The sequence below is a fragment of the Vicinamibacterales bacterium genome, assembly GCA_036504215.1.
Taxonomy (GTDB): domain Bacteria; phylum Acidobacteriota; class Vicinamibacteria; order Vicinamibacterales; family Fen-181; genus FEN-299.
Genome location: DASXVO010000022.1, coordinates 1 through 45,932 on the forward strand (window position 1 = coordinate 1; position 45,932 = coordinate 45,932).

Consider the following 45,932-nt stretch of genomic DNA (forward strand, 5'->3'; position numbering starts at 1 on the left):
CTCTCGTCGCTGGCGGTGATCGAGGCGGAATCTTCCTCTCCCCGCGATTTGCTCCTCAGCAGCCTGGACGAGGCGGTCGGGGCTGCGAACTCCCTGGCAGTCGGAGCGGAACGGGTTGGGGAGTCGTTCCGCGGTTTCGACGTCAAGACAGCGAACGAAGACCTGACGCAGCTTGCGCAGGGACTGGGCACTCTCGTGGCGATCGTGCAGGCGCTCAGCCAGGCGGTCGGTGTGGATCTGGCCAACGTATCGTGCGCCAAGGGGACTGGGGCGCAGATGATTGACGAGCTCATTGCCCACGCCGACTCGCTGATCGCGTCACAGTCGACGGGGGACTGGATTACCGTGGCCGACGTGATCGAGTATGACATCGCTCCGGCGCTCCGCGCCTGGCCGGACCTGCTGGATGCTCTTCGCGGTGCAGTCCCGGATGTCCCGCGCTCGGTGTCGTGAGAGCCTGCCGTGACCGACCTCTTTCGGGACAATCTGGCCGCGCTCCTCGAACGTTCGCCGGAAACCGGACGCCGCGTTGAGGCGTCGCCCGTTCTGCGCGGGTTCGGCATCGCGTCCTCGGCCGACGGCGGAGCGATAGTCGAGCAGGGGGGCCATCCCCTCGAAAGCCGGCGCGCGCCGGTCGAGGCCGCACGGCGTCAGGCCGCGGCCGTGCCCTTTCCCCGCGTTGCTGTGGCCGGCATCGGAGCCGGGTACCTCGTGGAGGCGTTGTTCGAACGGGGCGTCGAGGTGGCGGCCATCGTCGAGGACGGTACCGACGCGCTGGTCGCCGCGATGTCGGCGCGGGATCTCCGGGCCATTCTCCGGCAGGTTCCGGTCGTGCTGCTCGACACGCTCGGAGATGCCACCGAACGGGTACTCTTCAAGTCCCGCGTGTCGGATCTCGCGCCGCTCGGCGGCAGGGTGGCCGGGAGCGCAGGTCTCGGTGCGCTGGTCACGTCGTGGCCGCGCATTCCTCCGCCCACGCGGCCGCCCCGCGTCCTCGTCGTCGGTCCGATCTACGGGGGCTCGCTGGAAACCTCGCGGTCCACAGCCCGAGCGATGACGGCCATTGGCGCGGACACGAGCTTTCTCGATTTCGCCCCGTTTGGCGAGGGTTGGCGCGCGATCGAGCAGTTCGAACTCCCCACCGAGGGGCGCCGATCGCTCCAGGCCAGTCTGGCGGAGATGCTCGGTGAGACGGTGGTCCGCCGGGCCGAGGCGTGGAAGCCGGACCTCGTCCTGGCGCTCGCGCAGGCCCCGCTCTCGGAGCCGAGTCTTCGTCGGCTTCGCGAGATGGGCTCCCGCACGGCATTCTGGTTCGTCGAGAACGGGCGCGTGCTGCCGTATTGGAAAGATGTCGCACGCAGCTACGATGTGTTCTTCGCAATCCAAGTGCAGCCGTTCATCGACCAGGTGAAAGCGGCCGGCGCGGCCAGGGCGGTGTACTTGCCAACGGCGTGCGATCGCGAACGTCACGTGCCCGTTGTGCTGACCCCGGAGGAGCGCAGCCGGTACGAAACGGATGTGAGCTTCGCGGGGGCGCCGTACCTGAATCGGCGGCGGTTGCTGGGGACGCTTGCCGACTGGTCACCGAGGATTTGGGGCGAAGGGTGGGATCAGACCGAGCTGGCCTCGATGGCCGTCGGCACGGGACATCGCTTCTCCCTCGATGAAATGGTCCGCGTCTTCGCCGGTTCACGGGTCAATCTGAATATCCACTCGGCGGCCCACACCGAAGGACTGGACCCCGATCCGGACTATCTCAACCCACGCACCTTCGAGTTGGCAGCGTGCGCCGCGTTCCAACTCGTGGACGCGAGGCAGCCGCTTCGCGACGCTTTTGCCGAGACCGAGGTCGTCAGCTTCCGTTCGGTGTCGGAACTGCGCGAATGTCTCTCCCACTATCTGGCACATCCCGAGGAGCGGCAGGCGTTCGCACGGCGGGCTCGCGCGCGAGCGCTGGCGGCACACACGTTCGAGCACCGGGCGCGTGAAATTCTGCGTGAAGCGGTGGGGCCCGACTTCGCCGCGGGGGCCATCCTCCGCACCAGGCGAGGCGGCGACGACACGCTCGACGCGGCAATCGATCACGCGGGCCAGGCGAGCCCCGAGATGACGCGCGACGAGGCGCTGCTACGCCTGCTCGGCGCCGTACGGAGCACGAAGTGAAGCCGCGCCGCGTGCTCGTCCTGCAACTGTGCCGCATGGGAGACATCCTCCAGACGACGCCCATGCTGAGGGGGATTCGTCGGGAGCACCCCGACTGGCACGTGACCCTGGTTCTGCTCGACGGTTTTGCCAGCGTGCCCATACCGACACGCCTGTACGACCGTCTCGTCAGCTTCCCACATTCGGCGCTCTTTGCCACCGTGGCCACGAATCCCGATCAATGGCGGGACGGACTGACCCGGCTTCGGAGCCTGATCGAGGAGTTGGGAAGCGAGCCGTACGACCTTGCCCTCAACCTCACGCACAGCGATGTGTCGGGCTATCTGATGGCGGCCGTCCCGAGCCGCGAGCGGCGGGGCGTGGTCTTTGGCGCGGACCGCAAGCGGGCGATTCGCGGCGCGTGGATGCAGTATTTCTGGGCCACGGCGAGGTCCCGCCTGCTTCGCGCGTTCAACCTGGTTGATCTCTACACGTGGTCCGCGGATGTGGGCTGTGACGATGGAGCCCTCGATCTCGCCGTGCCCGATCCCGCGCGCCACCGGATTGAGGAATGGTTGAACGAGCACAAGGCGGGGGTGCGCCCGCTGATCGCGCTGCAACTGGGTGCGAGCGAGCAGATCCGTCAGTGGCGCCCCGAGAACTTCGCCGGACTGGTGGACCAACTTCCCGCCGATGTCGCCGATTTCGTGCTCGTTGGGACTGCGGGTGAGCGCCCCTTGGCGGACCGCTTCAAGGCGGTCGTCAGGCGCCCGGTGCTCGACGCGGTCGGCTCCACGTCCTTGACGGAACTCGGTGCGCTGCTCGGGCGTTGCCGCCTTCTCGTCACCAACGACACCGGAACCATGCACGTGGCCACAGCGGTCGGCACCAAGGTGCTGGAGATCACGCTGGGCCCCGCGCTCGCTCACGAGACGGGTCCGTACGGTGTCGGTCATCTCATTGTCGAGCCGGAGATCGCGTGCTTTCCGTGTCCGGCGGGGGCGGACTGCAACCACCGATCGTGCCACGAGTACCTCTCGCCCGGGGCGGGGGCGGCACTGGTCCGCTTCGCGATGGGCGAGCCCGGTGTGCCAACCGTGCCTGGCGGGCGAGTCCTGTGCGCCGTTCGCGCGGCGTCAGGAGGCGTCGAGTACCGCCCTCTCGTTGCCTCGACGATGAAGCCGACGGATATTCTCCGCGACCTGACGGGGCAAGCGTGGGGGGACTCGCTGGGCTTCCCGCACCCTGCCGCGGGCGTACAGGCGCCGAAGCGAGATTTGCTGCCCTCCGGCCTGACCGACTGGGCGTGGGCCACGCCGGTGATCAAAGCCCTTGCGGAGGTCGAGACCGAGGCCCGGAATGCCGGGGCCCTGCTCCGGCGGCTTCCGGGCGCGCCGCGGAAGGAACAGGCCGATCTGGCCGCGCGCACGCATCGGCACCTCGAGCGACTCCTGCTGCTCGGCGAGATTGAACCTTCCTGCCTGCCTCTGGTGACCGGTCTTCGGGTTGAACTTGAATCGATTGTGGCTTCCGACCTGCGGACGCTCACGCGAACCCAGACCGCAGCCTATCTCGCGGTCTCCGGGCGCGCGATCCGCCTCGCCAGTCTGCTGAGCGCGTGCGCACCGGCCCCCTCTTGTGCGACCATGTCGGCCGGGATATAGCCCGGGACCGGGCACCGGTGTCTGCTCGGAAGATGCGAGTTGGAGCACCGGGAGGGCGGTGAAGTGGGCCCTGGCGCTGGTATTTCACTTGCAGGTCCGAGCGGTACCACGGCGTGCCGATGCGACGTGCGGGCGAAACACACCGGATATCGACGAAATCGCCGCACGGTTGGACGTCGGCTGGACGACCGCCCGTGTCGTGCGTCCGTCGTTGTGCGCCCACACGGCGTGCAGGGTTTCTGGAGGACTTGTGGCCAGCATCACGCGCCCGGCAGACGATATGACCGGCGGGACTGTGCCCTCGCGTGCCGCAAGCCAGGTCATCCATGATGTGGGGGGGGCGGGCCCGATCTATTCCGCGGCGACCGGCCCCGACGGCCGCCGGTATTTCAGCGACGAATTCCATCACCGCGTGGTCATCGAAGAGTCCACCGGCTACCACTGGAGTTTCGGCCAGATGGGCGGCGGGGCTGGAGAATTTCGCCATCCCAGGGGCCTCGCACTCTTGGCCAGTGAGACGATTGAGGCGTGCCGGCTGTTCGTGTGTGACGCCTGGAACCACCGGATCCAGGTCTTCGACGGTCAGGGTGTCTTTCTCTTCGCGTTTGGGAGTGCCGGCAACGGCGAAGGACAATTCGACGTCCCGTCCGACATCACGCTGATACGGCCCGAGTTCCCTGGCGAGGATCTGGGAACGGATCCACACGACGGCACCTGGCTGGCGGTCGCCGACCGCTGGAATAACCGGGTACAGGTGTTCGACTTCGATGGTGCGTTCATCGCGACCACTGGCGGTCGCCTGCGCTCGACGACGGCGTCGCACGGTGCGCTCGGCGCGACCGGCGGCTGGCCGTTCTTCCGAATCGGCGTCGATCCCACCACCTGGTTTCCGGTTCGCCTCCATTGGAGCCCGCCCCACCTCGAAATCACTTCGGCAAATGGTCGGATTCTGAACGTCGATCTCGCGCTGGCGATGTTGCCCGATTTCGAGCGCTGGCGGCAGACCGCGTCGATGGCCGAACTGGCGGAGGCCCGCCGCGAACTCACGTCAGGCGCCGGCGCGCTGCGGTCCGCGCCCGAGGTTCTCGCGGCGATCGACACTCGGCTTGGAGCGGCCCAGCTGGCTGACGGTCGTGCGAGCGACGCGGCGCGCAGTTGGGCGATGGCCTGGCCGACGGGGCTGTCCCCTCGCGCGGTGGATCGGCAGCTCGAACAACGGGTGGTGGCGGCCGAGGCCTATCTGTCGGGTCCGTCCGCCCGCGTGCGCAGACGGTTGCTGCTGAAGGGACTGCGATCGCGGCTGGCCATCGAGCGGCGACGGCGGGCGCGTGAAACTGTGACGCTCCACCTCCAGAGTGAGCGCAGCGCGTCGCGAGCGCGGCACGACGCCGTAATCGGTACGGCGGTGGACCCCGCGGCACTTTCGAGCCTCTGGGCGCCGACCGCGCGGCTCTCGGCGCTGAAGACGCGGGTGGGTGTGCTCGAACGACGACAGGATCCGTCTGCCACGATCTGCTGGACCGCCCCCCCGGTCGAGGGAGATCTGCGGCACGCCACGGTCGCGCACGGACAACTGGCGGTCGTGGCGGCCAGGCAGCCGGCGGTGTGGGTGTTCGACGCCGACTGCGCGCCGCTCGGTCGGTTCGCGCTGCCGGCCGGAACACATCCCCGAGGGATCGCGGCCGGCCCGGCCGGCGGCTGGTACGTTTCGGATGTTCAGCACGATTGCCTGCTCCACCTGGACGCGGCCGGCAAGATCGTCGACCGGTGGGGCCATCACGGCGAGCGTCCAGATGCGTTCAACGGGCCGCTCGGTCTGGCCGCGGACGCCGAAGGTCTGTTCGTCGCAGACCGCGACAACGATCGGGTCGAGCAGTATGACGATCGCGGGTGCGCGCTCGGCGCCTATCCGCGCCTGAGCGCTCCGACCGCGGTCGCCATCGATTCCGAGAGTCTATGGGTGGCGGAATGGCGCAGGCACGCCGTGCGTCGCCTGGCCCGTGCCACCGGCGAAATTCTCGGCGTGTTGCAGCATCCGGACCTGGTTGCCCCCGTGGCGGTGGCGTTGACGGACGAACTGGTGCTCGTGGCGGACTACTGCGGCGGGGTGCACGCGTTCACGACCGCGGGCACGTGGCGTGGATGCGTGACGATGGTCGATGGGCGCTCTTTCGGCCGCCTTCACGGATTGGTCGTCATCAAAGGGTACGGCGTCGCGGTCGATCACGATCACGGCTGCCTGCTTCGATTCCGACTCCCACAGGGAGATCAGTCATGGCAGTCCGAGTCACGGTAGAGACGCATCCGTTCATCGAATTCTCCCGGCCGACCATCGGCCCCGAGGAGATCGAAGCGGTCGCCGACGCGATGCGGTCGGGATGGTTGTCGTGCGGGCCGCGCACGAAGGAGTTCGAGACGGCGTTCGCCGCTTTCGTCGGGGCACGATATGGCGTCGCGGTCAACTCCTGCACCGCGGCGCTGCACCTCTCGCTGTTGGCCGAAGGCGTCGGACCGGGCGACGAGGTGATCACGACGCCGCTCACCTTCTGCGCGACAGCCAACGCCGTGCTGCACACCGGGGCGACGCCGGTCTTCGCCGACATCGACCTGCTGACGATGAACATCGATCCCGCGGCGGTCGAAGCGGCGATCACGCCAAAAACCAGGGTGCTGCTCCCAGTGCACTTCGGCGGACGTCCGGCGGATGTGCTCACCCTCCGCGCGCTGGCGCGCAGGCGGGACCTGGCGTTGATCGAGGACGCGGCGCACTGCGTGGACGGGATGATTGGCGGTGAGCGCATTGGGGCGATCGGCGACTTCACCTGTTTCAGCTTCTATGCGACGAAGAATCTCACGACCGGTGAAGGCGGCATGATCACGACCGATTCGCGTGAGCAGGCCGAGTGGCTGCGCATCGCGGCGCTGCAGGGAATGAGCCGGGACGCCTGGGCGCGCTATTCGCGAGCCGGCGGCCGTCTGTACGACGTGGTCATGGCCGGCTTCAAGTACAACATGACCGATCTGCAGGCGGCAGTCGGGCTGCAGCAGCTCCGCCGCCTGGCCGACATGCAGGCCCGGAGGGAAGCGATCTGGGCCCGCTATGACGAGGCATTTGCCGATCTGCCGGTGACGCGCCCCGCCGAGCCCGCGCCGGGAACCCGCCACGCCAGGCACCTCTACACGCTGCTCGTCGATCCCGACGTCGCGGGCTGCTCCCGCGACGGCCTGCGCGAGGCGTTGCGCGAGAGGGGCATCGGCACGAGCGTGCATTTCACGGCGCTTCATCTGTTTGCGTACTATGCGGATCGCCTCGGCCTCAAGCGCGGGATGTTCCCGAACGCCGAGTTCGTGTGCGATCGGACGATGTCGTTGCCGTTCTCCTCGGCCATGACGGACGAGGAGGTCGAGCGGGTCATCGAGAGCGTGAGGGCCCTGCTCGCATGCCCGCGCGGCGCCTCATGATGAGAGACGACGACCATGCGGCCCGGAGACCCGGCGCGCGCCAACGCCGTGCAGGGCCGTGTTCGCGCCAGCGGGGCGATCCGCGCATCGGCTCCGTGCTGTTCCGCGTGGCCGCCGGGCCCCGGACGGGATTTGGCCACCTGCAACGTGCCCTGTCGCTGTCTCGCGCCCTGCACGTTCCGCCCGTCATGTCGATTCGCGGATCGTCCGCCACGCTCCGCGCCGCACGGCGGCTTGGTGTACGGGTGGTCGACGGATCCAGCGCCCGGAATATCCTCCTTCGACAGCGCCCCCGAATCCTGATCATCGACGACCGTGAGGCTCGCGCCACCGCACCATGGCGACGCGCCGCGCGCGGGCTGGGCGTCCCGATCGTCAGCATCCACGACCTCGGGATCGGGTTCGGCGATGCGGACCTGATCGTGGATGGGAGCCTCACGGCGCAGGCGCCGGCGGGCGTGGTCGCCCGGGTGTTGATCGGTACTTCGTACGCGATTCTTGGTCGGACGGCGCGGGCAGGGCCGCGTCGGCCGGCGGCGGGGGAGTCGGTGGTGATCGCGCTCGGTGGAGGGCGCCGCCGGGGGTTGGCCGTGCGACTGGCACGAGCCCTGCGCGTTCGGCGGCCGGCGGCCGAGGTCCTCGTTGCCGGCGGATTCAGCGCAACCGGACGCCAGCGGGGGCCTGCCGGGATTCGTTGGATTCGGCCCGATGGCCTTTCCGACGCGTTGCGGCAGGCTTCGGTGGCCATTGTCGGCGGGGGCGTGACGCTCTACGAATCGTGCGCGCTCGGTGTGCCGACAGTGGGGATCGCCGTCGTGGCGTCGCAGGTGCCGACCGTGACAGCATTTGCGGCGCGCGGAGCGATCATCGGCGGAGGGCTCGCGTCGGGCCGCGGCGACTCCCCGGCGATTGTCGTCACGCGCGTCGTTGGCGAGGTGGTCAACCTGCTGCAGGACGGCGCGACGCGTCGGCGCCTGGCGAGCGCCGCGGCATCGCTGGTTGACCGGCGCGGCGCCGAGCGCGTGGCGACTGCCATCCGAAGGCTGTGGCCATGACGCGGCGCGCGATCATCTTCGACCTCGACGAGACGCTCTACCGCGAGCGACGGTTCGTGCTGAGCGGCTATCACGCGGTCGCCAGCGCCGCGGCGCTGGAGTCGGGCGTTCCGGAGCGTGAGATCCTCACGGTTTTGGTTGGCGCGCTGCGACGAGGTCGCCGTGCGCGGGCGTTTCAGGACGTGTGCGAGTGCTTCGGGCTTCCGGCGGGGAATACCTCCCGCTGGCTGGCGATCTACCGCGCTCACGAGCCGCGGTTGCGGCTTCCGCGACCATCCCGGGAGACCCTTCTCTCGTTGCGGCCGTCCTGGCGAACCGGGATCCTCACGAACGGGCTACCATCCGTCCAGGCGGCGAAGGTGCGCGCGCTCCGGCTCCGGGATCTCGTGGATGCTGTCGTCTATGCCGACGAGTTCGACGGCGGCAAGCCGAGCGCAGCGCCGTTTCTCGAGATGCTCGCGCGTCTCGGCAGCGAGCCCGCGCGAGCGGTCTTTGCTGGAGACGACCCGGTGCGCGATATCGGAGGCGCGATGCAGGTCGGAATGCGGACGGTGCTCGTTCGCAGGTCGGCAATGAGCGGCATGGCTGCGGGACCCGAGCCGGATGCGGTCGTGCGATCGGTGTCGGAGATCCCCTCAATCGCCGCGCGGTGGATCGGCGAGGAGTTGGCGTATGTGCATTGAGATCGGAGCCCGCCACGTTGGACCGGCCGAGCCGCTGTTCGTCATCGCAGAACTGGGGATCAACCACCGCGGCTCCCTCCAGACAGCGCTCGACCTGCTCGATGCGGCTGCCGACGCGGGGGCCTCGGCCGTCAAGCTTCAAACGATCGAGGCCGATCGGCTCGTGGCTGAGAGCTGTCCGGCGCCCGCGCACGTCGCGGCCCGATCGCTCCGCGAATTCTTCCGCCAGTTCGAGTTGGACGAAGCGGCGCACCGGGCGATCGCCGAGCGGGCCCGGGTGCGGGGCGTCGCGATGATGTCCACGCCGTTCAGCGAAGAGGCGGTGGATCTGCTCGATCGCATCGGCTGCGACGCGCTGAAAATCGCGAGCGGCGACCTGACACACACGAGGCTCATCGAGCGGGCCGCCCGCACCGGTCGTCCGTTGATCCTGTCGACCGGCATGAGTGACTTGCACGACGTGGCGGCGGCGGTGGGCTGCGCGCGCAGCGCGGGAGCGCGTCAGATTGGCCTGCTGCACTGCGTGTCTGCGTACCCGGTGCCGGCGGGGAGCGAGAACCTGCGCGCGATCGCCGAGCTCGCGCGCGTGTTCGCCGTGCCCGTTGGACTGTCGGACCACACCACCGAACCCCTCGCTGCCGCGTTGGCGGTCGCGCTCGGGGCTTCGATCTACGAGCGTCATTTCGTACTCGACGAGGCAAACTGCGGAGCAGACGCCGCCGTCTCCTCGACGCCGACCGAACTTTGCAGGATCATCGTCGAGGCCGAGCGGGCGCGACGGGCCCTCGGCCACGGCCGGAAGATCTGTCTACCTGCTGAGGCCGTGAACGTGGAGGCCAGCCGCCGAAGCCTCTACGCGCTACGGGACCTCGAGGTGGGAGACGTCGTCGGGCCGGAGGATTTCACCGCGCTCCGCCCGGCGTCCGGGCTCGCGGCGGACCGCTGGCGCGAACTCGTTGGCGTTCGCCTGGTTCGCCGGGTCGGGTCGGGCGGACCATTCCTCGACACAGACATCGAGGCACAGCGTGAGAAAGGGCACGTCGTTCATGTCGCTTAACGTACTCCTTACGGCCGGCTCGCGGCGCGTTCCGCTGCTCGAGGGCTTCCGCCGTGCCCTCCGGGACCTCCGACTGGCCGGTTCGGTCCACGTGACCGACGTCAATCCGTTGTCGCCAACCGTGCTCGTGGCCGATCGGGCGCACCTGGTACCGCTCTCCAACGACCCGGGCTACCTGGACTGCGTCACGGAGATTTGCAACCGCGAACGGATCGGTCTGCTCATTCCGACGATCGACGACGAGTTGCCGCTGTTCAGTGATGCCCGCGACAGGTTCGCACGGATCGGCGTGTGCGTGGCCATCTCGGACGCGTTCGTCACGACGCTGTGCAACGACAAGTTCGCGACGTGTGCCTACTTGCGTGACCGGCGCGTGGCCGCCGCCGAGTCGTACCTGCCCGAGACGCTTCCCGATGACGTGGCGTTCCCTGTGTTCGTGAAGCCCCGCTTCGGCCGGGGGAGCATCGGGGCTTTTCGCGCGGACGACCGCCGCCAACTCGACTTCTTCCTGTCGTACGTGCCCGATCCGGTCATCCAGGAGTACCTCAACGGCCCTGAATTCACGATCGATCTCTTCTGCGACTTCAATGGGACGCCCATCTCCATCGTGCCCCGCGAACGCGCGGTCATCCGCGCCGGCGTCATCGACCGCGGACGGACGGTTCGCGATCAGGTGCTGATCGATCTGGCCCTCACCTGCTGCGCGGTCCTGAAGTTCGAGGGACCGTGTAACATCCAGTGCCGTGTCGTCGACGGCGTGCCAGTCATCTTCGAGATCAACCCACGATTTTCCGGCGGCATTCCACTGACGATTGCGGCCGGGGCCGACTTCCCGCGGATGCTGGTCGAACTCGCGATTGGTCGCGACGTGAAGCCGGTGATTGGCGAGTTCACACCGGATCTGTGGATAACCAATTACGAGTCGTCCTTCTTCGTGGATTCGACGCGGCTGACGGCATTGACCGAGCGCGCGACGGGGCGGCGCGTCACGGAGGTGGCATGAATCTCGGCGGCCTGCCGATCATCCTGCAGGCGAGGATGGGGTCCAGCCGATTGCCAGGCAAAGTGCTGGCCGACCTCGTCGGTCGGACCGTGTTTGCGCACTGTGTGGCGCGGCTCCAGCGGGCGGGTGTTGGGCCGGTGGTGCTGGCCACGTCCGACAGGCCGGGCGACGACCCTCTGGTGGAGGCGGCCGAATGTCTGGGAATTCGCGTCGTTCGAGGTCCGGAAGACGACGTGCTTCAGCGTTTTGCCCTGGCTGCCGATTATCTTGACGCCCGCTTCTTCATCCGGGCGACGGCGGACAATCCTGCCGTCGACATCGACGCCCCAGCGCGGGTTGGAGCGGCGATTCTCGCAGGTGGAGCCGACCGCGTGGTGGAAACAGGGTTGCCGATCGGAGCCGCAGTTGAGGCTGTCCGCGTGGCGGCCTTGTACCAGGCGCTGGCACAGACGCGAGGCGCTTACGACCGGGAGCACGTGACACCGTATATCTACCGGAATCCGTCCCGGTTCCTGGCCCTCGCACCCGAAGCGCCACCGGCGCTGAGACGGCCCGATCTGCGGCTGACGGTGGATACGGCAGACGATTTGGCGTTCATGCGACGGGTCTTCGAGCGGGCGGCCCCGGCGGGTGAGACGGCGTCGCTCGCCGAGATCATCCGATCGGCCGACGCCGTTGGACGGCCTGGCCAGGTGGCGTGACATGATTTCCGTGACGCGGCTCGACGGTTCGCCGATGTTGCTGAACGCCGACCTCGTCGAGTGGATCGAGCGGACGCCGGATACTGTCATCGGATTGGTGAATGGCGACCGATTCCTGGTGCGGGAGACGCCAGAGGAAATCGTGCGGCGAGTGATCGACTTCAAGCGGGCGGTGCAGGCAGGTCCGGTTCTGCGAATGGCGGACGGATCGGCCGGCTCGGACGGGTGATCCATGGCTCCACGCAACGTGCGCAAACGACGGCTCGACCTGACATCGGTGATGGGCGTTCCTCTCGGGATCGGCATCATCCTGCTTGGCCAGGTGCTCGAGGGCGGTTCGGCCCGGTCGCTGCTGCAATTGACCGCGGCCATCATTGTATTTGGCGGGACGCTCGGAGCCGTGCTCGTGAGTTTTCCATTCGCCGACGTGAAGCGGGCTGTGGCCAGTCTGGGCCGCGTCTTCACCGAAGACGACGAGTCGGCTGACTCGACGGTCAGCGCGATCCTGCGGTACGCCCGCATCGCCCGGAAAGACGGCATGCTCGCCCTGGAAGAAGAATCGGCGCATGCGAAGGACCCGTTGCTTCGGAAGGGGCTGATGCTGGCGGTGGACGGGGTGAACCCGAAGACGGTACGCGAGATGCTCGAGATCGATCTGGCAGGAGCCGAAGAGCGCGACCTCCAACCGAGCCGCGTGTACGACGCGGCCGGGGGGTACGCGCCGACCGTCGGCATCCTGGGCGCGGTCCTCGGCCTCATCCACGTGATGGAGAATCTCAGTGATCCGAGCCGTCTGGGGAGCGGCATCGCGGTGGCCTTCGTCGCGACGGTGTACGGCGTCGGCGTGGCCAACTTGATCCTGCTGCCCATCGCCAACAAGCTCCGCGTGCGCGCCACGGAAGCGGCGCGGCGCCGCATCCTGGTTTTCGAAGGCGTGCTCGCGATCCAGGAAGGGCTCAACCCGCGGCTCATCGACCAGAAACTCCGCGGATTCACCGGAACGCCCGCTGCCCGGGCCGCCGAGCCAGACGGTCGGGCGGCGTAAGGCACGAGCCGTGATGACACCTGCACCGGGCTACCGATATCGCCGGCGGATAGAGGCCGAACCGGTCAACCAACACCGATGGATGGTCTCGTACGCCGATTTCATCACACTCCTCTTCGCCTTCTTCACGACGCTCTACGCGATCTCGAATGTCGACCTCCAGAAGATGAATCGCCTGGTCTCGGCCCTGCAGGTCGCGTTCGACTCCAAGGGCGCGGTCGGCCTTCCGCGCAAGACCGGGCTGACGGCAAGTCCGGCGAATGACCCGAGAGAGGTCGCGTTCAAGAGCGGCTCGGCCGCCCGACCCGTGACCGCCAACGCCGAGGATCTTCCGAAGTTGCCGCTCAACGTCCTGGCCGCGCTCGACCGGGGTCTGCTCGAGACGGCGCTCGGCGGCGTCAAGGGGCGTCTGACCGAGAGGCTCGCCCCCGCCATCAAGGACGGGCGCGTGGCCCTCGAGATCGACCGGCGCGGCCTGGTCGTGTCGATCCGGGAAAACGGCAGCTTCCGGACGGGCAGTGCCGATCTGTCCGATACGACCAGGGGCCTCATTGCCGAGATCGCGGCGTCGCTCACGGGCCTGCCGAATTTCGTGCGCGTGGAAGGCCACACCGACGACGTGCCGATCCACACGAGCCGCTTCGCGTCGAACTGGGACCTCTCGACAGCCAGGGCCACGGCTGTGGTGGCCTTCCTCCTCCAGGAACATGGCTTCACCCCCGACAGGCTCTCTGCGGCCGGCTACGCCGAGTTCCATCCGCGTGTGCCGAACGCCAGCGAGGCGGACCGAGCCCGCAACCGGCGTGTGGACATCGTGATCCTCAACCAGACGACCACCAGGGCTGAGGAACCCGTGCCGGCGGAGAAGGGTCAGTGATCGATCTGCGCGACGTCCCGACGCAGGAGCAGCTGCTCGGCCGCCGGATCCCGGAGATCCTGACGTCTGAGGACCGGCGGGCGTTCACGGGTCAGCGGGTCATGATCACGGGTGCCGGCGGGTCGGTGGGATCGGAGTTGGCACGCCAGATCGCGCGGTGCGGCCCGGCGCGGCTCACGTTGTTCGAACAGTCGGAATACAACCTGTTCAGGATCGAGGAAGAACTGGCGGAGGAGTACCCCGACCTGCCGCTCGACCCGATCCTCGGCGACGTTCGCCGCCGTCGTTCGATCCGTCTTGCATGCCGGACCTCCCGGCCGCACGTCATCTATCACACGGCGGCCTACAAGCACGTGACGATGACCGAGCGCGCGTTGTGCCCGGCGATCGAGGCGAACGTTCTCGGCGCGCTCGCGGTGGCGCGCGCGGCGGAAGACTGTGGCGCACGACTCGTCCTCATCTCGTCCGACAAGGCGGCCCAGGCTCGCAGCGTGATGGGCGCGACGAAGCGACTCGCGGAACTCACCGTCGTCACCCTGGCGTCGGCCACGTTCCGACCGGTGGTCGTTCGCTTCGGCAACATCCTGGGCAGCAGCGGTAGCGTCGTCGAGGTCTTGCTGGAACGAGCCCGGCACAGCCGGCCGCTCCTCGTGACGCATCCCGACGCCACTCGCTACTTCATGACGGCGCAGGAAGCCGTGTCACTGGTGATGAAGGCCGATCTGCTGGGGCGGGCCGGCGAGACGTACTGGCTGGACATGGGGGGGCCGGTGCGGCTGATGACGCTGGTGCAGCGCCTGGTCGCGATGATGGAGCGCGAGGGATACCCGACGGTGCCGATCAAGGTCGTGGGTCTCCGTCCGGGCGAGAAGCTCCATGAGGAGTTGACGACTCACGGCCTCGAGCTGTGCCGGACACCGCACCAACGGATCTGGACCGCGAGGCAGGCGGCGTTCGACGGGGGGAAGATCAGGCGCGTGCTGCGTGCGCTTCGCCAGGACATCGAGCACGACGACGCGATGGCGGCGTTGTCGGATCTGTCGGCCGCCGTGCCCGAGTTCGAAGCGAGCCCGGAGGCATGGAAGGCTGCGGCCGCGTCGTCGATGACGACGAGCGGAGCGGTACGGCCGCCGACCGCTCCGCTCCTGCAGCAGACGCTGTAGCCGAGACCAGCCTCGGTCAGTTGGTGCCCCGGCGCCCTTGGGCTATGCTGTGACGGCATGAAGCGCTTCGGCACCATCTTCCCGTTTCTCGAAGCCGGGCGTCAGCCCCGCCACATAGGGCGTCTGGTCGCCAACCACGATTTTGCCCAGGCCATCCTCCGATACGGTGATTTCGACGAGTTCGTCTTCAGCAATCCCACACCTTCGAATCTGAACGTCTTCGCAGACGTGGTCCGCACCTGGGGCTTGTCCGAACGACGTCTCTCGCAGGTGCGGTTCGTGCCGCTGCCCAACTTGGCGGGGGTTCTCGAGGCCGACGCGTTTCACGTGTTCCATCTCGGCGGGTGGGGCTGGTTCATGCCCGGCCTTCACTTCCTGCGGGCGCGTCACGCGTCGAACCCGTGGCCCATCACGGCCGTGACACACTCGCTGAACGGACGCGACGTGATTGACAACGCCGTCCGTGTCTCACACGCGCAGTTCGCACCCTACGACGCGATTTTCTGCACGAGCAGGGACGGCCGCGAGGCCCTCCGCCGGCTGCTCGAAGGCGGCGCAGCGATTGCGGGGCACGCGTTCGCCGGCCACCTGGAACACCTGCCGCTCGGGATCGACGACGATCTGTTCGAGACGTCGGGCGACCGCGCGCGGGGGCGGGCGCGACTGAAGATCGATCCAGACGCCGTCGTATTGCTGGTCCTGGGCCGGATCACGCCCTTCCAGAAGATGGATCTCGGCCCGGTGCTCCGAACCCTCGCTCACGACATCCTGCCGCGTGCGGGTCGGACGGTGTGCCTCCTCCTGGCGGGGAGCGCAACCGCGGACGACCTGCGTCTGGTCAAGGCCGACGTGGACCGCTACGACCTGGCGTCACACGTGCGCGTGCACCCGAACTTTCCGGTCGACCAGAAGGCCGACGTGCTGGCGACGGCCGATGTGCTGGTGTCACCCGTGGACAACGCTCAGGAGACGTTCGGCTTGAGCCTGATCGAGGGGATGGCTGCCGGGCTGCCCGTGGTCGCCTCCAGGTTCGACGGGTACAAGGATCTGATCGACGACGGCGTGGACGGCTTCCTGATCGACACGTACTGGAGTGCGCTGGACCCCGTGGAGGAGCTGTTCGACCTGCTGGACCGCGACGCGGCGCAACTGTTCCAGTCGCAGAGCGTGGCGATCGATCTCCCTCAACTCGCCGACCGCGTGCTGCGACTCGTGCAGGACCCCTCGCTCAGAGCGTCGATGGGAGCGGCCGGGCGGGCCAAGGCGGCTCGAGAGTACAAATGGAGCCGGGTGGTCGCGCGCTACGAGGCGTGCTGGAACGTGCTGGCCGACCAGGCCAGGACGACGGGACTCGTTTCCGCGGGCGAGCACCTGTACAACCTTGGGGCGGGCCGGATCTTCTCCCACTACGCCTCGCATCGGGTGCATCGCGACGAGCGCCTGGTGGCGGTCGGCGAGGGCCTGGACGTCCGTCCGTACAACGAGACCGCTGTGCTGCTCGACCATGAGCTGCTGTCACGCGTTCACTCGAAGGCCGCGAACGGTGCCACGGTGACGCAGTTGCTCGAGGCCGCACAGGCGCCTGAGGCCCAGGCGTGGTTCGCCGTACAGTGGCTGCTGAAATACGGGATGCTCCGGCGCGCGTAGGAGCCAACCGAGGCCCGCCCTGCGACAACTGGATTCCGCAGAACTCCCGCCAGATTCCGATGCCGTGAATCCCCCGCACCCGCTGGAATCGTGGATGACGTCTCCTGGCGGCTCAGGGATAACCCGGTCGGTTCTCCGACACTCCAGTCGGCTCACCCACGGGGACCTGTCGTGGCACGGATGGGTTTGCCCGGCGGAACCCGCGATCTGCCTGGGATTCCGGCCCGAAGCGAACGGTCCCCGGCGGAATCCGGTCCTCTTGGCGGCCTGGTTGCACGGCGGATACCGGCCGGGCGTGGCACGTGTCTTGATTGAGGAACAGCGTGAACGTCTTCGCGATGATGACGACGTCGGCGACCCGTGGCCATACCGCGGTCGCGCTCAAGTCTTTCTTCAGTCATACCGCACCCGAGCAGATCGGTGCGTTCATTGTGCTCGACTGCTCGGGCGACTTCGTCGTTCCACCCGGCACTCCGGCCGACAGGCTCAAGGTCGTCGGTCGCACGAAGGGCCGACCAGCCGGTGTCGCAACCGCCTTCGCCGCAGCAAGGGATCTGCACGCTGACCTGTTTCTTCTCGACAATAACGTCGTGTTCACCTCGGGATGGTTCGAACCACTCCTGGTCGACAGACCTGGCCTCGTCTCGGCGGTGTCGAATGTCGACGTGTCGTACGAGTCGGAGCACGCCTGGCTGCGGCCGACGATGTCGATCGACGATCTGCGCGGACATGAAGTCGAGCTGGCGGCGCTGGTCTCCGAGCATCACCGTACTCACGCCGACTACCAGCGGTCGAGCGCGCCGGCGTTCTTCTGCATCAAGATACCTGTCGCCGTTCGGGAAGCCGTCGGTGAGCCGGACACTCGGTTCCGCTCTGGTTCGACTCAGGATGCCGACTACGCGCTTCGGGCCTGCCTGGCCGGATTCCCGTGCGAGCTGGCTACGGCATCGTACGTGCTGCGGCTGAATGACGTGTCCTCCGCCCGCGAGGCGTCGGCGCGGGCTGCCGACAAGGGCGCCGCGGAAACGAACGTGTTCAAGGCGAAGTGGGGATCGGCGCTGACGTACGCGTACGTCGGGAGGGACTGGAACCTGTTCCTGTCGGAGAGCCGCCTCGCCGCAGCCATCGAGCATCGCGACTACAAGCCGGTCGTCGAGTTCCTCCTGGCCAACCCGTCGCTCGATAGCTTCATCGAACGCCAACAGCACGCGCGCTTTGGCGCCGTCTGCCTGGTCTACGAGGACGATTCCTGGCTGCCCCTCACAATCGAGCCCATCTACAACCTCTGCGATTCGATCTGGTTCTTGGTGAGCGACCGGCCCTGGTACGGAGAACCGACTGATCAGTCCCCGATGCTCGACCGCATTCAAGCGCTACCCGATCCGGAGGGGAAGTTCCGAATCGTTGCCGGCAGCTGGCGGGACGAGTGCCACCAACGCAACGAAGCGATGCGGCGTCTGCGCGAGGCCGACATCGACTACTGCTTCGTGCTCGACGCCGATGAGATCTGGGATCCCGAGGTCCTCGGTCAGGCGATGGATCTCGCGCGCCAGCATCCGCAGATCGGGATTTGGCGGGCAGGCTGCTACACCTACTGGAAGTCGTTTCGGTACCGTGTCGATCCACCCGAACCGTATCGGTCCATCGTCTTCATGCGCGTCGGTGCCGGCCGGTTCTTCCACGGTCGCGAGGGGGTGGCGGATACCCAGGTGACGCTCCCGATCGAATCAGTGGCCTTTCACCACATGAGCTACGCCAGGTCCGACGAGTTGATACGACGCAAGATCGACACGTTCACGCACAAGCTCGACGTCGTACCGGGCTGGTACGAGAACGTGTGGCTCGGCTGGGACGCCAACAGGTCCATGGAGGACGTGCATCCCTGCTGGCCGGCGGCCTACAAACGCATCGTCGAACAGCCGCGCGCGGCCATGCCGCCCGCGCTCCGCAGGCTGCACGACGCGGAGGCTCACGAGCTGGGCGAGAAGACAACCGTCATCGAATCTCCGGCGGGTTGACAATAGCTATGGCGGACACAACACGAGTGCTCGTCGGGATGCCCACTCGCGGCTTTCCGTGGATTCAGTCCATCATCTATGCCCAGCAACTCGCAACGGAGCTGGGCACGGGGCTGGCACTGCAGGTGGGGCAGCCCGTCCACGTCGTTCGCAATCGGATGGTGCGGAATTTCCTCAAGAGCGGCTGCACCCACTTCTTCATGATTCACGACGACGTCGTGCCGCCGCCGGGTGCGCTGGCGAAGCTCCTTGCGATCGACCGGCCCGTGGCAACCGGCGTCTATCCGCTCTCGCGCACAGGCCGGCCCGTCTCGAGTGTGATGGGGATCCATGACGAGACCTGGCCTGACCGATGCCCCCAGTCGACGTTTCCCGTGAAGCACTGCGGCCTCGGTTGTGTCCTGGTGCGCCGGGAGGCGTTCGAGAAGATCGGGTTTCCCTGGTTCTACTGGCAGGAAGACGCAGACGGCGGGGACGTTGGCGAGGACGTCTGGTTCTGTCAGCGGGTGCGCCGGGCGGGTCTCCAGATCTACTGCGATGGCACGCTCGTCTGCAGTCACGTGAAGAGCAACTTCGACCTCGCGACCGTGTGGCCCACGGTGCAACCTGAATCCTCGCCCGGAACATGAGCGACGATCCTGCCGACCGCGGTGCGGAGATTCGGGCACTCATCCAGGGAGGGTCTCTGGATGAAGCCGAGGCGATGCTGGCACACGCCGGCAGCGTGCTCTCGGTGGCGGACCGACTGGCGCTCGAAGGCATGGTCGCCTGGTGCCGTCGCGATCTCGCGCGTGCGGTCGAGCGGCTCGAAACCAGCCTGGGGGCCACTCCGACGTATCATGCGGCCACCCTGTTGGCGTCGATCCATCTCTCGACCGGCGACGCCGGAGCTGCGCGCGGGCCGCTCGCGACGGCTCTCAGATTCCGCCCCGAATCGAGTGCTCTGCGCACGGCCCATCGGAAGCTCCAGTCTCGCGAGACTGCCCCGGTCCGGCCGCCGTTGCACGTCGAAGGGACCGTCCGACCGCTCTCCATCTGGTTCTGTCAGCCCAAGAGCATTCCGTACGACGGCCGTACGCCCCGCGAGCGGCCGCTCGGCGGGACGGAGAGCGCTGTCGTCTACCTCACCGAGGCGCTGGTGGCGCTCGGACAGGACGTCCGCGTCTACAACACGACCTGCGAGCCCGTGTCGGTGGAAGGGGTTGAGTATCGATCCTGGACCGACGCCAGAGCGGACGCCGTGCTCGATCCGCCCGACGTTCTGGTCGCGATACGCGACTGGTCGCTGATTGGGGCGACCCGCTTCGCGCCCCTGCAGATTCTCTGGACGGGTGACGCGCCAGACCAACCCGCTGCGAAGGGACTGGCCGAGGCAGCCAACCGCGAGTCGATCGATCTCTTCGCGTTCGGCAGCCAGTGGCAGGTCGAGGCTTTCTGCAGCGCCGCCGGGCTGCCGGTCTGGCGTACGGTTCGCATCGGCCTCGGGTTCGCGCCGATGATGATTCCCGACGAGCCGCTGGCCGACCGGAAGTCGCGGCTCGTCTATGCCAGCACGCCGTTTCGCGGCCTCGAGCTCCTGCTGGACTGGTTTCCCCGCATCCGGGAGTCGTGCCCGGAGGCGGAATTGCGGGTGTTCAGCAGCATGCGCGTCTATGGCATGGCCGAGGCCGAGGACCGGCAGTTGTACGGCCACCTCTACGAGAAGGCGTGCCAGCCCGGCGTCGAACTGCTCGGTTCCGTGGCGCAGCCCGGGCTCGCCCGTGAATACCGGCGGGCCAGACTTCTCGCATATCCGAACGTGTGGCCCGAGACGTTCTGTGTGACGGTTGCCGAGGCGCAGGCAGCCGGTTGCCCGGTCGTGACGTCAACGCTGGGCGCGCTGCCGGAGACGGTGGGCGCGGGGGGAATTTGTATACCCGGCGATCCTCGTGCAGACACCGGATTTCGCGACCGCTTCATCGAAGAGATCGTCGGTCTTCTCCGCCACCGCGACCGCTGGGAGGCGCTGAGCACCGCGGCAAAGCGCGGAGCAGAGGCGCGGTTCAGCTATGAGGTCGTCGCCGGGCGGTGGCTGGAGACCTGTCGGCTTGCCCTGACCGGGGAAGACCCGCTCGTCGTGCGCGTGGCACATCATGTGCGCAACGGACGTGCGGCGCTGGCCAGCCGGATGCTCGAGAAGGAGGGCCGGCCGTCGACGATGACGGCGCCGGCGTGGGACTGGCTTCGCGAGTTCACGGCGTGGATGTCGGACAGAACGAGCGTGGCGCCCGGTCACTGGGAACGGGCTACCGCGATGCTCGGACCCATCCGGCGTCTGCCGGGGTTTGACGCGTGGGCAGGACTCGCGTGAGGCGGAACGAGACCGGGGTTGGGTGTTGGCAGGGGCGTCGTTCTTATCAGCCGGCCCGCTGCAGTACCGCCCTGAGCGCCCGTCGAGCCTCGGCTTCCGGGGAGGATTCGTCCTCATCCACGCGGACCACGGGCAGTAGGGGAGCCTTGAAACGACACTCGGCTCGCGGCAGCTTCACGCGCTCCTCGGCGAGACGAACGCGCGCCCGGAACTCCTGCAAATGGAGCGGCTTGAACAGCAGGTCGGTCGCGCCGCACGCCAGCACGTCCTCGAGCGAATACTGCGAGGAGTAGCCGGTCATGAGGATCGCCGTGAGGTCGGGCTGCAGCTTCGTGGCCGCGCTGACCAGGCGGAATCCGTCCGGCGGCGGCATCACGATGTCGGTGACGAGGATGTCCGCGGGATGGGCTGACAGATACTGCAGGGCTTCGTGGGAACAGATAAACGTCTCGACCGAGTGGCGGTCGGCCGCACAGGCGGCGGCCAGCAGATCCAGAATCACCGGTTCGTCGTCCACCAGCACGAGATGCATGTCGTCGCCCTCCGGCGGCCTAGTACCTATCTCCGTAATCGGCGGGAGCGGGTTGAAGTTTAGGGGAGGATTGCCGATTATCACGGTGACGTACCAGGCAACCGCCTCGTACGACCGGATAACCTCCTCGCGGGCATCAAGACGTCTTGTGGTCCGCCGGCCAAGGTGCGAGGGATAGATGGGTGCGCACATCCTGGTGGTTGATGACGAAGCCTCCATTCGGGACCTGTTCAGTGAGTGGCTTCGGGTGGCCGGTCATACGTGTGTCAGTGCGGGAAATGCCGCGGAGGCCTTGTCGGTGGCCGAGCGCGAGAAGACCGACGTCGCGCTCTTGGATCTGCGGATGCCTGGAGAGAGTGGCGTCTGGCTGGCCAGGCGCCTGCGCGAGTCCCGGGACGATCTTGCGATCATCATGGCCACCGGCGCGCAGAGCTTCGACGCCGCCGTCGAGGGCATGCGTCTTGGCGTGCTCGACTACCTCCTGAAGCCGTTCTCGCGGCAGGAACTGGTGGACGCGGTCAACCGGGCGGTCCAGTGGTGCGAGGCCACGGCGCGGGAGCGGGCCGAACGAGAGCGGCTCGAGCGGGAAATCGAACGTCGGAGCGCGGAACTGTCCGAGGCGTTCGCCGAGGTGGAACTCACGACCGCCGGCGCCCTCGAGGCCCTGCTCGCGGCCTTCAACATGCGGAACCCGGACGCCTTCGCGCACGCCAAGCGAGTGGCCGAATCGGCGGTCGTGCTGGCCCAGTCGATGGGCGTCAGCGCGTCTCTGCTCGCCGACATCGAGCGGGGCGCGATGCTGCACGACATCGGAAAAGTCGCGATGCCCGATTCGCTCATTCACAAGGCCGGCGCGCTGAGCGAAGAAGAAGTCGGCATCATCCGAACCCATCCCAAGGTCGGCCACGACATCCTCATGTCCGTGCCATTTCTGCGAACAGCGGCTGGGATCGTCCTGGCCTCACATGAGTGGCTGAACGGCACCGGGTATCCCGACGGGTTGAAAGGGGATCAGATTCCACTCGGGGCCCGAATCACGTCGGTTGCCGATGCGTTCGACGCGTTGACGTGCTCGCGCGTGTACCGCGATCCCGTCTCGGTCGAACGGGCGAACGCTGAACTGGCGCAATTCTCGGGGAGGCAGTTCGATCCGAACGTGGTTCGCGCATGGCTTCGGCTCTCCGAACGGCGTACGGCCACGGAACGGAACTGACCGCAGGCCAGGACGTCAGGCGGCGCGAGCGGCAAGGGGACCCGACGGATGAATCTCGAGGCGGTTGCGTCGCTTGGCATCAGGCTCAGTCAGTTGTCGGACCGGAAGGAAGCCGGCCGGGCAGCGAGCCTGGGTCTGACCGAAGCCTTCGAGGCCGACGCGGCCGTGGTGTGGCTGCCGCCCGATTCCGGTCCGTGCCGGGCTGAAGACGTCTTCGCCTCCGGCTCCGTGGTTCCCGACGGTGCGGCCCGCGAGCTTGCCAGGGTTCTGCGTGACGGTGGCCTCGAACGCTGGTTTGCAGCGCGGGGCGCCGCTGTCTCCACCGCGGCGGCCATCGGCGCCGCCGGCACCCCATTCGGTCTGCTGGCCGTGGGGTGGCAGCGATCTCCCTTCAACAGCTCGCGGATCGAGGTCTTCCTTGCGCTCGTCGCCGAGCAACTGCGGAGCGTCCTCGCCCGCGAACAGCTCGTCTGCCAGGCGGCAGCCGGCACCGGTGACCCCGAACAGCATCCCCTCGTCCGAACCCTGCGCCGTGACATCACAGTCCTTCAGCAGGAGCTCACCCGCAGCCAGCGCGCGATTCCGGAGGACGGCTCCACCACCACCAGGCAGCGCACCATCATCGAGTCCACCAGCGACTACGTGTTCGTGAAGGACATCTGGGGCCGCTACGTGGACGTGAACGCCGCTTACCTCGCGGCGCTCGGCGTCTCGGCGGCGGACGTGCTCGGAAAGCGCGACGGCGATCTGTTCCCGCCCGAGCTTGCCGACGAACACACGGCGCGGGAGCACATTGCCCAGATCTCGGGTCAGACGCTCGAGGACGAGACGACGTGGACGCTCGGCAAACGGCATCGGCACCTGCTCGTGCGCCGGTCGCCGTGGCGCAACGCCGAGGGCCATACCGTCGGCGTGGTGACGGTAGCGACCGATATCACCGAGCGGAAGGAGGCGGAGGTCCAGCGCCAGACCGCGCTCGACGCGCTTCGCACGGCGAACGAGCGAATGCAGCAGCTGCTGGCCGAGCAGATGCGGCTGAGCCAGAGGGGCAGTGCGCTGCTCGAGCTGACGCGTCGGCTCACGCTCGAATCGGACGCCGAGTCCATCTACCGTGTCGTCGTCGAGACGGCCGAGCAGCAGCTCCAGGACGCGTGCGCGCTGATTGCCAACTGCGATCCGGGCGGTCCGACGTTTGCCGTTCGCTGCTCGGGCGGCCGGGCCCTCACTCTCAGGCACGCGTCGGGCCTGAAGCACGGCGTCGAGGCGAGCTTCGGCGGGGAGGTCATGGGTGAGCGGGGCACGACGTCGGTCCTGCTCGATCCCGGGTATCGCTTCGATGCAGCGTTGATCGAGGACGGCCTGCGGGCGGCCACGGTTCTGCCGATCGTCGCCGCCGGCCGACCTCAACCGGTGCTGGTGATTGGCTGGCCCGACGCCAGGCAGTGTTCGCCCGAGGACCTCTGGTTCCTCGAGAACCTTGCCGTTCAGCTGGGGCTCGCCGTCAAGAATGCCCGACTGTACTCGGATCTTCGGCAGTCGCTACTCTCGTTGCGGGACGCGCAGCAGGAGCTGTCGCGGGGACAGCGGGTCCGTGCGCTCGGCGATCTGGCATCGGGGATCGCTCACAAGTTCAACAACTCGCTGACGTCGATTCTGGGTCTCACCGACTGGCTGCTGTTCACGCTCCCCGAGGACGCCGCCGGGCGCCAGGAGATGAGCAGCATCCGGGCCTCAGCGACCGAGGCTGCTGGTCTGGTCAAGCGTCTGCACGACTTCGGGCGCGTGGCGCCGGGTGGCGAGAGCGCGGGGCCGACCGACCCCGTGGACGCGATGCGGCACATGCCGGACCTCCTCAGGACACGGCTCGACGAGGAGGCACGGCGACGAGGCGTGCGCCACGACCTGGTGATGGACCTGAACCAGGTGCCACTCGTTCGCATCGTCCCGTCGGAACTGCGCGAGGTGCTGCTGTGCCTGGTGTCGAATGCGATCGATGCGATGCCGGCCGGCGGACAGATTACCCTCCGGTCCGTCGAGTCGGAAGGCCGCGTCCGGCTCTCGGTCCTGGATGAGGGCGACGGCGTCGCTCCGGAGATTCTGCCGCATTTGTTCGAGCCGTTCTTCAGCACGAAGGGCGGCGAGCACGTCGGGCTCGGCCTGAGTGTGAGCCGAAGCGTGGTCGAACGCTACGGCGGGTCGATCGCCGTGCAAAGCCGGCCGGGCAGCGGCACCACTTTCACTCTCAGTCTGCCCGTGCCGGTTGACGTGCCCACCCGGGCGACGCCGATCGTGCAACCCCAGGACCAGAACGCCGTGCGACGCGAACAACTGCGGGTGCTGCTCGTGGACGACCAGCACGATGTACTCGAGGCGGTGTCGGAGATGGTGTCCGCGCTGGGCCATCGGGTGGAGACGGCAACCAGCGGGGCGCTGGCGCTCGACGCGCTCGGCCGTGAGGAATACGACGTCGTGCTCACCGACCTCGGCATGCCGGATCTCGACGGACGCGAGCTCGCGAGGCAGGCGATGACGCGGCACCCGGGGCTTCGCGTCATCCTGATCACCGGGTGGACCGCGGACCTCGAGCAGACACCGCCGCAGGGTGTCTCGCGCGTGCTGACCAAGCCGTTGACCATCAAGACCCTGCGCGCGGCGCTGGCGCTCGACGGCGCCGGCGTCGCCCTCGCCTGACCGCCGTCGTTCCGCGTCAGCTCATCGTGTGAATGGGCGGTGCTGTGCGGATCCGCTCAAGTTCCGGCCCGGCCTGACGATTTCCGTGTCATGGACTGATCTCGAGCGGGGGACACCACCCGCCCGGGATCACGTGGGGCCGTCCGGGCCTGCTGGGAGAGATTCGCATGTTGATGCTCATTGGTGCCATCCTCGTCCTCGCGAGCGTCGTCGCTGGCTTCGTCTGGGAGGGGGGCAAGGTGCCCGCGCTCATCCAGCCAGCCGAGTTGTTGATCATCGGCGGCTCGGCCGTGGGCAGCGTGCTGATCAGCACACCGACCAAGGTGCTGATGGGCATGCTCCGCCAGCTCAAGGGCGCGATGGGCTCCGGCACTTCGAAGGCGGAGTACATCTCCCTCCTGTCGATGTTGTACCAGCTGTTCAAAGTCATCCAGCAGGCCGGTGTCATGGCGTTGGAGTCGCACTTCGAAGACCCGCCCAACAGCCCGATCATGGCGAAATTTCCCGGCTTCCTCGCCCGCCAGGATGCGGTGGATTTCCTGGCCGATTCCGTGAAGGTGATCATCGTCGGGGGCATTGCGCCGCACGACCTGGAGAGCCTCATGGACGAGGACTGCGATGTGCACCAGGAGGAGGCGATGCTGCCGTCGTCCACGCTGACCAAGGTGGGCGACTCGTTGCCCGGCCTCGGCATCGTCGCCGCCGTGCTCGGCGTCGTGATCACGATGGCGTCGATTGACGGCCCGCCGGCCGAGATCGGCGAGAAGGTCGGCGCGGCGCTGGTCGGCACCTTCCTCGGCATCCTTCTCTGCTACGGATTCGTCGGTCCGCTTGGGAGCAAACTCGAGCATGTCGTGACCGAGGAAGGTCACTACCTGAAGTGCATGAAGACCGGCATTCTCGCGGTCTACAAGGGCTTCCCGCCGGCGATCGCGGTCGAGTTCGCCCGCCGGGTGATTCCAGGTGACTCCCGGCCGACGTTCGACGAGACCGAGCAGGCCTGCAAGGCGCGTCCTGAGAAGGAGGCGGCCGCCGCGGCCTGACGCGCATGAAGAACCAGCCCGTTATCATCATCAAGAAGAAGAGCCATGGACACGGCGGCCACCACGGCGGTGCATGGAAGGTGGCGTACGCCGACTTCGTCACAGCCATGATGGCCTTTTTCATCGTGATGTGGGTACTCGGGCAGAGCACGCAGGTCAAGTCCGCCATCGCCGGCTATTTCCGCAATCCGGGGCTCTTCGACTACGAGAAATCGAGCAGCATGGTGCCGGGCGGCGAGAAGGGCATCCTGCCCGACCCGAAGGGGGGCAATGGAGACGTCGCGAAGGAGGCCGCGTTCTCGGACGCGGAGAAGCTCGAGCAGGCGGCCGCCCGGATCCGTCAGGCGCTCGGCGTTCTGCCGGAACTGAACGCCGTGAAGGACCAGATTGAGATCAACATGACGGCTGAAGGACTCCGGATCGAACTGCTCGAGTCGCCGCAGGGCGGGTTCTTCGATTCGGGCAGTTCGAAGATGAACAGCGCCGGTGAGAAAGTGCTGGTGGCCATCGGGCGCGAACTCTCGAAGGTACAGAACGGCGTCGTCTTCGAGGGGCACACCGACAGCCGGCCCTATCAGAGCGGCGAGGGATACTCGAACTGGGAGCTCTCGGCCGACCGCGCCAACACGGCTCGGCGGGTGATGGAGAAGAACGGGCTGCATGCGGGGCAGGTGAGGGGAGTCCGAGGGTGCGCCGACACCCAGCTTCGCACACCGGACGATCCGTTCAACGCCAAGAACCGCCGGGTCTCGATCATCGTGCAGCACACGGCGGCAGCGAAGCCATGACCGATATCTGGATGACCATCGTGCTCGCCCATCCGGTTGCGACCGCTTCGGCCATCCTGGCCCTGGTGTCCGCGGCCTGGGGACTGCATCTCTGGCGCCTGCGCCTCCGGGAGCGAGACCTGCTGCTTCTCGTGGACCAACGAACGCGCCAATGGCAAGATGAGGCGAGCGCGCATACGCGGCTCAGGGAACGGATCGTGGCCACCGTCCTGGCGTTTCCCCTCCACGCCGCATCGCCGGTCAGTTCGGCAGGCGGCGAGCGAGCGTGCGAGACTGGGTCGGCTCGGGTTCTCGTGGTCGACGACCGCGCGGAGGAGCGGGTGGTGCTGGCCTCCCTCTTCGACGGCCTTGGGGTGACGGCTGCATTCGCCGATTCCGAGTGGGCGGCGTCGGTGGCAAGGATGGAGGCGTGCGAGGCTGGAATGCCGTACGATCTAGTGCTCGTCGGGGCCGGAATGCCTGCCGCTGAGACCGACGGCATCTCGTTGCCCGAAGCGGTGGATAGCAGCGTCATCGAGCGGCTGCTCGCATGCTGCGTGCAGTCTGACCGGCGCCCGGCGGGCCTCGCTGCGGCCCCGTCGGGCGGTGGTGCAGACTGAACGGTGGAGGGAACGCCGTGACGGATACTGAGCAGGTAGTCGACGTGGCAGCCCTCATGGACAGGCTCGAGGGTGACCGTGAACTGCTGCAGGAGCTCGTGGCACTCTACCTGGAGGACGAACCGGGCCTCCTCGACCAGATCGCCCGGGCTGTCGACAGCAAGGATGCGGATGCGCTCCGCCGGAGCGCCCACACGCTGAAGGGGTCCGTCGGGAACTTCTGCGCGCCCGGTGCCCACGCTGCTGCGCTGGCGCTCGAGGACGCGGGTCGCAGCGGCGAACTGAAGGCGGCCTCGGTCCTCTTCGATCGGCTCCGGCAGGAACTGGTGAGCGTACGGGTCGCGCTGACCGGGCTCGTCGCCTGATTCCCGGTCTGCCGCTTGACGGGTTGCGGCGGATGTGGTTTCCTGCGAGCGTCCCTTCGAGAGGCGCATGACCACCGAACGTCCAACCGTCCTGATCGTCGAAGACGACTCCGTTTACGCGGCCTTTGCCCGGGCGTCATTGAAGAAGGGCGAAGATCCTCCGGGCAAGGTGCTGATCGCCGGCAGCCTGGCGGAAGGCCTGCGGTGCCTGACGCCGCCCTCCCGCGTCGATCTCATTCTGATCGATCTCGGCCTTCCCGATAGCGACGGCTTCGACAGTTTTGTCGCGGTGCGCGACCGCGCGCCGGAAACGGCCATCATCGTCCTCACTGGTCGCGACGACCGCGTGCTGGCGCGTCGTGCGGTGCAGGAGGGCGCACAGGACTACATCGTCAAGGGATCGGACGGAGAGAAGCAGCTGGCACGGTCTGCGGGCTATGCCATCGAGCGCAAGCGGGGCGAACGCACGCTGCGCCGGATCGCCCGGCAGCAGGCGGCCGTCGCCGGCCTCGGCCAGCTGGCACTCGCAAGCAGCGATACCTCGACGCTCCTCGAAGACGCCGTTGGTGTCGTCGCACGGACCCTCGTGACGGACGTTGCCGAGATCTACGAAACGCCGGGCGGGACGAACCCGCTCATCCTTCGTGCGGCGGCCGGTCGGGATCCGTCGTTGGTCGATCAGGCTTCTGTGGCCTGCGACGCCACGACGTGCGTCGGCACAGCCTTGATCGAGAACCACCCCATGGTCTTCGCGACGTTGGACGAAGCCTCGCGATTCGTCTGGCCCGACTGGCAAGACCCTGTGATGGCCTCTGGTGCCGCAGTGGTGATTCACGGTGGAGACCGGTCATTCGGCGTGCTGGCGGTGGGCTGCCGCGAGCCACGAGACTACAGCAGTGAAGATGTCCAGTTCCTCGAACTCGTCGCCCATGTGGTCGGGGCGGCCATCAGCCGCGAACAGGTCGAGGAGGTGTTCCGCGTCAGCGAGGCCGGCTACAGGCATATCCTCGATACCGCGTCGGAGGGTATCTGTGCGCTGAATGCCGAGGGCAGGGTCACGTACGTAAATCGCCGCGCGGTGGAGATGCTCGGCTACGACAGCATCGAGTCGGTCATCACCCACCCAGTTCTGGAATTCATGTTCGAGCAGGACCAGGAGCACGCCCTTCGCGTGCTCGACGGCTGGAAGGGGGGCGTTCAGAACCAGTTCGATTTTCGCCTCCGGTGCCAGAACGGTTCCGAACTGTGGGTGCTGGCGTCGACTAGTCCCATCCTGGACCAGACGGGACAGTTCGGGGGCGCCCTCGTGATGTTCACCGACGTCACGGCCCGCCGGAAGGCAGAGCGGGCCCTGCGCGAGAGCGAGGCGCGATACCGGCGCATCGTCGAAACGGCGAACGAGGGCATCTGGGTGACCGACGCAGCGTGGCGGACCGAATACGTCAACCGCGTCATGGCCGACATCATGGGATACCCGGCCGGGGAGATGGTCGGCCGCAGCCTGCTGGATTTTGCGTTCGATGACGATCGCGAGCTGGTCCGGCAGGGCATCGGCCCCGAGCGCGAAGGACCACGAGAGCCGGTGGAGATGAGGCTGCGTCGGAAGGGCGGCGCCGAAATCTGGGTCCTCGCGTCGACGACGACCATTCTCAGCGAGCAGGGTGTCGTGGAAGGCCTGCTGGTGATGTGCAGCGACATGACGGCCAGGCGTCGCGCCGCGGCCGAGCGGGCGCGATTGCACTCGGCCGTTGCACAGGCAGCCGAGGCCATCATGATGACCAAGCGGGACGGGACGATCGTCTACGTGAATCCCGCCTGGCAGCGCATGACCGGCTATTCGTCGGGCGAGGCGCTCGGCCGTACTCCACGCCTGCTGCGCGCCGACGTCCAGGATTCGAGGGTCTTCAAGGATCTGTGGGAGACCATCCTCGATGGGCGCGTCTGGCGTGGCGAGTTGACGAATCGCAGCCAGGGCGGCGCGCTGTTCAGCTGGGAAGAGACGATCACGCCGGTCCGCGACGAATCGGGGCGGATCACCGAGTTCATCTCCTTCGGCCAGGACACCAGCGGGAGGCGGGATCTCGAGGCCAGGCTGCGGCAGTCCCAGAAGATGGAAGCCGTCGGGCGATTGGCTGGCGGTGTCGCCCATGACTTCAACAATCTCCTCACGGTCATCACGGGGTACAGCGAGCGCCTGCTGATGGGGTTGCCCGCCGATGACCCGCTGCGGAAGGGTGCCGAGGCCATCAAGCGGTCGGCAGACCGGGCGGCGGCCCTCACACAGCAACTGCTGGCGTTCAGTCGCCGGCAGATCCTGGCGCCCAAGGTGATCGACCTGAACTCGGTCGTCGGCAACATGAACAAGATGTTGCAGCGGTTGATCGGCGAAGACGTCGAGCTGGTGTTTCACTCGGCGACGGAGCTCTGGCGCACCAAGGCCGATCCCAACCAACTCGAACAGGTGATCATGAACCTCGCGGTGAACAGCCGCGACGCCATGCCGCAAGGTGGCATCCTGACGATCGAGACGTCGAACATCGAGCTCGACACCTCGTTCGCGGGCCGGCATCTGGGTTTGCAGCCAGGACGCTACGTGATGCTGGCCGTGACCGATACCGGGAGCGGAATGGACGATGAGACGCAGTCGCACCTGTTCGAGCCGTTCTTCACGACGAAGGAGCAGGGAAAGGGTACCGGTCTGGGGCTGTCCACGACCTACGGCATCGTCAAGCAGAGCGGCGGCTACATCTGGGTCGAGAGTGAGGTCGGGCGCGGCACGACCGTCCGCATCTACCTGCCACGAATCGAAGAGACGGCCGATTTGACGCCCGCCGCGATCGAGATGCGGTCGGCGCCCCACGGGTCGGAGACGATCCTGCTGGTGGAAGACGAGGACGCGGTCCGCCACCTGCTGCGCGACATTCTCAGACGCTATGGCTATACCGTGCTGGAGGCCCAGAACGGACCTCGCGCCATCGAGATCTGCCAACAGCACGAAGGTCAGATCGACCTGGTCATCACAGACATGGTGATGCCCCAGATGAGCGGGTGGGAAGTGGCAGACGCCGCGTCCAACCTCCGGCCCAAAGCGAAGTTGATCTATATGTCGGGGTATATCGAGCACATGGTCGTCGAGCAGCGCGTGCTCGAATCAGGTGTGGCATTTCTGGGCAAGCCGTTCACCCCAGACACGCTGGGGCGGAAAGTGCGCGAAGTCCTCGACGGCGAGCAGGCTGACTAGCCACCAACCCCTTTCTTCTCAGCAGTTATCACCATTCTAGCTGGGCGGCGGATAGCCTTCCTCGCCGGCCGCCGCCTCGTCCCGAAACGGGGCAGGCGTGTGCGGAGAAGACCGCGCCGCACACAGTCGATTCAAGAACCTCCTCAGACTGACGATTTCATGGCTGCTTGGTTTCCGAGCCCGAGGACCGCCTCTGGCTGTCGGAATTCCGGCCAGGGGTCTCAGAAAGACGACCGGGTGACAGCGCCGCGCGGGGCGGGATCGGTCGAGTTACTGAGGAATTCGGTGGATCGCCCCGGCCGGACGCCTTTGCGGAGTGGTGCGGCTTTTGAGTATCACCCATTGGCCGCTTCTGATTTTCGGGTGAGGGGGACACGATGGACGACAACGAGGTTCTCGATCTCATCAAAGAATTCCTCATTGAGAGCAATGAGAACCTGGCACGGCTCGAGCAGGAGATGTTGGCGCTCGAACAGCGCCCGAACGACCTTGCGCTGCTCGGCAGCGTCTTCCGTACCATCCACACCATCAAGGGGACGTGCGGCTTTCTCGGCTTCGACCGGCTCGAGGGCGTCACGCACGTTGCCGAGAACATCCTGAACCAGTTGCGCAGCGGTGAGCGGGCGCTCACGCCGTCCCTCGTCTCGCTCATTCTCGAAGCAGTCGATGCCGTCAAGACCATCCTGGCGAACATCGAGGCTACGCAGAAGGAGGGCGCTGACCAGTGGGGCGACCTCCGGGCGCGCTTGCAGCAGGCGTGCGACGTGCCGGCGGCCCCGGCTCCCGAGCCTGCGATCCCGGCTCCCGGGACTGCTGCGGCCCCGAATGCCGCACCAGCGATCTCCGCAACCCCGACTCCGGTGACGACGCCAGTGGCGACGCCGGCCGCGGCCGCCAAGCCCGTGCCTGCGGCGGCTCCGTCGGAGCCGGCCCAGGCTGCCACGCCAGAAGTCGAGGTGGCGGCGGCGCAGCGAGGAACGTCCGTGGTCGACTCCACGATCCGCGTGGACGTCGGGCTGCTCGACAAGCTGATGAACCTGGTCGGCGAGCTCGTGCTGGCCCGGAACCAGATCCTCCAGGTGAATTCGCGCCGCGAGGAAGCCGCCCTGAACGCCACCTCCCAGCGCTTGAATCTCATAACCACCCAGCTGCAGGAGGGCGTCATGAAGACGCGCATGCAGCCGATCGGCGTGGTGTGGAACAAGCTGCCGCGAGTCGTTCGCGACATGGCGTCCAGCCTCCAGAAGCAGATCCGCGTCGAGATGGACGGCGCCGAGACCGAACTCGACAAGAGCATCATCGAGGCCATCAAGGATCCGCTCACGCACATCGTCCGCAACTGCTGCGATCACGGGATCGAGAAGCCCGAGCGTCGCGTGCCGGCCGGGAAGAACCCCGAGGGGCGGCTGCTGCTCCGGGCCTTCCACGAGGGCGGCCATGTCAACATCGAGATTTCCGACGACGGCGGCGGCATCGACCCGAAGAAGCTGAAGGACAAGGCCCTCCAGAAGGGGCTGGTCCGCCCGGAACAGGCCGAGCGGATGAGTGACAGAGAAGCAGTCAACCTCGTCTTCCTGCCCGGTCTCTCCACCGCCGAGAAGGTCACGAACATCTCGGGACGCGGCGTCGGCATGGATGTCGTCAAGACCAACATCGAGAAGATCGGCGGCGGCGTGGACGTCATCTCCCGCGTCGGCGCGGGGACGACCGTCAAGATCAAGATTCCGCTGACGCTGGCCATCATTCCCGGACTTGTAGTCAACAGTGGGTCCGAGCGCTTCGTGATTCCGCAGGTCAGCCTCCAGGAACTGGTTCGTCTGGAAGGCGCCTCCGGCAGGAAGCAGATTGAACTCATCCACGGAACACCGGTCTACCGCCGGCGCGGCACGCTGCTGCCGATTGCCTATCTCGACGCGATGCTCGGCCTCCGTACCGGGCCGCACGACGCCGAGATCGTGAACATCGTCGTCCTGCAGGCTGACGGGCGCGAATTCGGCCTCGTGGTCGATCGGATCAATGACACGCAGGAGATTGTCGTCAAGCCGCTCGGGAAGCAGTTGAAGGGGCTGAGCGCGTACGCCGGCGCCACCATCATGGGCGACGGTCGCGTGGCCCTGATTCTCGACGTGCACGGCCTGGCGGAGATGTCGGGCGTGCTGAATGCCGCGCAGGAGCGTGGGCACTCGGAGGCCGAGCGCCACGAGCACGCGGCGGCTGGACGGCAGAACTACCTGGTCTTCCGGTCCGGGTCGTTCGAGCGCCTGGCGGTACCGCTGTCGCTGGTCGCACGGCTCGAGGAATTCCCGCTGGCGCAGATCGAGCACGCGGGCGGTCGCCTCGTCATCCAGTACCGCGGCCAGATCCTCCACCTCGTCCAACTCTCGGCGCTGCTCGAGAACAGGCCCGTGGACGTGACGATCCTTCGGGATCCGGTGCAGGTCGTCGTCTTCAGCGACCGGGATCATGTCATCGGTCTCATCGTCGACCAGGTCGTCGACATCGTCGACGAGGCGATCACCGTCCGGCAGTCCACCGAACGTGAAGGACTCGCAGGCGTCGCCGTGGTCGGCAAGAAGGTGACCGACTTCCTCGACCTCGTCTCGGTGATCCGCTCGGTCGACGACGAGTGGTTCGGCGACGAGGCCCAGAAGGAAGGGGCCGCGCTGGTCATGGTCGTGGACGCCTCACCGTTCTCCCGGGCACTCACGAAGAACAGTCTGGAACTCGCCGGCCACACGGTCATCGAGGCGATCTCACCGGAGGAAGCGCTGGCACGGCTCGAGAAGGAACGGGTGAACGTCGTGGTGGCATCCGTCGAGTTGCCGCGCGCCGGCGCCGCGCACCTCGTCCGCCAGCTCCGGTCGAAGGAGGCGTTCGCCATGGTCCGCGCGCTGGCCGTGACGGCGCGAGCCGCAGATGTGAAACGGGAACGGGCTGACCTCGACTATGACGAGTACCTCCTGCGTTCGGATCGGGAGGGCCTCCTGCGAGCCATTCTGCGCGGCAACGTGCCGCCGGTGGAACCCGATCTCGCGATGGCGATCAAGAGGAGCTAGGTCATGACGGATATCGATCAGACACGCGCGGCCGGCGGCGTCGCCGAAGCCGGCGACCGGCAATTTGCCACGTTCTTCGTCGACAACCTGCTGTTCGGCGTCGAAGTGCTGCGCGTGCAGGAAGTCCTGCGTTACCAGGAAATGACCCCCGTGCCCCGGGCGCCCGAGCAGATCGAGGGCCTCATCAACCTGCGCGGACAGATCGTGACCGCGATCGACGTGCGGCGTCGGTTGGGTCTTGGCGCCCGGGAGTCGGGTCGCACGCCCATGAACATGGTCATCCGTGCGGAAGACGGGGCGGTGAGCCTGCTGGTGGACGAGATCGGCGACGTGCTCGACGTCGAGCAGTCGGATTTCGAGCCGGTGCCGGAGAACGTGGCGCCGAGCATCAGGGATCTGACGACGGGCGTGTACAAGATGAAGGAGCGGCTGCTCCTGGTCCTGGACACGAACAAGGCGATCGAAACCGGGTACCCCGCTGGCCGGCAGCGCGTGCAGTAGAACGGAGCGCGGCGTGGCATTCACCTTCTTCTTTCGCGACCAGCACGTGCTCGACCTCATCGTGAAGCACGTCGGTCCGACCCTGTGCGGCCGGAGCCGCGCCCGCATCTGGGATGCGGGCTGCGCGATGGGGCCGGAGCCGTACTCGCTGGCGATTCTTATGGCCGAATCGCTGGGCTACTTCGCGTTCAACAACCTCCGGATCGACGCGTCGGATCTGGACGACTGCGGGCTGTTCGGTCCCATCATCGAGAGCGGGACGTACGACTGGCAGGAGATCGAGCGCCTGCCGAAGCCGCTGCTCGAGAAGTACTTCTCCGAAGTCGCGCCGAAGCGCTACCAGATCGTGCAGCGGGTGAGGAACTGCGTGAGATTCCAGCGCCACGACCTGCTGTCGCTGAAGCCGATCGGCGAGGGTTATCACCTCATTCTGTGCAAGAACGTGCTGCTCCACCTCCAGCCCGCCGAGCGGGTCGAGGTGATCCGCATGTTCCATGCGTCGCTGGCGCCGGGTGGGTTCATGGCCACCGAGCAGACCCAGAAAATGCCGGGGGAGCTCGAGCCCCTGTTCGAGCAGGTCGTGTCGGACGGGCAGGTGTTCCGGAAGGTGGAGGCGGCGCAGGCGAGTGCCGCCTGACACACATCAACGGGTCGGAGAGCCGACACAGGACGGGGGCAGGGCAACAGACAGAAGGCATGTCATGTCGATTTCCAGAACCGTCGGCATCATCGTCGCGGGAGTGCTCATCGTCACCTTGGGCTGCATGGTCGGCGTGCTCGTCACGCGAACCGCGCGGACCACTGCGGACAACGACGCCAGGGACGCCGAGGTGCTGGAGAGCGTCATCGCCGACGCGCTGAAGTTCTCGATGGGCGAAGGCGTGAGCGACGTGAAGCCGCTCGTCAGCCGGATGCAGGGGCGGGGCGACATCGTCGATTTGCGGGTGACGCCGACCAACGCAGTCCGCGCCGGCAGCGAGGATCGAATGGACGCGGCCGAGCGCCAGGTCATGGCCACGCTGCAGGGGCAGTCGGTCGTCGAGACGTTCAACGGGCAGCCAGTCGTCCGGACCATCAGTGCGATAGCCGCAGACCAGAAGTGCACCCAGTGCCACAGCACGGCCGTCGGCCGTCCGCTGGCGGTATTCAGCCTCAGGCGATCGACCGCGCACGCGGCCGCCGAAATCAGCAGCCAGAGGTGGATGGGGGTACTGATGGGCGCTGGGACGGTGATCTTCGCGTTCCTGCTGTTGGCGTGGCTGATCAGGCGCCAGGTGGTGCGCCCGTTGGCCGCCTCGGTGGTCCATATCGAGCGGCTCGCCCAGGGTGACGTGACGCACACGGTCGAAGTCGGCAGGAACGACGAGATCGGGGTGCTTCTCCAATCGGTGCGAACGCTGCAGACGTCGCTGAAGCAGAAGACCGAAGCAGCCGATCAGATCGCAGACGGCAACCTGGACGTCGAGGTGGAGGTCCGGTCCGACGTCGACACGCTGGGGAAGGCGATGCTCCGGATGCGGGACAGCATTCGCGGCGTCATCGGCGAAACGCGCGTGTTGACCGACGCGGCGCGCGCCGGTCGCCTCGCGACACGGGGCCCCGCGGACAGGTTCCATGGCGCGTTCCGCGAGGTCGTCCACGGCATCAACGAGACGCTCGATGCCGTGGTGGGTCCGCTGACGGTCGCGGCCGAGTACGTCGAGCGGATCAGCAAGGGCGACATTCCGGAGCCGATCACCCGGGAGTTCCCGGGCGACTTCAACGAAATCAAGACGAGCGTCAATGCGTGCATCGCCGCGCTGGAACAGATGCGCAGCGATGTGAGGACGCTGGCCGGTGCCGCCCTCGATGGTGACCTCCACGTCCGGGCGGACGTGGCCCGCCACCAGGGTGCGTTTCGGGTCATCGTCAAGGGGTTCAACGACACGCTCGACACGGTCATCGACCCGCTCGAGGTCGCGGCCAGCTGCGTGAGCCGTATCTCGAAGGGCGACATCCCGGATCGGATCACTCAGGACTACAAGGGCGATTTCAACGGCCTCAAGACCAGTCTCAACGGGTGCATCGACAACGTGCAGGCGCTCATTGCCGACGTCCGCAGGCTGGCGTCAGCGGCCGTGCAGGGAGAGTTGTCGGTGCGGGCCGACGCCACCCGGCACGGCGGGGAGTTTCGCACCATCGTCGAAGGCGTGAATGCCACGCTGGACGCGGTCATCGGGCCACTCACCCTCGCGGCCGATTACGTGAAGCGGATCGGGAGCGGTGACATCCCAGAGAAGGTCGTGGCCGAGTACCGCGGTGACTTCGGCGAGCTGATGACGAACCTGAATGCGTGCATCGAGGGCCTGTCGGCCTTGCAGGAGGCCAACCAGGTCCTGCAGTTGATGACGCTGAACGACTTCACCGTCCGCGTGGCGGGCGCGTATCAAGGCGTCTTCGCCGCCGTGGCCCGCGGCGTCAACGAGGTGCTCGAGAGCCAAATCGGCACGCAAGAGGCCGTCGAGCGAATCGCCCGCGGAGACCTCTCGCAACTGGAACAGGTTCGGGCGATTGGCGGCGGCACCGGGCGGCGCTCGGCGAACGACCAGATCGTCCCGTCGTTCATCCGGATGATGGAGGCGATCCGGGCGCTCGTGGCCGACACCAACGACCTGTCGAAAGCGGCCGTCGAGGGCCGGCTGTCCGCGCGGGCGAATGCCTCCAGGCACGAGGGCGACTACCGCCGCGCCATCGAGGGTGTGAATGCAACGCTCGACGCCGTGATCGGTCCGCTGAACGTCGCCGCCGAGTACGTCGACCGAATCTCCAAGGGCGACATCCCGCAGAAGATCACCGATCAGTACAGCGGCGACTTCAACGAGATCAAGGTTAACCTCAACGCCTGCATCGAGGCCGTCAACGCTCTCGTGCGCGACGCGAACGAACTCGTCGACGCGGCCGTCGCGGGTCGCCTGAAGACGCGCGCCAATCCGGACGGGCACGGCGGTGACTTCCGCCGGATTGTCGAGGGGGTCAATCGGACGCTCGACGCGGTCACCAATCCGCTCAACGAGGCGGCGACGGTGCTCGATCGGGTCGCGCACCAGGATCTCAGCGTGCACGTGGAGGGGGACTACACCGGCGACCACGCGGCCATCAAGACCTCGATCAACACGATGGTGATGGACCTTCGCGGCTCCATCCAGTCGATCGGCCAGAACGCCCAGCGCCTCGCCGGCTCGTCACAGGAACTGACGACGATCAGCGAGCAGATGGCGTCGAACGCCGAGGAGACCGCGACGCAGACCAACGTGGTGTCGGCCGCATCGGAAGAGGTGTCCAGGAACCTCACCGTTGTCGCCACGAGCGCCGAGGAGATGCTCGCCTCGATCCGTGAGATCGCGAAGAGCGCGAACGAGGCCGCGAAGATGGCCAAGGGAGCCGTCAGCGTGGCTGATGCCACCAACGGCACCGTCAGGAAGCTCGGCGACAGCTCGATGGAAATCGGTAACGTCATCAAGGTCATCACGTCGATTGCCGAGCAGACCAACCTGCTCGCCCTGAATGCGACGATCGAAGCGGCGCGCGCGGGCGACGCGGGCAAGGGCTTCGCGGTCGTGGCGAACGAGGTCAAGGAACTCGCCAAGGCCACCGCCAAGGCGACCGAGGAGATCAGCCACAAGATCGAGGCGATCCAGGGCGAGACCCATGGCGCGGTGGAGGCGATTGCGCAGATCAGCGCGGCAATCGGCCAGATCGACGACGTATCGAACACGATCGCCTCGGCGGTCGAGCAGCAGATGGCGACCACCAACGAGATCGGTCGCAACATCTCCGAGGCGGCGCGCGGAGCGGGCGAAATCGCCCGCAACGTCTCGAGCGTGGCAGGAGCCGCGCAGTCGACCGCGCACGGCGCGAGCGAAACCCAGCAGTCCGCGAAGGCCCTCACCGAGATGGCCGCTCGCCTGCAGGCGCTCGTCGCCGGATTCCACGTGTGAGTCGGGACGGTAAACGCAATACAACAGGAAACGGTAGAAACAGGTCGGGTTTGACGTCAGAGAGGAGACGTTATGTTGAGCAAACGGGTCGTGATCATCGGGTTGGCATTGGCGGTGCTCTTCGCGGGCAGTGCCGCGGCACAGTGGCGGGGCCTCGGCCGGCTCACGGGCAAGGTTGTGGACGAGGCCGGGGCGGTCCTGGTCGACGTGACTGTTCGCGCAGACCTCCCGGGCATGGGCGGGACGACGGTGAAGACCAACGAGAAGGGCGAGTGGATGATCAGCGGCATCGCCCGCGGTGAGTGGGTCATCACCGTGGCGAAGGACGGCATGGCGATCCAGAAGGTCAAGGCCGTCGTGCAGGAAATGGCGGTTCCGCCGCTGGTGAAGACGACGCTGAAGAAGGAGTAGTTGGTGACCAGGCGCCGCCCCGCCAAGTGAGGGAGCGGCTGCCTGGGACGTGGTCGGATGAAGCGCGACGGATGTCGCGCCTCATCCGGGACGCGGTTAACGTCGGTTGCTCGATGAGCGCGCATTCGCAAAGGTTGACATATGTTCGGAACCATGGATCTTGGGAAGAAGCTGTCGGCGTTGATCGGTCTGCTGGTCCTCCTGGCCGCCGGGGCGACTGCGATCGCCGTCTCCATCATGGGGGGCGATGCCGTCCGCGAACAGGCGTACGAGCGTGCCAGGGCTGAAGCCATGGCCACCTCTAGCGACGTGCAGCGCGCCCTCGAGAAGGGGCTGAACTCAGCGCGAGCGCTGGCCAGCTCGTTCGAAGGACTCCGCGCACGCGACTTCACAGACCGCATCCAGTACGCGGTCATGCTTCAGAAGGTGCTCGAGGACGACAAGGACCTCGTCGGCACGTGGACGTCCTGGGAGCCGAACGCGCTCGACAAGAAGGATGCCAAGTTCAAGAACGCGCCGGGCGCCGATGGCGAGGGCCGGTACGTGCCGTACTGGGGCCGGGTGGACGCCGACACCGTCCTCAATTCGGTTCACGAAATCGCCACGCCGAACGAGGACTACTACCTCGTGCCGAAGAACACGGGCGCAGAGTACATCATGCCGCCGGCCACGCGGAAGATCGGCAACAGGACTGCCCTCGTGACGCGGCTGTCGGTCCCCATCAAGGGCGACGGCAAGTTCGTGGGGACCGCCGGCGTGGACGTGGCTCTCGACGCCATCGAGAAGCTCGTGAGCGAGCTCAAGCCCTTCGGCACGGGCCGCGTCTCGCTGTTGACGTACGACGCCAAGTACGTCGCCGCGTACCGGCGCGAACTCGTGAACACGGACATGAAGGCCGGCAGCGACACGGACCGGATGATGGCCGCCATCCGGCAGGCGAAGCTGACCACCTTTACTAGGACCGATCCCGAGACGAAACAGGAACTCTACACCGCAATGGTGCCGCTCGTGGTCGGCAGGACGACGACGCCGTGGTGCCTGGTGGTGGACGTGCCGATGGACACCGTGACGGCTGCGGTGCCTCGCATGCGGAACACCGTGATTGCCATTGCGGCGCTCTCATTCATCCTCGCGATCTTCGTCGCCTTCTTCGTACTGCGGAGCATAGTCACCCGGCCGATGGCGAAGGTCGTCACGCTGGTCGGTGAACTGCTGAAGGGCCATCTGAGCCATCGTGCGGGCGTCACGCAGCGGGACGAGGTCGGTCACACGGCACAGGCCCTGGACCAGTTCGCCGAGGTGCTCCAGACGAATGTCATCGGCGTGATGAAGCACATCGCCGAGGGTGACCTCAGCGACGAGGTCCGGGCCCAGGACGACAGGGACGAGATCGCGCCCGCCCTCCAGACGACAATCGCGTCACTGCGGGGCCTCGTGGCCGAGGCGAACATGCTGTCCACGTCGGCTGTCGACGGACGACTGGCCACGCGCGGCGATGCCAACCGGTTCCAGGGTGGATACCGGGAAATCATCCAGGGCGTCAACGCGACCCTCGACGCGGTCATCGGGCCGCTCAACATGGCCGCGGAATACGTGGATCGCATCAGCAAGGGCGACATCCCGCCGAGGATCACCGACGAGTACAATGGTGACTTCAATGAGATCAAGCTGAACCTCAACGGCTGCATCGACAACGTGAACGCGCTCGTCGCCGACACGACGATGTTGTCTGGTGCCGCCATCGAGGGTCGATTGGCCACCCGGGCCGACGCGAGCCGTCACGGCGGTGACTTCCGCAAGATCGTCGAGGGCGTCAACGCGACGCTTGACGCAGTCATCGGGCCGCTCAACATGGCGGCGGAGTACGTGAACCGGATCAGCACCGGCGACATCCCGCCGAAGATCACCGATGCGTACCGGGGCGACTTCAACGAGATCAAGATCAACCTGAATCACTGTATCGACAACGTGAACGCCCTCGTCGCCGATACGGCCATGCTCGCCGACGCCGCGGTGGCCGGCAAACTGGCCACCCGCGCCGATGCCACCAAACACGGCGGCGACTATCGTAAGATCGTGGAGGGCGTGAATCGGACGCTCGACACCGTCATCGGTCCGCTGAACATCGCGCGAGACGTGCTGTGGAAGATGGGCGTCAACGACCTCACCGAGCGGATGCCGCGTGACTTCGTCGGCGATTTCCAGAACCTGGCGAAGGCAATCAACAGGATGCACGACGTCCTGACGCGACTGCAGAAGACCGCCGTCAACGTCGGCAATGGCGACCTCCACGATCTCGAGGCGTTCAAGGCCATCGGGAACGGGACGGGACGGGCGTCCGAGGACGACCAGCTGACTCCCGCGTTCGTCAGGATGATGGAGTCGATTCGGGCGCTGGTCGCAGACATGGACGGGTTGTCGCGCGCGGCCGCCCAGGGACAGCTCTCCACCCGCGTGGAGGCCTCGCGTCATCAGGGTGAGTACCGGAAGGTGGTCGAAGGCGTCAACGCGACCCTCGAGGCCGTGATCGGACCGCTCAATACGGCGGCCGGCTACGTCGACCGCATCGCAAAGGGCGAGATCCCTCCGCGGATCACCGAGACCTACTATGGGGACTTCAACCAGCTCAAGGACAACCTCAACGCCATGGTGCAAACGATGGCCGATCTCCTCCTGGAGACCGATCGGATCATCAAGGCGGCGACCGAGGGCCAGCTGAGCACGCGGGCGGACGCGGCGAAGTTCGTCGGCGGTTGGAATCGCCTGGTCAGCGGGATCAACAGCACGGTCGAGAGCATCGTGACGCCGCTGAACAGCGCCACCCAGTACATGGACCGGATCTCCAAGGGCGATATCCCGGACAAGATCACGGCGCAGCACCAGGGGGACTACAACAGGATCAAGGACAGCCTGAACACCTGCATCGACGCGATCCGGGCGCTCGTGGCGGACACCAAGGTCCTCACCGACGCTGCGGCGTCCGGCCGCATCAAGACGCGGGTCGAGGTCGCGCGTCACGCCGGCGAGTTCCGCAAGGTCATCGAGGGCGTCAACCAGACGCTCGAGGTGATCACCGACCCGATCGTGCAGATCGGCCGCGAGGCGCGCGGCCTCGGCGCATCGTCCGAAGAGCTGAACGCGATCAGTCAGCAGATGTCGGCGAATGCCGAGGAAACCGCCACGCAGACCAACGTCGTGTCAGCGGCTTCCGAGCAGGTGTCGAAGAACCTGACCGTCGTGGCCACGAGTTCGGAGGAGATGCTCGCGTCGATCCGGGAGATCGCCAAGAGCGCCAACGAAGCCGCCAAGATGGCCAAGCACGCGGTCGGGGTCGCCGACACGACGAACCTGACGGTGAAGAAGCTCGGCGACAGCTCGCTCGAGATCGGCAACGTGATCAAGGTCATCACGTCGATTGCCGAGCAGACCAACCTGCTGGCGTTGAACGCGACGATCGAGGCGGCGCGCGCCGGCGACGCGGGCAAGGGCTTCGCGGTCGTCGCGAACGAGGTCAAGGAACTCGCCAAGGCCACCGCCAAGGCGACCGAGGAGATCAGCCACAAGATCGAGGCGATCCAGGACGAGACCAAGGGTGCCGTCAAGGCCATCGGCCAGATCAGCGGCCTGATCACGCAGATCGACGACGTCTCGAATACGATCGCCTCGGCGGTCGAGGAACAGACGGCGACAACGAACGAGATCGGGCGTAACATCAGCGAAGCCGCGCGCGGTTCGGCGGAGATCGCACGAAACGTCTCGAGTGTGGCAGGGGCCGCCCAGTCCACCGCGCAAGGGGCCACCGATACGCAGAAGGCAGCACGGGCGCTCGGCGAGATGGCCGGACAGCTGCAGTTGGTCGTGTCGCGGTTCGCGATCTAGCGGGCTCGTCGGGGACGGAGCCGGCGGCGCCCGCGGGCGGGCCGCTCCGTCCTCCGCGTGAACGGGATGAGGTTCTATGCCGAAAGCGATGGTGGTGGACGACTCTCGTACGATCCGGCGGATTCTGGCGGGGATCCTCGGGGAGATTGGATTCCAGGTGATCCATGCCGAAAACGGCAAGGAAGCGCTGGCAATCGTCGGTCGGGAACGGGAGGCGGATGTCGCCATCTCCTTGGCGCTGGTCGACTGGAACATGCCGGAGATGAACGGGCTGGAGTTCGTCCAGCAACTCCGCGCGGACGTCAGGAACGCCGACATGTTGGTCATGATGGTGACGACCGAGACGCAGGTCGACCAGATGGTCGCGGCGCTCGAGGCCGGCGCGAACGAGTACATCATGAAGCCGTTCACCAAGGACATCATCCAGGGCAAACTGCGTCTCCTGGGTGTGGTGGAGTAGGGTAGGGTCTGTGGCCACTGCTGTCCGGCGCGCCATCCCCGCGGGCACCAAGATCCGCGTGCTCGTCGTGGACGACTCGGTGGTGATCCGCCGTCTCGTGACGCAGGCGCTCAGCGAGGATCCCGGCATCGAAGTGGTGGCGGCGGCTGCCAACGGTCTCATCGCGCTGCAACGCATTCCCCAGGCCAACCCGGACGTGATCACGCTCGACGTCGAGATGCCGGAAATGGACGGCCTCGAGACGCTGCGTCGCATCCGCAAGGACTACCCGAACCTTCGGGTCATCATGTTCAGCACGCTGACCGCCCGCGGAGCGACAGCCACGATCGACGCGCTCATGCTTGGCGCGGACGACTACGTGACGAAGGCCGCCAACGTGGGAAAGGTCGGCGAATCGCTCGCGGCGCTCAGGGGCGAACTGGTGCCTCGAATCAACCAGTTCTTCCTGAGGGCCGAGCCGTCGTCGGGCGCGGTATCCGTCGCACGTCCGATGCCGGGACGGGGCCCGCGCCCCGTGCGGGTCGTGGCGGACTTCCGGCCGCACCTGGCGCCCAAGGCGCTCGTCATCGGCGTCTCGACTGGCGGACCGACGGCGCTGTCGCACATCGTTCCGGCGCTGCCGGGCGATTTCAGGCTGCCGGTCCTCATCGTGCAGCACATGCCGCCGCTCTTCACGCGACTGCTCGCCGAGCGACTGCAGAAGCAGACGGCGTTGAAAGTCGTGGAGGCGGCTGAGGGGCTCGCCGTGCAGCGCGGGACGGTCTACATCGCGCCCGGCGATTACCACATGCGGGTACGCCAACAGGGCGACCGCGTCGTGGTGGCGCTGGACCAGGCTCCGCCCGAGAACTCGTGCCGGCCTGCCGTGGACGTGCTGTTCCGCTCCGCGCACGAGGTCTATGGCGGCCAGGTGGTCTCGGTCATCCTGACCGGGATGGGGCAGGACGGCCTCCGCGGCGTCGAGTTGCTCAGGTCGAGCGGTGCCCGCGTTATCATCCAGGACGAGGCGACGAGCGTCGTCTGGGGTATGCCCGGCGCCATCGCTCGCGCGAATCTCGCGGATGCAATCGTCGGAATCGATGATATCGTGCCGGAAATACTCAGGCATGTCTGAGAGCGGGTGGCTATGACGTTGCAGGCGGAGGGCACGGCGCGGCAGGACCCGAACCCGTTCCAGGGGATCAGTCCGGAGACGTACAAATATCTCCAGGACTACGTGTATCGTGAATCCGGCATCGTCCTCGAGGACGACAAGCACTACCTGCTTCAGGCCAGGCTGATGCCGATCCTGAAGAAGGAGCAGCTCAAGACGATCGACGAGATCTGTGCACGTCTGAAGGCCGGCCAAGGCGACCTCAGACTGCGCGTCGTCGAGGCGATGACGACCAATGAGACGCTGTTCTTCCGCGACCCGGCGCACTACGACGCCCTCAAGACCCAGATCATCCCGGCGCTGATGAAGGCCCGTGAGTCCACGCGCCGCCTGTGTTTCTGGTCCGCCGCCGCCTCGTCGGGCCAGGAGTCCTACAGCCTGGCAATCCTGCTCCTTGAAATGGGGCTCCTGGCTCAGGGCTGGAGCATCCAAATCATCGGGACCGACCTGTCGTCCCAGGTGCTCGAGCGGGCGCGCCAGGGCCGGTACATGCAGATTGAGGTGAACCGGGGCTTGCCCGCGGCCCACCTGGTCCGGTACTTCAGCAAGCAGGGACTCGAGTGGCAGCTGAAGGACAACGTCCGATCCATGGTGACCTTCGAGCGGTTCGACCTGCGACAAAATCCCTCGCCGCTGGGGATGTTCGACGTGATCATGTGCCGCAACGTCCTCATCTACTTCGACGTGCCGACCAAGAAGAAGATCCTGGCGGCCTTGCGGACCGTGCTGCGTAATGATGGGTGCCTTCTGCTCGGAGGCGCCGAGGCAATCCTTGACCTCGACGGCAACTACGCGCGTCAGGTCGTTGGGCAGGCGTCGGTCTATCGCAAGGCCGTGTCCTGAGGGGTGAGCGCATATGGAGTCAACCGAGATCCAGGATTTCGGCCCGATCGTGAACCAGATCGTCGAAAACGTCTTTCAGACGATGATGAATCTCGAGGTGCACGCGGAGGAACTGCCGTGGCCGCCGAAGGGTGAGCTGATCACCGCCGCCATCTCGCTGGCCGGCACCTGGAAGGGTGCCGTGCTAGTGGAATGTGGGCTCAACGAGGCGTTCCTGTTTACCAGCCGGATGATCGGCGTGGACCTGCCCACCAGCCTGAACGACGACGTGCGCGACGCCCTCGGTGAACTCGCGAACATGGTCGGCGGAAAC

Annotated in this window: 36 protein-coding genes; 35 read left to right on the top strand and 1 reads right to left on the bottom strand. The window is 66.8% G+C overall.

The genetic code is table 11. From position 1 onward, the window contains the following. The 18 genes from VGK32_05800 to VGK32_05885 form a co-directional block, all read left to right on the top strand. The coding region (locus VGK32_05800) for a hypothetical protein (protein ID HEY3381262.1) at nt 1–453 on the top strand (453 nt) is incomplete at its 5' end. A gap of 9 nt (nt 454–462) precedes the next feature. Then, nucleotides 463–2,163, top strand: coding sequence for a glycosyltransferase (locus VGK32_05805; protein ID HEY3381263.1), 1,701 nt, complete (start codon nt 463–465; stop codon nt 2,161–2,163). Then, the gene (locus tag VGK32_05810) at nt 2,160–3,806 is read left to right on the top strand and encodes a glycosyltransferase family 9 protein (protein ID HEY3381264.1); all 1,647 of its coding nucleotides are present in this window, start codon (nt 2,160–2,162) and stop codon (nt 3,804–3,806) included. The genes VGK32_05805 and VGK32_05810 overlap by 4 nt, the downstream gene beginning before the upstream one ends. A 250-nt stretch (nt 3,807–4,056) precedes the next feature. Beyond that, complete coding sequence (locus VGK32_05815) at nt 4,057–6,102, top strand: NHL repeat-containing protein (protein HEY3381265.1); 2,046 nt, start codon at nt 4,057–4,059, stop codon at nt 6,100–6,102. Continuing rightward, nucleotides 6,081–7,268: a DegT/DnrJ/EryC1/StrS family aminotransferase gene (locus VGK32_05820; GenBank protein HEY3381266.1), complete on the top strand. Its 1,188-nt coding sequence runs from the start codon at nt 6,081–6,083 to the stop codon at nt 7,266–7,268. The genes VGK32_05815 and VGK32_05820 overlap by 22 nt, the downstream gene beginning before the upstream one ends. Further along, on the top strand, nt 7,265–8,323 hold the full coding sequence (locus VGK32_05825; protein ID HEY3381267.1) for a hypothetical protein: 1,059 nt from the start codon (nt 7,265–7,267) through the stop codon (nt 8,321–8,323). The genes VGK32_05820 and VGK32_05825 overlap by 4 nt, the downstream gene beginning before the upstream one ends. Then, nucleotides 8,320–9,006 carry an HAD family hydrolase gene (locus VGK32_05830; protein ID HEY3381268.1) on the top strand — a complete coding sequence of 229 codons (687 nt, stop codon included), beginning with the start codon at nt 8,320–8,322 and terminating at the stop codon, nt 9,004–9,006. Before VGK32_05825 ends, VGK32_05830 begins: the two co-directional genes overlap by 4 nt. Next, a complete protein-coding gene (locus VGK32_05835; protein HEY3381269.1) occupies nt 8,996–10,063 on the top strand; it encodes an N-acetylneuraminate synthase family protein in 1,068 nt (355 codons plus the stop codon). Before VGK32_05830 ends, VGK32_05835 begins: the two co-directional genes overlap by 11 nt. Further along, nucleotides 10,032–11,066 carry an ATP-grasp domain-containing protein gene (locus VGK32_05840; GenBank protein HEY3381270.1) on the top strand — a complete coding sequence of 345 codons (1,035 nt, stop codon included), beginning with the start codon at nt 10,032–10,034 and terminating at the stop codon, nt 11,064–11,066. Before VGK32_05835 ends, VGK32_05840 begins: the two co-directional genes overlap by 32 nt. Continuing rightward, entirely contained in the window at nt 11,063–11,767 is a 705-nt protein-coding gene (locus VGK32_05845) for an NTP transferase domain-containing protein (GenBank protein HEY3381271.1), read from the top strand. The genes VGK32_05840 and VGK32_05845 overlap by 4 nt, the downstream gene beginning before the upstream one ends. A 1-nt stretch (nt 11,768) precedes the next feature. Then, a complete protein-coding gene (locus VGK32_05850) occupies nt 11,769–11,996 on the top strand; it encodes a flagellar FlbD family protein (GenBank protein HEY3381272.1) in 228 nt (75 codons plus the stop codon). A gap of 3 nt (nt 11,997–11,999) precedes the next feature. Next, nucleotides 12,000–12,812: a flagellar motor protein gene (locus VGK32_05855; GenBank protein ID HEY3381273.1), complete on the top strand. Its 813-nt coding sequence runs from the start codon at nt 12,000–12,002 to the stop codon at nt 12,810–12,812. Between the two features lie 13 nt (nt 12,813–12,825). After that, on the top strand, nt 12,826–13,689 hold the full coding sequence (locus VGK32_05860; GenBank protein ID HEY3381274.1) for a flagellar motor protein MotB: 864 nt from the start codon (nt 12,826–12,828) through the stop codon (nt 13,687–13,689). Further along, on the top strand, nt 13,686–14,852 hold the full coding sequence (locus tag VGK32_05865; GenBank protein HEY3381275.1) for a polysaccharide biosynthesis protein: 1,167 nt from the start codon (nt 13,686–13,688) through the stop codon (nt 14,850–14,852). Before VGK32_05860 ends, VGK32_05865 begins: the two co-directional genes overlap by 4 nt. Nucleotides 14,853–14,909: 57 nt before the next feature. Continuing rightward, nucleotides 14,910–16,499 carry a glycosyltransferase family 4 protein gene (locus VGK32_05870; GenBank protein ID HEY3381276.1) on the top strand — a complete coding sequence of 530 codons (1,590 nt, stop codon included), beginning with the start codon at nt 14,910–14,912 and terminating at the stop codon, nt 16,497–16,499. 323 nt (nt 16,500–16,822) lie between these two features. Next, on the top strand, nt 16,823–18,517 hold the full coding sequence (locus VGK32_05875) for a hypothetical protein (GenBank protein ID HEY3381277.1): 1,695 nt from the start codon (nt 16,823–16,825) through the stop codon (nt 18,515–18,517). Nucleotides 18,518–18,525: 8 nt separating this feature from the next. Continuing rightward, entirely contained in the window at nt 18,526–19,146 is a 621-nt protein-coding gene (locus VGK32_05880) for a hypothetical protein (protein HEY3381278.1), read from the top strand. Further along, complete coding sequence (locus tag VGK32_05885) at nt 19,143–20,867, top strand: glycosyltransferase (protein ID HEY3381279.1); 1,725 nt, start codon at nt 19,143–19,145, stop codon at nt 20,865–20,867. The genes VGK32_05880 and VGK32_05885 overlap by 4 nt, the downstream gene beginning before the upstream one ends. A gap of 46 nt (nt 20,868–20,913) precedes the next feature. Here VGK32_05885 and VGK32_05890 read toward each other — a convergent pair whose 3' ends face one another. Further along, nucleotides 20,914–21,399 (bottom strand): response regulator, encoded by a 486-nt coding sequence (locus tag VGK32_05890; protein ID HEY3381280.1) that lies wholly within the window; start codon nt 21,397–21,399, stop codon nt 20,914–20,916. Nucleotides 21,400–21,577: 178 nt separating this feature from the next. Here VGK32_05890 and VGK32_05895 point away from each other — a divergent pair, with 178 nt between their 5' ends. The 17 genes from VGK32_05895 to VGK32_05975 form a co-directional block, all read left to right on the top strand. Then, the gene (locus VGK32_05895) at nt 21,578–22,612 is read left to right on the top strand and encodes an HD domain-containing phosphohydrolase (protein ID HEY3381281.1); all 1,035 of its coding nucleotides are present in this window, start codon (nt 21,578–21,580) and stop codon (nt 22,610–22,612) included. Between the two features lie 48 nt (nt 22,613–22,660). Further along, a complete protein-coding gene (locus VGK32_05900; protein ID HEY3381282.1) occupies nt 22,661–25,303 on the top strand; it encodes an ATP-binding protein in 2,643 nt (880 codons plus the stop codon). Nucleotides 25,304–25,470: 167 nt separating this feature from the next. Continuing rightward, on the top strand, nt 25,471–26,346 hold the full coding sequence (motA, locus tag VGK32_05905) for a flagellar motor stator protein MotA (GenBank protein HEY3381283.1): 876 nt from the start codon (nt 25,471–25,473) through the stop codon (nt 26,344–26,346). 5 nt (nt 26,347–26,351) lie between these two features. Then, nucleotides 26,352–27,134, top strand: coding sequence for a flagellar motor protein MotB (locus tag VGK32_05910; GenBank protein HEY3381284.1), 783 nt, complete (start codon nt 26,352–26,354; stop codon nt 27,132–27,134). Next, nucleotides 27,131–27,733: a response regulator gene (locus VGK32_05915; protein HEY3381285.1), complete on the top strand. Its 603-nt coding sequence runs from the start codon at nt 27,131–27,133 to the stop codon at nt 27,731–27,733. The genes VGK32_05910 and VGK32_05915 overlap by 4 nt, the downstream gene beginning before the upstream one ends. A gap of 17 nt (nt 27,734–27,750) precedes the next feature. Continuing rightward, the gene (locus tag VGK32_05920) at nt 27,751–28,098 is read left to right on the top strand and encodes an Hpt domain-containing protein (GenBank protein ID HEY3381286.1); all 348 of its coding nucleotides are present in this window, start codon (nt 27,751–27,753) and stop codon (nt 28,096–28,098) included. Nucleotides 28,099–28,165: 67 nt separating this feature from the next. Continuing rightward, nucleotides 28,166–31,339: a PAS domain S-box protein gene (locus VGK32_05925; protein HEY3381287.1), complete on the top strand. Its 3,174-nt coding sequence runs from the start codon at nt 28,166–28,168 to the stop codon at nt 31,337–31,339. Nucleotides 31,340–31,716: 377 nt separating this feature from the next. Beyond that, complete coding sequence (locus VGK32_05930; protein HEY3381288.1) at nt 31,717–34,395, top strand: chemotaxis protein CheW; 2,679 nt, start codon at nt 31,717–31,719, stop codon at nt 34,393–34,395. 3 nt (nt 34,396–34,398) lie between these two features. After that, nucleotides 34,399–34,896, top strand: a complete 498-nt coding sequence (locus VGK32_05935) for a chemotaxis protein CheW (GenBank protein HEY3381289.1) — start codon at nt 34,399–34,401, stop codon at nt 34,894–34,896. Between the two features lie 13 nt (nt 34,897–34,909). Continuing rightward, on the top strand, nt 34,910–35,533 hold the full coding sequence (locus VGK32_05940; protein ID HEY3381290.1) for a CheR family methyltransferase: 624 nt from the start codon (nt 34,910–34,912) through the stop codon (nt 35,531–35,533). A gap of 64 nt (nt 35,534–35,597) precedes the next feature. Then, complete coding sequence (locus tag VGK32_05945) at nt 35,598–38,873, top strand: methyl-accepting chemotaxis protein (protein HEY3381291.1); 3,276 nt, start codon at nt 35,598–35,600, stop codon at nt 38,871–38,873. Nucleotides 38,874–38,945: 72 nt separating this feature from the next. Further along, complete coding sequence (locus tag VGK32_05950; protein ID HEY3381292.1) at nt 38,946–39,284, top strand: carboxypeptidase-like regulatory domain-containing protein; 339 nt, start codon at nt 38,946–38,948, stop codon at nt 39,282–39,284. Nucleotides 39,285–39,425: 141 nt separating this feature from the next. Beyond that, nucleotides 39,426–43,163: a methyl-accepting chemotaxis protein gene (locus tag VGK32_05955; protein ID HEY3381293.1), complete on the top strand. Its 3,738-nt coding sequence runs from the start codon at nt 39,426–39,428 to the stop codon at nt 43,161–43,163. A gap of 76 nt (nt 43,164–43,239) precedes the next feature. Continuing rightward, nucleotides 43,240–43,623: a response regulator gene (locus tag VGK32_05960; GenBank protein HEY3381294.1), complete on the top strand. Its 384-nt coding sequence runs from the start codon at nt 43,240–43,242 to the stop codon at nt 43,621–43,623. Nucleotides 43,624–43,633: 10 nt separating this feature from the next. After that, nucleotides 43,634–44,737 carry a chemotaxis response regulator protein-glutamate methylesterase gene (locus VGK32_05965; protein ID HEY3381295.1) on the top strand — a complete coding sequence of 368 codons (1,104 nt, stop codon included), beginning with the start codon at nt 43,634–43,636 and terminating at the stop codon, nt 44,735–44,737. 12 nt (nt 44,738–44,749) lie between these two features. Next, a complete protein-coding gene (locus tag VGK32_05970) occupies nt 44,750–45,619 on the top strand; it encodes a protein-glutamate O-methyltransferase CheR (GenBank protein HEY3381296.1) in 870 nt (289 codons plus the stop codon). Between the two features lie 49 nt (nt 45,620–45,668). Then, nucleotides 45,669–45,932, top strand: a 264-nt coding sequence (locus VGK32_05975; GenBank protein HEY3381297.1) for a chemotaxis protein CheX, incomplete at its 3' end; no start/stop codon positions are given.

Coding starts and splice junctions, on each gene's coding strand:
- VGK32_05825 (HEY3381267.1), top strand. CDS start 7,265: ATGATGAGAGACGACGACCATGCGGCCCGGAGACCCGGCGCGCGCCAA.
- VGK32_05930 (HEY3381288.1), top strand. CDS start 31,717: ATGGACGACAACGAGGTTCTCGATCTCATCAAAGAATTCCTCATTGAG.
- VGK32_05885 (HEY3381279.1), top strand. CDS start 19,143: ATGAGCGACGATCCTGCCGACCGCGGTGCGGAGATTCGGGCACTCATC.
- VGK32_05860 (HEY3381274.1), top strand. CDS start 12,826: ATGACACCTGCACCGGGCTACCGATATCGCCGGCGGATAGAGGCCGAA.
- VGK32_05970 (HEY3381296.1), top strand. CDS start 44,750: ATGACGTTGCAGGCGGAGGGCACGGCGCGGCAGGACCCGAACCCGTTC.
- VGK32_05830 (HEY3381268.1), top strand. CDS start 8,320: ATGACGCGGCGCGCGATCATCTTCGACCTCGACGAGACGCTCTACCGC.
- VGK32_05850 (HEY3381272.1), top strand. CDS start 11,769: ATGATTTCCGTGACGCGGCTCGACGGTTCGCCGATGTTGCTGAACGCC.
- VGK32_05880 (HEY3381278.1), top strand. CDS start 18,526: ATGGCGGACACAACACGAGTGCTCGTCGGGATGCCCACTCGCGGCTTT.
- VGK32_05855 (HEY3381273.1), top strand. CDS start 12,000: ATGGCTCCACGCAACGTGCGCAAACGACGGCTCGACCTGACATCGGTG.
- VGK32_05960 (HEY3381294.1), top strand. CDS start 43,240: ATGCCGAAAGCGATGGTGGTGGACGACTCTCGTACGATCCGGCGGATT.
- VGK32_05950 (HEY3381292.1), top strand. CDS start 38,946: ATGTTGAGCAAACGGGTCGTGATCATCGGGTTGGCATTGGCGGTGCTC.
- VGK32_05935 (HEY3381289.1), top strand. CDS start 34,399: ATGACGGATATCGATCAGACACGCGCGGCCGGCGGCGTCGCCGAAGCC.
- VGK32_05900 (HEY3381282.1), top strand. CDS start 22,661: ATGAATCTCGAGGCGGTTGCGTCGCTTGGCATCAGGCTCAGTCAGTTG.
- VGK32_05845 (HEY3381271.1), top strand. CDS start 11,063: ATGAATCTCGGCGGCCTGCCGATCATCCTGCAGGCGAGGATGGGGTCC.
- VGK32_05820 (HEY3381266.1), top strand. CDS start 6,081: ATGGCAGTCCGAGTCACGGTAGAGACGCATCCGTTCATCGAATTCTCC.
- VGK32_05835 (HEY3381269.1), top strand. CDS start 8,996: ATGTGCATTGAGATCGGAGCCCGCCACGTTGGACCGGCCGAGCCGCTG.
- VGK32_05925 (HEY3381287.1), top strand. CDS start 28,166: ATGACCACCGAACGTCCAACCGTCCTGATCGTCGAAGACGACTCCGTT.
- VGK32_05955 (HEY3381293.1), top strand. CDS start 39,426: ATGTTCGGAACCATGGATCTTGGGAAGAAGCTGTCGGCGTTGATCGGT.
- VGK32_05870 (HEY3381276.1), top strand. CDS start 14,910: ATGAAGCGCTTCGGCACCATCTTCCCGTTTCTCGAAGCCGGGCGTCAG.
- VGK32_05895 (HEY3381281.1), top strand. CDS start 21,578: ATGGGTGCGCACATCCTGGTGGTTGATGACGAAGCCTCCATTCGGGAC.
- VGK32_05915 (HEY3381285.1), top strand. CDS start 27,131: ATGACCGATATCTGGATGACCATCGTGCTCGCCCATCCGGTTGCGACC.
- VGK32_05890 (HEY3381280.1), bottom strand. CDS start 21,399: ATGCATCTCGTGCTGGTGGACGACGAACCGGTGATTCTGGATCTGCTG.
- VGK32_05910 (HEY3381284.1), top strand. CDS start 26,352: ATGAAGAACCAGCCCGTTATCATCATCAAGAAGAAGAGCCATGGACAC.
- VGK32_05945 (HEY3381291.1), top strand. CDS start 35,598: ATGTCGATTTCCAGAACCGTCGGCATCATCGTCGCGGGAGTGCTCATC.
- motA (HEY3381283.1), top strand. CDS start 25,471: ATGTTGATGCTCATTGGTGCCATCCTCGTCCTCGCGAGCGTCGTCGCT.